We start from the raw sequence: 56309 nt of genomic DNA on the forward strand, positions 1-56309 counted from the left end.
TTCCATTCTTTTCGATCTCTGGCTCGGACTTCGTAGAAATGTTCGTAGGTGTCGGTGCATCTCGCGTGCGTGATATGTTTGAAAACGCCAAGAAAAATTCACCTTGCATCATCTTCATAGACGAGATTGACGCAGTTGGTCGTCATCGTGGCGCTGGTATGGGCGGTGGTAATGATGAGCGGGAACAAACTCTCAACCAAATGTTGGTTGAGATGGATGGTTTCGAAAGTAATAGTGGCGTTATTGTTGTTGCTGCAACTAACCGTTCAGATGTTTTGGATAGGGCTTTGTTACGTCCAGGCCGCTTTGATAGACAGGTTCATGTTGGCTTGCCTGATATTCGAGGTCGTGAACAAATTCTTCAAGTGCATATGCGTAAGGTTCCAATCGATCCTGATGTTAATGCTGCAGTTTTGGCACGTGGCACACCAGGATTTTCTGGCGCCGACTTAGCCAATCTTGTTAATGAAGCTGCCTTATTTGCTGCACGTCGCAACAAGCGCTCTGTCGACATGAAGGACTTTGAGGATGCCAAAGATAAGATTTATATGGGTCCTGAGCGCAAGTCTGCAGTAATGCGTGAAGAAGAACGTCGAAATACGGCCTATCACGAGTCAGGTCACGCTGTTGTTGCTAAGGTTCTGCCAAAAGCTGATCCTGTTCATAAAGTGACCATCATGCCTCGTGGCATGGCGCTTGGTGTGACTTGGCAATTGCCTGAGCATGATCGCGTAAATCTGTATAAAGATCGCATGTTGGAAGAATTGGCGATTCTTTTTGGCGGTCGTGCTGCCGAAGAGGTTTTTCTCAATTCAATGAGCACCGGAGCTTCGAATGACTTTGAACGCGCTACCAAAATGGCACGCGATATGGTTACTCGCTATGGCATGAGCGATAGCCTTGGCACCATGGTTTATGTTGACACCGAATCAGAAAGTATTTTTGGTCGCAACAGCACCAAGACAGTTTCTGAGCTAACTCAGCAGAAGGTGGATGCAGAAATTCGCACATTAATTGATAGTCAGTATGCTTTGGCCAAATCTATCCTAGAGCAGAATCGCGACAAGGTAGAAGCAATGGTGGCGGCCCTACTTGAGTGGGAAACAATTGATGCTGAGCAGATCACTGACATCATGGAAGGTCGTCCACCTAGAGCACCCAAACCACCTCCAGCTACTCAATTCGGCAATTCTGCTGGAGCAGCTGGTCCTGCAGCCGGAAGCGCCCCAGCAACAGCTTAATGTTACCTAGTCTGTGACAGACAAAATAGGCGAGAAAGAGATGCCCGCAACTTGGCGTTGTGGGCGTTTCGTTTTTGACTTCTCAAAACGCAAACGCCCAATTGTGATGGGTATATTGAATGCCACTCCTGATTCATTTTCAGATGGCGGCAAGTTTCGATCGGCCAAAGATGCTATAGACATGGCGAAAAGGATGATTGCTGCCGGCGTGGATTTAATTGATATCGGCGGTGAGTCTACAAGACCAGGTGCTGAACCAGTTTTACTGCAAGAAGAGCTCGATCGCGTGCTTCCAGTAATAGAGGGTTTAATAGATTGTGGTGTCCCCTTATCAATCGACACTTACAAAGCAGAAACAATGCGCCAAGCCCTTGGTGCTGGGGTAGATTGCGTAAATGATATTTGGGCATTACGCCAGGAGGGCGCTATCGACGCTGTTCTGGAGAGCCCAAATTGCGGAATAGTTCTGATGCACATGCAACGCGATCCGCTCACAATGCAATTTAATCCTGAATATCAGAATGTTCTAGCTGAGGTGATGCAGTTTTTGGAAGAACGTGCCAATCTTTTGATCAGCAAAGGTGTTGATTTCAACCGAATTGCTTTAGATCCAGGTTTTGGTTTTGGTAAGAGTCTTGAGCACAATATAGAGATGCTCGCCAAATTTGATTTCTTTTTAGAAGCGGGATATCCAGTGCTAGCTGGAATCTCCCGAAAATCAATGCTAGGCAAGATTACCGGCAAAGAAGCGGATCAGCGTCTTGCACCTAGTATTTCTGCTGCAATAATGGCCGCTGATCGTGGAGCTAAAATTATTCGTGTGCATGATGTGCCTGAAACTATCGATGCCTTAAAGCTATGGGAAGCAGTAAATACGTAAGATTTTGCCTTTCTTTCAAATCCCCCAAAGTTTTATAATCAATCCCTATGAAAAAACAATACTTTGGAACTGATGGCATACGTGGCGAAGTGGGTAAATTTCCGATAGTTCCGGAGTTTATGACCCGCCTTGGCTATGCCGCTGGCAAAGTACTAAGCAAGAATGCAAAGTCTGGAGAGCGCTGTAAGGTGCTTATCGGCAAGGATACGCGCGTTTCCGGCTATCTCCTAGAGGCAGCTCTTGAAGCTGGGTTTGCTGCAGCAGGCGTCGATGTAATGCTCTGCGGCCCAATTCCAACCCCAGGTGTTGCATACCTAACAAAAGCGCTACGCCTAACAGCCGGTATTGTGATTTCAGCCTCTCATAATCCCTATCAAGATAACGGTATCAAGTTTTTCTCGGCTAATGGCGACAAGTTATCAGATGATTTTGAATTGGCAATTGAAGCTGAACTAGAAAAACCGATGGGTTGTGTTAGCTCAAAAGAGTTAGGTAAGGCATTTAGATTGGATGATGCCGCTGGACGCTATATCGAATTTTGCAAGTCTACCTTTCCCGGTGATCTCAACTTAAAAGGATTAAAACTAGTTGTAGATTGTGCAAACGGTGCCGCCTATCATACTGCGCCCTACGTGTTCCATGAGCTTGGAGCGGAAGTGGTTTCCATTGGCGTAAATCCAGATGGTCGAAACATCAATGATGGCTGCGGCGCTACATCGCCTGAAGCGCTGATAGCAAAAGTTAAAGAGGTCAGGGCAGATCTGGGTATTGCCTTAGATGGAGATGCAGATCGTTTGCAGATGGTAGATGCTTCCGGTCGACTATTCAATGGCGATGAGCTTTTGTACGTGTTGGCCAAAGATCGTTTGGATCGTGGTCAAAAATTGGGTGGTGCAGTTGGTACGCTAATGACCAATCTAGCGGTAGAAAATGCCATTAAAGGTTTGGGCATTGGATTTGAGCGTGCAAATGTTGGCGATCGCTATGTACTTGAATTACTTAAACAGAGGGGTTGGATTATCGGTGGCGAAGGTTCTGGGCACTTACTTTGCCTAGATCAGCACTCCACTGGTGACGGCACAATAGCCGCGCTGCAAGTTTTAGCAGCTATGAGCCACAATAAAAAGAGCTTGTCTCAACTATTGGATGATGTAAAGATCTTCCCTCAAGTACTTCTAAATGTGAAATTCAAGGCTGGCTATAACTGGAAAACTGACGAGGCCTTGGGTAGGCAGATTCAGCTAGTTGAAAAAGAGCTTCAAGATATTGGAAGGGTTCTTATAAGGGCATCTGGCACAGAACCATTGCTGCGCGTTATGGTGGAGACTAAGGATCCCAATGTTGCAATGAGAACAGCCAAAAGCATTGCGGATTTAGTTCCAACTGAATAAATAGAGGGGCTGATTGATGTTTCAAAAGCTAGCAATAATGAAATTCAGAATTGTTACTTGCTTATTTTGCATTCTAGCGTTACTGAACGCATCCATAGGTTTTGCTCAAATCCCAAAGCAGCAACCTGAAAACATCATTATTTTGTTCGCAGATGGCACTACTAGTAGCCAATATGAGTTTGGTCGCTATTCAAGTCGGATTTTGCGGCAACAACCTTTTGCCATTACAGACTTTGTGATGGCAAAAGGACATTTCCAGTTGATGAAGACAGAATCCGCAAATTATTTTGTGACCGATTCTGCTGCGGCCGCTTCGGCAATGTCCACTGGTCAAAAGGTAAACAATGGGTCGATTTCGGTAACCCCTGATGGCAAGACCCCTATAACACTCATGAAGTTTGCCAAAGATAGTGGTAAACGCATTGGGCTTATCAGCACCGCGCCGATTTATGATGCTAGTCCTGCGGCCTTTAGTGTCCACGCAAAATCAAGGCGCGATAGCGAATCTATCGTTAACCAATATTTACTATTAGAGCCCGAAGTCTTAATGGGTGGTGGTGTTGATTTTTTCCTTCCAAACACCGTAAATGGTGGCAAGAGGTCCGATGGCAAGAATATCATTCAAGCTTTTCAGGAACGCGGTTATCAATACATTGATACTCCAGATGCTCTTAACAATCTTAGCAAACCGAAGATTCTTGGGCTGTTTGCCAACGAAGACATTGACTATGAAATTGAGCGCAATCCCAAGGAGGCGCCTAGCTTATCGCAAATGCTGGATGCTGGATTACGCACTCTCAAACAACAAACAAACCTCAAAAACGGTTTCGTACTTTTTGTTGAGAACGAAAATACGGATTCAGCTGGGCACAATAATGATGTAGCCTCGCTTATGCGTGACCTTTGGGCATTTGATGATGCTGTCAAAATTGCTTTAGATTTTCAAAATCGCAATCCTAATACTTTAATCATAGTAACGGGTGATCATGAGACAGGCGGCTTTTCGCCTACTTATGGGCGTAAAAATCTTGCTCCAGCAGGTAATACGAATTATTTGAATGTTGATATTCAGCAGTTAAAGCTAATCGAGCAATTCAAGATGTCCTTGAATGAATTTTCCACGCAGTTTAAGAATAAGATAAAGCAGGGTGCCACTAAACCTGAGTTAAATACATTTCTCAACTCTTTACTTGAGGAAAATTTTCCCGGCCTGAATTTAGATGATGATCTCAGAGAAAAAATTATTAACCAGGGGCAGTTATATCCAAACTCAAACTACCTACCATCAAATATTCTTGGATTGGCAATAGCTCGTCAAACAGGCTTTTACTGGGGCAGCTCTGGTCATACTCCAGCCCCAATTACTATAGCAGCTATTGGTCCGGGGTCGAATATATTTAGGGGGTATGACGACAATACTAGTTTCGCTTTAAAACTGCAGCGCCTTATTTCTAGAAAGTAATGTCAGAAGGCAGCGCGTACACCCACCATTAAGCTTCTACCAGGTTGCGGCGCATAGAGTCGTACAGCCATTGGCGAAGTCGCGTATCGAATATCTTGATTCAGTAAATTCTTCAGGGCCAAATAGCCAGTCCAATTAATTTTCCCAATCCGCTCTGTGTATGAAAGGTTGGCATTTACTAAGTTATAACTTGGTGTTGGCCCAATTTCCCAATTTGCCAAACGATTTTGTTGGTAACTATAAATATAGGTCGCACTGCTCAGCCAGCCATTGCGTTGGTAGGCCATTTCGGCGCCTAAACGTGGTGCAGGCTGCAAGGGTAGATTTCCACCAGCATTAAAAGTGCCTTGTGACACATCGCCAAAAATGCGACTGCCAATTCCCGCTTGATTCCAGTTATAGGATAGCTCGCCTTCCGCACCCCTGATATTGGCATTGGCTTGCGATGCTTGGACCACAGAGAAGTTATCTACTGTGCTATACGAACCAGTATAGAAACCATATATGTAATTACTAAATTGATTGCGATATAGACTGACTTTGCTTCGTAGATTGCCTAAAGTTTTCTGGAAGCTAAGTTCAATATTATGAGATGTTTCAGTTCCTAAATTCGAATTACCGATATCAAAGGTTGCCGTTGAATCGTGAGGCCCGTATGAATAAAGCTCTTGTGGAGTTGGTGCTCTTTGGGAAACGGTATAAGCCAGACCAAGACCGTATCCCTTTACAAAATCATATATTCCACCGGCTGAATATGAAAATAGATTGAATTGTCGATTCTGAATACTTGGCGGTCCGTAGGTGCTGGGTATCCCTTGTGAGCTGGGGCTGGGAAACTGGGTTGCCGAGTTTGGATTTTGTGCCGCGTAACTGTAGCGTGCACCTAAGCTGGTCTTTAAGTCACCATAGCGACCTTCTTCAACTAAAAATAGCGCGCTTGCATTGGATTTTGTTTGTGGAACGATGGCATAGTTATTTGTAGCTAAATCAATTGCATTGAGCGTTGCGCCAGTCACCTGGGCGCCAATGACACCCTTTGATCCAAGCCACTGTTTGTGCGCTAATTCCAATCGTGCTTCTGTTGCCGTGTTATTCCATTGTGTAGAGGCAATACCATTATTGGTGAATTCGGTGTGTTGATAATTTGTGTTTGCTGCGCTGACCTTTAGAGAGCTAAAACCATCAAATGGATTATTTGTTTGATGTGCGAGGTCATATCGGTTTTGGGACTGCTGAATAAATCCTCCTTCAGCAGTAGGTATGCCGTAGTTATGATTCATTCTCTCTAATGACGTACCCGTATAGCCATCATTTCGAATGTATGAGGCGCCAATACCCAAGCTATTTTGATTACTAAATGAAAATGGTAGTTTTCCGCTGTAAGGTACATTTACAGGCTTACCCGGGTTAATTTCCCAGTTCGCATTAGGTCCACCTTGTTCTGCATATCCAGGAATTTGATAGTTATTTGAATTACTAATGGTTGAATCAAGATGCAGGGCAAAAGGACCAGCTGGAGCATCTAGTTCAATATTGCCAGTTTTGCCTTGATTTGCAGTTTCATAACTCACATTCATTGCACCAGATAATGCATCTGGTAGCGTGGTCACAATCCGATCATTCAATACATTCACTAAACCACCACTAGAGCCAGATCCGTACATCAAAGCAGCTGCGCCGCGCAATATTTCTATCTGATGAGTGTTTTGCATTGGGTTAGCTACAGCATGGTCTGGAGAAACACTTGATACGTCGCCAACTGAGAGGCCATTTTGTAAGATTTGCACACGAGCACCTTCAAGCCCCCTAATTACGGGCCTTGAGGCACCAGAGCCATATCCAGTTGCCGAGACCCCTAGTTCATTGGCTAGCGTTGACCCCAGAGTATTGCCAAGCTTATTTTGCAGTTCATCACCAGCAAGCACTTTATTTGGTGATAAAAATCCTTGACCATCATCTCGTGTGCCGCTTACGTTAATTTGCAATGCCGCATCAAGATCACTTTGTGACCACGCATTCGCACTCATCAAACATGATGTGAATAGCGAAATTACAGCAAGATAGGTTCGGAAATACTGAAAATACATAATTCATCCACGTTCGCCAAATAAATGACGATTCATAAACAATCAAAACCAGAATTGATGATCCGGTTTGGGCCTTGTTTTTAAAGGATGAGGGCGGGGGGAGCTTGCGATTGATATGCAGTCAGGAGGGGTGCGTCTACTTGTGCTGCATTTTCCTGATGGCCGATGGATTGAATGTAATTCGCTAGAGGTGCTGAAGAAAAGCTTGGCGGGATACAGCCTGCCAGAGTTAAGACATCAAATAGATGACAGACATCTGAGCTATGAGTATTGGTTGAAATGCTTGCCGCTGTAGGGCTCTCGCTAACTGTTTGTTTGGCGAAGCTTAGATGAGAGATGCCATGACTAAGGCCTACCCAATGTGTACCCAACATACAAAACGCCAACAATAGCGCTGCAACTGTAGCGTGAAGTTGCTTGTTCAGTTTGCTGGAAAAATGGGCAATCATGTGCCGAATATTACAGGATTTGCCTGAAATAGCCCTGTCGGTGTAGAATATTGGTTCCGTCGGAGTGTAGCGCAGCCTGGTAGCGCACCTGCTTTGGGAGCAGGGGGTCCAAGGTTCGAATCCTTGTACTCCGACCATTTTCTCTATTTAGTTCTGATATAGCCAGTATCTGCCCATAGCTCAGCTGGATAGAGCAACGGCCTTCTAAGCCGTAGGTCGCAGGTTCGACTCCTGCTGGGCAGGCCAAACTTTCCCCTTATTAGTTTTTACTCTATTTCTTGGTAGAAACCCGCTAAATTTATCCAAAAATCAGGTATTAGCCCATAAATTTGCTATAAATGCAGAAGTGCTACATCACTATATAAATAAAGTGCGGTAATTAAAGGAGAAATTCTATGAAGCGTATTTCAATGGTTAAGGCGGGTCTGATTGCGGCTGGTTTATTGCTTTCTAGCATGAATGCTCAGGCAGCAAGTCAAACGCTAGACAAAATGAAATCCACCGGTGCTGTAACTATGGGTGTTCGAGAGTCATCTATTCCTATGTCATACACCACGGGCGACAGTCGTTTTGACGGCTACCATGTTGAAATTTGCCGCATGATTTTGGGCGATATTAAAGACAAATTGGGTATGAATACCCTACGCATCAACTATCAGCCCGTTACTTCACAAAATCGTGTTCCCTTGGTTCAGAATGGAACAGTTGATATCGAGTGCGGAACTACTACCAATAATACGGCACGCGCAAAGGATGTTGGCTTTGCAAATACGCTATATGTTGAAGAGGTTCGTATTGCTGTAAAGGCTAACTCTGGAATTAAATCGATTGCAGATTTAAATGGTAAAAAGGTCGCCACTACCACCGGCACCACTTCAGTTCAATTACTCCGCAAACATGAGAGAGCTAATGGCGTTAACTTTGACGAAGTGTTTGGTAAAGATCACGCTGACAGCTTCCTTTTGTTGGAATCGGGTCGTGCTGACGCATTCGTAATGGACGGCTCTATTTTGGCCGGCAATATTGCTAACTCTAAGAATCCTAAAGATTACAAGATTGTTGGTGAGGTGTTGAGTACTGAGCCGATTGCTATCATGGTTCGCAAAGATGATCCTGAATTTAAAGCCGCAGTTAATGCTGCTATTGCCAAGATCGTTGCTAACGGCAACATGCCAAAGCTTTGGAATAAATGGTTCTTGTCACCAATTCCTCCAAAAAATATCGTTGTTGGTCTTGAGTTATCACCAGCCACTAAGAACGCTTGGGCAAATTTAAATGACAAACCGGCTGAGGATTACAACAAGAAGTAATTTCAATCGTTTTTTATTGAAAATCATTTCATCTTGATACGATTGAAACTATGGATTTAGGAATATTTTGTAAGGGCACACTAGACCAAGAGCCTGTTGAACATTGTTTTTCGGCCTTGTTTGCCCTTGGCAAAAATCCAGATCCAAGTTATTTGGATTGGCTCATGAAAGCTTGGGGCTGGACCTTAGCGGTTGCAGTCCTGGGTCTTTTTCTTGCCTTAATTCTTGGGGCGGTGATGGGCACATTGCGCACTTTACCTCCCGAGAATAAGTTAAATAGATTCTTAGTCCGCTTTTCAACAGCATGGGTTGAGCTATTTAGGAATATTCCAATCTTGGTGCAGGTATTCCTTTGGTACCACGTTGTACCTGCCTTTATTCCTGTATTGAAATCTTTCCCCTCTTATTTGTTAGTCAGTATTGCTTTGGGATTTTTTACTTCAGCTCGTATTGCCGAGCAGGTTAGGGCGGGTATTCAGTCATTACCTTCCGGTCAAAAGTCTGCTGCAACCGCCTTGGGCCTCACTACGTTTCAATCCTACCGCTACGTTATTCTGCCAATGGCCTTGCGCATTGTGATTCCCCCTCTGACATCCGAGAGCATGAATCTCATTAAAAACTCCTCTGTAGCATTTGCTGTCTCAGTACCTGAGTTAACACTCTTTGCGATGCAAGCTCAAGAGGAGACATCTCATGGTGTTGAAATTTATTTGGCGGTAACCTTGCTCTATGCCTTATCAGCTTTTGCGGTAAATCGTGTGATGGCATATATCGAGAAGCGTTCACGTATTCCAGGCTTCATTGTTGCTAACTCAGAAGCGGCAGCACATTGATGATTACAGCCCTTAATCTTATGGTGCCAGCATGTTGAGCTTGGATTTAAGTTTTTATAACTGGGAGCTCTTCACGAACTACATCATGAAGGGCCTGCTCTTCAGTGTGCAGCTAACTGTTATTGCTACTATTGGTGGAATTCTTTTTGGCACCTTTCTTGCGTTGATGCGATTATCTGGAAAGCCTGCTTTAGCTTATCCCGCAACCATCTATGTGAACACTATGCGATCCATTCCACTGGTCATGGTGATTCTTTGGTTCTTTTTGTTGATTCCCATGTTGATTGGTAGGCCCATCGGCGCTGATCTATCGGCAACGATTACCTTTATTGCCTTCGAAGGCGCTTTCTTCTCCGAGATTGTCCGCGCAGGCATACAGTCAGTACCAAAGGGGCAAGGCTATGCTGCACAGGCCTTGGGTATGACCTATAGTCAAAACATGCGTTTCATTGTCTTGCCACAGGCATTCAGAAACATGATTCCTGTCTTTATGACACAAACCATCATTTTGTTTCAAGATACCTCTTTGGTATACGCCATTGGCGCTTATGACCTATTAAAAGGCTTCGAAATTGCCGGTAAAAATTATGGTCGACCAATCGAGACCTATATTTTGGCTGCATTCACGTACTTCATTATCTGCTTCTCACTTTCTAAGATTGTTCGCAAAGTGCAATCGAAAGTGGCAATCATCCGCTAATTTACTAATGTCCAAAACATAATTCATCATGATTGAACTCCAAAACGTTTCTAAGTGGTACGGTGACTTTCAGGTCTTAACGGATTGCAGCACTTCAATCAATAAAGGTGAAGTTGTTGTCATTTGTGGCCCCTCTGGTTCCGGTAAATCAACCCTCATCAAAACAATCAACGCATTAGAGCCATTTCAGGCCGGCCAAATCATTGTTGATGGCACGCCTTTGCATGATCCAAAGACTAACTTGCCTAAATTGAGGGCTAGGGTAGGTATGGTATTTCAACACTTTGAACTGTTCCCGCATTTAAGCATTACCGAAAATCTCACTTTGGCACAAATGAAGGTGTTGGGTCGCACAGCTGACGCCGCCAAAACTCATGGATTGAAATACTTAGAGCGCGTTGGCTTGATTGCACATAAGGATAAATTTCCAGGCCAACTTTCTGGAGGGCAACAGCAACGTGTTGCTATTGCTCGCGCATTGAGTATGGATCCAATTGTGATGTTGTTTGATGAACCCACCTCAGCACTCGACCCAGAAATGGTTGGCGAAGTCTTGGATGTGATGGTAAAGCTAGCAAACGAGGGCATGACAATGTGTTGCGTTACTCATGAAATGGGTTTTGCTCGCAAGGTGAGTAATCGCGTGATTTTCATGGATCAGGGTAGTATTATTGAAGATTGCCCTAAAGAAGAGTTTTTTGGTAACCCAGAAGCGCGTTCGGATCGCGCTAAAGATTTCTTGTCGAAGATTTTGGCAGGATAGTGTCTAAACTATTCTTAATCATTATTTTGTGTATTAAGTTCTGCATCGCTGTTGTTTTGGGTCTCTGTGTTGCCGCTTGTTCAACGGCAAAATTAGAGGCTCGATTAGAGGCAAACCCACAGTGCAAGGATGTTGTGAATCCAAAAACTGGTGCTGTCATGCCCTGTCCTGGGTCGGATAAAGCGTTTTATAAATCTGTAGGTCTAGAACCAGCCAAAACAACTCAAGCCTCTACAAGCGCACCAACCGCCACTCAGAATTCAACCACTTTAGCATCAGAACCTAGTGCTTCAGTTGCTCCAAACCAATCCTCACAAGCAACATCAATTGACTGTAAGCCAAGCCTCCATAAAAAGACCGGTAGCATCTTGCCATGCCCATCTCCTAATTAATTTTCTCTACCAAAATAATATGCGTACAAATCATCGACTTTCCATTGCGGCACTTATTGTTTCTGTTTTGACGGCTTGTAGCAATACTCCAAAACTTGCATCCGAGCCGATGCCACGATCAGGCTTCCTTCCAAATTACAACTTATTGCAACCGGTAAATATTAGCCATGCTGATACACGCATATGGAGATACCGTAAACCTGGTGTTAGTCCGACTAGTTATACGGCTGTAATTTTGGACCCCATCTACTTAAATCAAAGTGCAACAAAAGAAATTAGTCCTGAAGCAATTTCTCAAGCGCAAATTGCATTACAAGATTCAATGATTTCAGCAGTCAATTCTCGTGGTAATATAAAAATTGTGACTTCCCCAGGACCTGGCGTCGCTCGATTTACTGTAGGTATCACTGGTGCGGAAAGTTCAACAGATAGCTTGCAACCATGGAATTTCACTCCTATTGGGCTAGCAGTTAGTGCAGCTACCTATGCTGGTGGTGTTAATTCTAAAACCCCAGCTTTATTGGTGGAAAGCAAAATCACTGATAGCCAATCAAAAGAATTACTTGGTGAAGGTTTGGTCACCGTTCAGGGTGAATCTTTTAGAACTTCTGCAGGCTCTGTTGATTCTTTTATTGAGATGGCAAAGAAGGTTGTTCGTGTCGCCATGGAGGTTTCTGCAAATGCCACTGTGCCCTCTAAATAATTCTGCCGCTTAAATTTGTAGAGAATTCCACAACTTATGGCAGTTACTTTTCCAGGTTTTGAGCAAAAAAAGCTTACTGTTCCATCGGATGATGGGCCTATTGAAATTGCTTGTTTGGTTGGTGGTAATGGACCTGCATTACTCTTATTGCATGGCTTTCCGCAAACGAAAGCAATATGGCATCGCGTAGCGCCAGAGCTCGCAAAATCATTCACGGTGGTAGCTTCAGATCTTCGTGGATATGGCGCTTCTTCTAAGCCGCACGGTAAGTCTGATCATTCTACTTATTCTAAAAGGTCTATGGCAAAGGACCAGCATTACTTAATGAATGCATTAGGTCACAAACAATTTTTTGTTTTAGGTCATGATCGAGGTGCAAGGGTATCGCATCGACTAGCCATGGATTTTCCTCAGAGCGTTCGTAAGTTAATGCTCTTGGATATTTCGCCGACATTAACAATGTATGACAAAACCACAATGGCATTTGCAAGGGGTTATTGGCACTGGTTCTTTTTAATCCAGCCAGAACCGATACCTGAAAACATGATCGGCGCAAATCCAGAGTATTGGCTTAAGAATCATATGGGCCGCCATGCGGGTACAGGAATCTTTTCAGTAGACCGATGGTCTGAATATCTCTCTGGAGCAAGCAATCCACAATGTATGCATGCCATGTGCGAAGACTATCGTGCCGCTGCAACCATTGACCTAATTCATGACCGTACTGATCGCAATGAGGGCAAAAAGCTTGAAATGCCAGTTCGGGTTTTATGGGGTGAGCACGGGCTAGTAAATCAGTGTTTTACCCCAATTGCTGATTGGCAGGCCGTATCGCAAGGAGAAGTTACCGGAAGGGCGATAGGGTGCGGACATTACATCCCAGAAGAATTGCCTGAGCTTGTTATTCAGGAAGCAACAGCCTTCTTTCAGTAGAAAATCCAGCTTTGTAAAGAAAAAACCCTAAATGAATCAATTATTTAGGGTTATTTGGTATTTAGGTATGCTTATTCTGGGTGAAAGTTATTGCTAGCCATGAAGCTGATGGTACGCTCGAATCCCAAAATTCGGATGTAACGCCATGCGATATCACGGTATTTGCTATCCAAATAGCTAATTGCGACCTCAGGAGTCCTCTTGGACAGGTCGATTTGTTGAATAGCGCGGGCCCAACGTTTAAGTCTTGTTGACATATTTGCCACCTCCATGACTCCTTAACGCACTCAAAAGCACTGAGGATGACAATAACTTCAAAAAAATCTGAAAAAGCTGAGATTCAAACCTCTAAATTGAGACAACCTTATGAGGATTTAGGAGATTTTGAGGGTCTAGAGCCCTTTTTACACTCTTCATGAGCTCGTGAGCAACTTCGCCCTTATGAGCCCTTAAACCGTCCAATTTAAGCTGCCCAACCCCATGTTCAGCGGAGATTGAGCCTTTAAATCTTTCAACTTGGGCGTAGACCAAATCATGAATGGGTTTTTCGTTTAAACGATTAAATTCCTTTGGCTCAACCCCCTCGGGGGCGGCAATGTTGTAATGCAGATTCCCATCGCCTAAGTGACCAAAATTAATAATGCGCACGCCAGGATATTGGGCTCTGATCAAGGCATCAGTCTCACGCATAAAGTCATCTAAAGCGGATAGCGGAATAGTGATGTCATGTTTCAGGTTCGCACCTTCTTCTGCTTGAGCAAGAGTGATGTGCTCTCGCATATGCCAAAACGCATTTGCTTGAGATAGATTGCTGGCGATAACTGCATCTGAAATTAACTCAGCCTCAAAGGCTTCCAGCAATATATCCTCTAAAAGCTTGCGAACGTGAGCCTCACTTTCATGATCCGATAACTCGATTAATACTGTATATGCTGGATTACCTTTCAGGGGGTTTGACATTTGAGTAAAGTGTTTTTCGGTAAGCACCAGCGACTCATTGGTCATCATCTCAAAACCGGTTAGCAGTGAGGTAGCGCGCTTTTGGAATAAATTGAGCAAAGAAATCGTTGAGCGAACATCATTAACAGCCACAAGGGTAGTCCATTGAGAAATTGGTAGTGGATACAACTTCATCACGGCTGCAGTGATAATTCCCAAAGTCCCTTCTGAGCCGACAAAAAGATCACGAAGATCGTAACCCGTATTGTCTTTGCGTAAGCTTTTCAAGCCATTCCAGATTTCGCCTTTAGCGGTTACAACCTCAAGACCTAAACAAAGATCGCGAGTGTTGCCATAACGCAATACATTTGTACCGCCCGCATTAGTTGCTAAGTTTCCGCCAATCATGCAACTTCCTTCAGCGCCTAAACTTAATGGAAATAAAAATCCCTTTGTTGCTGCAGCCTCTTGAATATTTTGCAGAATACAGCCAGCTTCTACGGTAATGGTTTGGTTTGCTTCATCAAGTTCCAGTATGGAATTCATGCGCTTGAAGTTCAATACAATTTGATTTCCGCTTTGATCGGGAGTGGCGCCACCGCAAAAACCAGTATGACCGCCCTGAGGAACGATACCAATTTTTTTGCTAGCGCAGAGCTGAACTATCTTGGCAACTTCTAGAGAGGTGCGAGGAAGAACGATTGCAAGCGCTTTACCGGTGTAGCGTTTGCGCCAATCAGTAAGATAGGGTTCTTTATCGATATCAGCAGTTAAAACATGCTGACGATCAATGATTTGCGTTAATTGCTCAAGGAATGACTCTGTCATGAAGATGATTCCATGCTTTTCTTTGCCAAGCTTTTCGCTTCTTTCTTGATTGGTTTTAAGTAAATGAGCAGACAAACAAAAGCGGTGGTTGCTAAAACAGTCTCTAATAATGCCAACCAGAAATTAGCGCCACTTTCCAAAATCCTGACCAATCCTTCAGTTACATAGAGCAGTATTAACATGGATGCCCATTGCATTGTGTATACCTTGGCATTCCATATTCCCGGAATTGCAAATAGAAGAGGTACCCCTTTCAAGATCAGCCATGAGCCACCTGGGCGAAGTGGTGAAATAAACCATTCCCATGCAACGCAGAGAATAAAAAGATCTACAAATGCCGCCGCAGCAATTAATTGGTATGGGTTTTTGTTGGATAGTAGTTTATGCATTACCGAGCAGACTAGGAGATAAGTTTTAAAGCCGTAAGGGCAAGGCGCTTTCCTTGTGCCTTAGCAAGCCTTGCTTCTTCTGGGCTGATAGGCGCGCGACCATCAGCATGGGCATGATGAGTGACACCATAAGGGCTGCCACCAGATGTTGATGACATGAGATCCGGCTCGCTGTAGGGCAGCCCCAACACCATCATCCCGTGATGAAGCAGCGGGATCATCATGGTTAGCAAGGTGCTCTCTTGGCCGCCATGCATGCTTCCAGTACTGGTAAATACACAGGCTGGTTTACCAATTAAAGAGCCGCTCATCCATTCTGAGGAGCTGCCATCCCAAAAATACTTCATAGGAGATGCCATATTGCCAAAGCGAGTAGGGGAGCCCAGAGCTAGGCCAATACAGTCTTTTAGATCTGAATACTCTACATAAGGCGCACCATCAACTGGCACTGATGGCTCAGATGCTTCGCAAACAGTGGATACAGCAGGGACTGTTCTGATTCTTGCATTGACCCCTGGAACGGCCTCAATTCCTTCGGCAATCAGGCGGGCCAGTTCTTTGGTGGCTCCATAGCGGGAGTAATACAAAACTAAAATGTCGTGATTATTCATAGTCTTTTATGATACGGCGATGCGTCTAATTCGTAACCCCCAATTATGGCTTTCTCTTGCAAAAGAGATCTGGGAGGGTAATCGTGACCAAAAACTCAATCAAATTGCCGCTAGTCTTGCCTACACCACGATTCTCTCTTTGGTTCCCATGATAACCATTGCGACAATTTTGATCGGTTATCTGCCACGGGTGATACAGGTTAAGAATGCATTTAAAACTTGGTTGCTTGATACATACATGCCAGGAGGCATAAATCAACAAGTATTCATTTATCTAGATCAATTCTCAGCTCAAGCTAGAGGGCTGACGCTTTTAGGTATCGCCGGTTTATTTGTGACTGCCATCATGACCCTATCTGTTATCGAGAGGGCGTTTAACCAAATTTTTAAAGTACACCGTAGTCGACCTCTTCTTAAAAAGGTGCTGATCTATTCTGCGGCTACATTTCTTGGGCCAATTCTTCTTGGTGCTGGCATTTACCTAAGCGGCGCTTTATTCAGTGCAACCGAAGGTTGGACGGAAGCCTTATCGATAGGATTTAGCTTGGTAGCCACAATTGCCCCGATTATTTTGGCGGTCTTAGTGTTTGCAGTGGTTTATAAAGTTTTGCCTTATTCCCAGATCCTGTGGAAAGACGCAATCTCTGGAGCATTATTTGCTGCCATCAGTTTTGAGCTCATGAAGTTTGGTTTTGCGATATTTCTAACCCACACCGCCTTCTATAAGACGGTTTACGGAGCCTTTGCCATATTTCCTTTGGCCTTGCTCTGGATCTACCTGACATGGTGGATAACTCTTGCGGGAGCTGTTTTGGTGGCTAATCTACCTGCCATACGGAGTGGTGTCATCAGGGTTATTCGTTACTAAAACGAACGCTTAAACCCTTGATTCAGAAGGTGGTTGGGTCTATATTAATCTATAAATCCACCGCATTTGGAGACAAAATGAAAGTTCGGGACATCTTACGCGTTAAAGGAAGCACCTTATTTACGGTTGCACCAGATACCGCATTGCAAACAGCAGTGCTCGTGATGAGCGAACATGACATTGGCTCTTTGGTTGTGATGGAGTATGACAAGCTCGTTGGCATCTTAACTTTTCGAGAAGTGATTTCAGCTTTAACAAAACACCATGGAAAGCTAGATGGATTGCAAGTACGCTCTGTCATGAATCAAAAACCGCTGACTTGTAACATGGAGACTGAAATTGATGAAGTACGTCGCATGATGCTGGTTGATCATGCCCGTTACTTGCCCGTAATGGACCAGAAGGTACTAATGGGCGTCATCTCCTTCTATGATGTGGCGAAGTCTGTTGTAGAAGCCCAAGATTTTGAAAACACCATGCTCAAGGCCTATATTCGTGACTGGCCTGAAGATGCAGAAAAAACGACAAATTAAGTCTTTCTAGTCCAAGATTTCTGACAAATGACATAATGTTGGTATGTCAGGAAATACTTTAGGCTTACTTTTTACTGTTACCACTTTTGGTGAATCCCATGGCCCTGCAATCGGGGCGGTGGTTGATGGCTGTCCTCCAGGCATGCCTTTAACAGTGGCGGACCTGCAGATTGATCTGGATCGTCGTAAGCCTGGCACCTCACGCCACGTTACTCAACGCAAGGAAGAGGATAAGGTGGAGATACTTTCCGGTATTTTTGAAGGCAAGACTACCGGGGCACCCATTGGATTGCTGATTCGCAATACGGATCAACGCAGCCAAGATTATGGCGACATTTTGCAAACATTTCGCCCCGGTCACGCCGACTATGCTTATCACCATAAATATGGTCTAAGAGACCCTCGTGGTGGTGGTCGATCTTCAGCGCGCTTGACCGCGCCAGTTGTTGCTGCAGCCGCAATTGCAAAAAAATGGTTACGTGAACAATATGGCACTGAATTTTATGGCTTCATGAGTCAGCTCGGTGAAGTTAAGATTCCCTTTAAAGATGCATCCCTGATTGAAGCAAATCCTTTTTTTGCCCCAAATGCTGACATTATTCCTCAATTAGAGGCATATATGGATGAGTTACGCAAAGCGGGTGATTCTTGTGGTGCCCGAATTGAGGTAAGGGCTCGTAATGTGCCCGTAGGTTTGGGCGAACCCCTATTTGACAAACTAGATGCTGATATTGCGCACGCTATGATGGGAATTAATGCCGTTAAGGGCGTTGAGATTGGCGCCGGTTTTAATTCTGTTACACAGAAGGGAAGCGAGCATGGCGATGAATTGTTCGCCGATGGATTTGCATCAAATAATGCTGGCGGCACTTTAGGCGGAATCAGCACTGGACAGGATTTACGAGTGTCAATTGCAATTAAACCAACCTCTAGCATTATGAGTCCTAAGCAATCGATTGATTTGCAGGGCAAGCCTATTACTGTGCAAACGAAGGGTCGTCATGATCCTTGTGTTGGCATTCGTGCAACACCAATTGCGGAGGCTATGCTGGCTCTAGTTATTATGGATCACGCATTGCGTCATCGTGCGCAATGTGGCGATGTTAATTTAGATCTCAAGCCTATACCTGCTGCAAGACCAGGTGCTAAACGTGATTAATTGATTGCTTACATGACGCCTGTTCTGCGCTGGGCCTTCGGGTCCTTTTTCTTTTTATATTTTGCATACGTAGGTTTGGTTTCTCCTTATGCAAGCCTCTTCTTTTTAGAGCGTGGCTTTAATGTCATTGAAATTGCAGTGCTGATGTCAATGCTTCAAATCACCAGAATTGTTGGGCCATTTAGCTGGGGATGGCTCTCAGATTACTTATCAAATCGTATTGGCATCATTAGGGTCTGTGCCTGCCTAGCGGCACTAGTTTTTCTGTGCATTTTTTATTTACATAGCTATATTGGTTTTTTCATCTGGATGTTTGTTTTACACACCATTTTGAGTAGCCAAATGCCTCTTGGTGAGACTGCTACTATCCATGCGCTATATAAAGATAATTCCTTTGATAAACGTTATGGTCGCTTGAGATTGTGGGGTTCAATAGGTTTTATAGCGATGGTACTCTTTGCAGGCGAGCTCTTCCAACGTAAAGGAATTGGGCTGTATCCCTATGTTGGCGCTGTAATTCTTTTTGCACTTGCGGCAATAACTTTTTGTCTTCACGAGCCCAAAATGGAACGTCGCAAAATGGTAAAGGGCGAGCTATTTGTAGTACTACTGAATCCAGATGTGCGTTGGTTTCTGATTTCAGGCTTCTTTATGATTTTTGCGCACGCATCTTTGTATGTGTTCTATTCACTTTACCTGGCAAACTTAGGCTACGATAAATTTCAGATTGGATTATTTTGGGCCATTGGTGTTGCCGCAGAAGTCCTCTTTTTCTATTTTCAAAATCGAATAATTAGCCGAGTTGATTCTGAAGCCATTCTTCAGGGTGCTTTTGGCGTTGGTGTGGTGCGATTCATTTTGATTGCCTTCTTCCCAACAACAATAGTTCTGATTCTGGCTCAGCTTATGCATGCTGGAACTTTTGCAGCTCACCACAGTGCTGCAACTAAGCTTTTGCAACGTTGGTTTACGGGTTCATTGCAAGCAAGAGGGCAGGCCATCATGGTCACTGTATCGTATGGATTAGGCGGAACAATTGGGGGGTTATGTGCTGGCTGGATATGGGATCTATTTCAGCCAAGAGACGTTTTTGTAATGTCTGCGCTTGCTTGCGGTATAGCGGGTATGGCGATTCAAAAACTACGACCACGCCGATACCCATCCAGAAAAAATTAGTTACTGCAATGGCGTTTATTGGATCTTTGCCTTTGAGCGCAGTTTTTGCATCATTTCTGCAAATTTAGCCTTTTGCCAATTCTGATCCGAGGCAATCATTTGCTTTAATTCAGCCTTGAGCTCATCAAAGCTTGGCGCCTTCATATCTCGGGAGTCAACCATTTTAATAATATGCCAACCAAATTGAGATTTCACCGGCTTATCAGTAACTTGGCCAGTTTTAAGTTGCACCATTGATTTGGAAAACTCTGGCACAAGCGATTTCTCGGTAACCCAACCTAAATCACCACCGTTTGGCGCAGAGCCAGGGTCTTTTGACTTGGTCTTAGCAATTTCTTCAAAATTTCCACCTGCCTTGATCTGTGCAATGATGGCTTTTGCATCAGCCTCTTTTTCCACTAGGATGTGCTCAACATGGTATTCCTTACCAGTGTATTGATTTTTAACAGATTCGTAAGCAGCTTTTAACTCAGCCTCAGTAACACCTTCTTTTTCAACGTAGTCCTCAAACACAGCAGCAACCAGTATTCCGACACGAGATTGCTCTAACTGTTCACGAACCGATTCCTTTTGAATCACGCCACGCTTATCTGCCTCTTGAAGAATCAGTTCCTTAGTAACCAGCATTTCACGCGCTTGATCGCGTACTTGAGGATTGCCAGGTTGACCTGATTTTTGAACTAATTTATCAAGCTGCGCCTTAGGAATTGCTTTGCCATTTACAATTGCGGCATTTTGAGAAAACGCAGAAGTTGAGACAAGGGCAGCGAAAGCGCTAATAGCTAGAAAGTAACGATTTTTTAACATGATGACCAAAAGTTATAAGTTATGAGTCCTAGTGTAAAGCAGTCTAGAGACCTGCTTCCCTAGGAGTTAGGGCGGAAATAGTTAAGGCATGGATTTCTTTAGGAATATGGCGACTCAAAGCCGTATATATAGCGCGATGCCGTGCCACGGTCGACAAGCAATCAAATTCAGGGGCAACCATTCTGAGTCTAAAGTGACCACCACCACTTGCTGCGCCCGCGTGACCGGCATGTAGGTGACTTTCGTCCTCAATAGTTAATTCAAGGGCAGTAAATACCCGCTCAAGGTCAGCCTTAAATGCTTTGATGCGCTCTTCGTTGAGACTCATGACTCAGGATGCTCCATGTGTTTAGAAAGCCAGACACCTTGAGCAATGACAAAAACTATTAACAGGCCCGTACTGCCGAATAACTTAAAGTTGACCCAGGTATCCTCTGAAAATTCAAAGGCAATATAAAGATTTAATGCGCCCATAACAAAAAAGAAAGTCGACCAAGCAAGATTGAGCTTGTGCCACACCGAATGTGAATGATTAGCTTTTAGAGTCACTTGCTTACCCATGAGTACTTGAATCCAATTCTTGTTGAAAAATTGGGCACTAACCAATAGGGCACCAGAAAAAAGCCAGTAAAGTGCGGTAGGCTTTAGTTGAATGAAAGTTTTGTCATGCAAAAAGATGGTTAAGCTGCCAAATACAATGATCATGACGAGGCTGACCCACTGCATGGCATCGATTTTTCGATGTCGACAGTAAACCCAAAGAATTTGCCCAATAGTGGCCACCATCGCCACTATGGTGGCTGTATAGATATCGCCAAACTTAAAGGCAATAAAGAAGAGGATGATTGGAAAGAGATCAAATAAGAATTTCATGAAAAATTTACTTCGTTAGATAAATGTTGCTTGAGATTAATCGACCTTATTATTGATCTGGACATTATCACTCGGTTCAAAGCTAAGCGATGCTGAATTAATGCAGTAGCGAAGACCGGTTGGCATAGGGCCATCATCAAACACATGTCCGAGATGGGCATCACAATTCGCACATCTTACTTCGGTACGAATCATACCGTGCGATGTATCGCGAACCTCTTTAATGATGGATTCATTCTGAGGTGCGTTATAGCTTGGCCAGCCACAACCTGCATCAAATTTTGTATCCGATAAAAATAGTGGTGTACCGCAACATACGCAAGAATAAGCACCCTTATCCCAATGATCCCAATACTTTCCAGTAAATGGTCGCTCCGTAGCAGCCTCTCGAGTTACGCGATATTCGATATCGCTCAATATTCGTTTGTATTCTGAATCAGTCTTTTTCATCCATATATCCCTAAATTTATGAAGAACAACTTACTTCAACTCTTTCTATATCAGGAGGCGGGGGCATCGCATATGCATCATATTCAATCTGCTCATCATAAGGGCTGGTGAGTATTTTGAATAAGGTTTGGATTTCTGAAAAATCATGTTGCTTAGCTTTATCAATTGCGACTTGGGCTAGATGATTCCGTAAGACAAATTTAGGGTTGACTAAATTCATAGCCCTTTGCCTCGCTTCATCAGAGCTCATTTCTGATTTGAGACGATGAATATAATCAGTAAACCACCGATCAATCAACTCTCGATCTAAAAAATGATCCCTTAATGCAATTGTTTGAGCTTCTTGCTCTTGGCGAACTTGACTTAGCTGTCTAAAAAAATACGTGAAATCTACTCTTGAATCATGCATTGCCTGGAGTAGTCGCTCAATCAACCGAATATCGCCGTCCTGTGCGGTCATCAAACCCAGCTTTTTTCGAAAAAGGGACTGCCAGACTTTTGTATAAACCACTGCGAATTCCTCAAGCGCATCACGTAGTAGCGTCTGAGCATCATTAGATTCATGATTTAACTCCACTAGGGGTAAAAATGCACTGGCCAAGCAGGCCATATTCCAGCGCATGATTTGTGGCTGGCGATGATATGAATATCGACCGCCTTGATCGCTATGGTTACAAATGTGGTCAATTTGAAACTGATCCATAAAACCAAACGGCCCGTAATCCATAGTGATACCGATAGCACTAATGTTATCGCTGTTGAGGACGCCATGACAAAAACCGACTGCTTGCCATTGCGCCACAAGCTCGGCATTCCGAACGCATATTTGTTTGAATAATTCTAAATAGGGCTTAGCAGTGTTTTGGCATTCTGGGTAGTGATCGCGTATCAACAAGTCTGCAAGCTCTTTTAGGCGTGAAGTGTCTTCTAGCGATGCAAAGTGTTCAAAGTGACCAATACGCAAAAAGCTTGGGGCAAGTCGAGTGCAAACTGCCGCAGTTTCAATGATTTCGCGTCGCACTGGCATTTCAGAGCCAACAACAGATAATGCCCTCGTAGTTGGTATTCCCAATGAATGCATTGCTTCACTACACAAAAATTCTCGGATAGAGGAACGTAGAACTGCTCGTCCATCACCCATTCGTGAATACCGCGTTTTTCCAGCGCCCTTAAGTTGCAATTCCTGTCCTTCAATATCCCCCAGCAGAATCGCTCGACCATCACCTAATTGACCAGCCCAGACGCCAAATTGATGACCGCTATAAACAGTGGCCAAGGGGCTTGTAAATTGATGAGTCAATGTGGTTAATGAGTTTCCTGCGCAAATCTCGAGCCATGCAGGATCAATAGGCAACCCATTATGGCTTAGCTCTACTCCAATTAGTTTTGCTGCGGAAGATGAAAAAGCCACCCAATAGGGATTGGGAATTGGGCTAGGGTGCGTAATCTGGCAAACATCGTCGCCACTCAAAGTAAATGCCATAGAGCTATTCTAGGTGACTTCCCAAATTGACGCCAAAGACCCTAAAATCCCCTTATGAATAAACAAGTCCAAATTAATCCACAAACACAACTAGCCAATTTAGGAGAGGAATTAAATGTTCCTTTCTTAAAACTTTTGGGGGTGCGTTTTCTTAGCGCCGAAATGGGTAAAGGGGAGATTCTTCTTGCACTTAAGCCAGAGCATACAAATACTTGGGCTGTTGCTCATGGTGGAGTTTTACTTACGCTAATGGATGTTGCCATGGCTGTAGCTGCTAGATCTGGAGATCCAAGTGATCGCAGCGTAGTCACGATTGAATTAAAGAATAACTTTATGCAAGCTGCTAATGGCATATTACGGGTGAAAGCGGATACGGTTCGCAGAACCGCCACAATGGCTTTTTGCGAAGCTAAGCTATATAACGATCAGGGCGAGATTTGCTGCATGGCCACTGGCACATTCCAGTACATCAAAAGACTGCCAACTCGTAATGCAAAAGGTGAGCGTGTAATTAAGGAAGACCTTCGTTCCGAGTAAGCAACTTCTCTAGATAGTTAAACCGAAAGGTTTGAATCGGGTGCAGTGCTGAGGGCGCCAGTTATTACATCATGCCCAACCGTACCAGTAGCATCAAACCGACGTTCGACCATTTCAAAGTTTCCATCTTTTCGTACCCTGAGCAAGGTGCTTGAACGCGTTCCATAAGATGGCGTTTTAATAAATGCTGGGGACAGGGCTTTTTCCCATTCTTTACTGACTCCAGTGCTTGGTAATTCGTGATCACTGGCATAACGTGTATCTGCCAGCACCTTGAGATACTGGTCGGCATTTTTAAGCTCGCCGTGATCCATGGCGAGGGCTTGAGCAAATGCTGCCACACGATGATTGACCTTCGGCCACGGGGTATCCAACATCGCATTGGATAAGCCATACACACCAGGAGCCAAAGGTTGATATGGAAAAACTTTTCTAGGACGAATACTTTGTCCCATTAACATCCGATTGCTTACCCAATGCATTTCTGCATTTTTGGGGTCACTTAAGTCTGCCATTAATAAATTAAAGCCGTTGTAAAGACTGAAGCGTTTAGATTGTTGCTCCACAAAAGATGCGGGCTTGTCTTTGCTTGTTAAATACATCAGAGATAGCTCACCTCTAGTGCGGGCGTCTGGATTTTTTTCGCTAGGCGCACGAACATTTGTAAGGGCAGCAAACTTACCGGTCTTACTAAAGCCAAGCCATGTTCCAGGACTCCCCAATACATCCGCACGATCTCTGCCTGCAAGAATATCTGGATGCTCTGACCAGTAGGAAATTCCTTCGGTATCGCGCTCATAAAACTCATCGCGATTCGCGGCCACTACTAATGAGTAGTCTGGATGAGAATTCCAGGCGAAAAGGATGAGGCACATTAGATTGCAGGGCTTTTAAATTTCGATTAATGGGTAAGGTAATGGGTCCATTTTTAACACAGGACCATGAATACTTCCTAGTCGTATTTCCCCATGTTCTAGAGCTTCCGATTTGCACTCGATTTGAAGATCTATGCGCCCGGGCTCAAAAGCACTATGCGCAGATAAAACTACCATTCCTGCTGGCTGGCTGGCATCATTAGCATGAAAAATCTCTACGCCAGGACCGAAGAGGGCTCCGTTGAGCTCATCCCCCAAAACATGAGCCAAGCTTAAACGTCGTTTGATGACACCGCGATATTGGCTACGCGCCACAATTTCCTGTCCTGGATAGCATCCTTTTTTGAAATCCACCCCCGCAACGGATTCAAAGTTAATCATTTGCGGTACAAATTGTTCCTGTGTTGCTTGGACAATTCTTGGGATAGCGCTCAGGATCTCTAAATCACTCCAAGTTTGAAGTGCTTTGCTTTGATTGACGATTGCATCCGGAGAATTGGGTTGAGCGATTAATAATCGCCCATAGATTTGATCGTCAACCTGAACATCAGGTAGTTGTAGACCAATTTGTGATTTATCAAGTGTCAATGAATTTTCTTTATTGACCTTAGAACAAAAACCCAAAACACTCCATTCATTGGACACATCAATCACTTTTACTTTAGATCGCAACACGTACATTGATAAGCGTTTCGCAGTGCTTGCGGCAATATCTTTTGAAATAAATAGTGCAAAACGATCCTCGAGAGAATCTCCCGAGGTCAATGCAAGCCAGGCACTAGCCAGCAACCTTCCTTTTGGGCTGCAGTAACCAACCAATCTAACTGAAGACAGCGTTTGAGCAATTTTTGGTGAGACCGTCATATCTAGACCTAAAACAGAGTTGGTTAGCTGATTTTGCAGGAAGCTGGCTGCATCAGGACCTTCAACAAAAATCAAGCCCCACTCAGGCAGTGAGCAGAGCCCAAAATCAATAGGTATGGCTTGTGAAGGGGGATTTTTGTATTCGTCAGTCATCTTCCTTTTATCATAGCCTGATGCGAAAAAAAATTCAGGGAAGGCCTCTTTTTTGGCGAAAAAAGTCCAAGGTTCCTAGGTTACTTATTTACCTTCTTGCCCTCATAGGATTTATCACCATTCTTTATGCTGCCATTTTCTTATGGCCAGTTGTGCCAAGTCACTCCAATGAGCAAAATGGCCTTGCGTACAAAGTAAAAATAGCACCTCAATCTGGTTTAGCAAGTATTTCACAGCAGTTAAAAGAACAGGGCTTGTTTCTCTCAGCCCTTCCTTTTCAAGTAAGCGCACGAGCCCTTTTTGTTGGATCAAAACTAAAACCAGGAACGTATTTGTTACCTCAAGGTGCTAGCCTAGGAAAAGTGTTGTTACAGATAGCGCGTGGCGATCGAGTGCGTGAGAGCATCTCAATCATTCCAGGCATGACAATTTGGCAGGTCCGAAATTTAATAGACTCACATCCTGCATTAATCCATCAAACAAAGGGTCTGAACTCAAAAGCGCTATTACAGGTTTTGAAACTCAACTATTCGAGTGATGAAGGAATCTTTTATCCTGACACCTACATCTTTGACCCCGATGATATTGATACCAATATATATCAGCGCGCATCTCAGGCCATGCAAAGACAACTTGACCTAGCATGGAAGCAAAGATCGCCAAATTTGCCCCTAAGTAACCCATACGATCTGCTGATCCTCGCGTCTATTATTGAAAAAGAAACTGGCAAATCTGGTGATAGAGGTTTAATTGCAGCTGTTTTTGTAAATAGGCTTAATAAGGGAATGATGCTGCAAACGGATCCAACTGTCATATATGGTATAGGACCTCGATTTGATGGCAATCTTCGTAAAACTGATTTACGCAAAGATAGTCCCTACAATACCTATATGCGCAAAGGTTTACCTCCAACTCCTATAGCTATGCCCAGTAAAGAATCTCTTTTGGCTGCGACACATCCCGTAGATAGCAAAGCTTTATATTTTGTCGCTAAGGGTGACGGTAGTAGCCACTTTTCAGAAACATTAAATGAGCATGAATCTGCCGTTGATCGCTATCAACGCAAACCCATGACTAAATCCAACTAGCACAATAGACTTATAAGAACATCATGAATTCAGGATATTTCATTAGCTTTGAGGGCATAGATGGCGCCGGAAAAAGTACCCATATCGATAGCTTTTGCAAGTTGATGCAGGGCCGCTATCCCGATCGAGACATAGTTGTTACACGTGAACCTGGTGGCACAGCTTTGGGAGAGCAACTGCGAACTCTATTGCTTGATGCCCCCATGAATCTCGAAACAGAAGCGCTTCTCATGTTTGCAGCAAGACGTGAGCATATTGCCCAGATAATTGAACCCGCCTTGAAAGCTGGAAAAATTGTGATTTCAGACCGATTTACTGATGCTAGCTTTGCATACCAAGGGGGAGGGCGGGGATTAAGCATCGCCAAATTAAATGATCTAGAACAGTGGGTTCAGGGTCAACCAGATGGATCTTTGCTCCAGCCAAACCTAACCATATTGTTTGATTTGCCTGGAGAAGTTGCAGAAGCTCGTCGCTCAAAAGTCCGGACTCCAGACAAATTTGAAAAAATGGACCTTAAATTTTTTGAAAAGGTTCGGCAAGAGTATTTGCGGCGTGCCAATGAAAATCCAAAGCGCTTTCATGTGGTGGATGCAACCCAAACCCCAGAAGCCATCTGGAGCGGTTTAGAGAGTTTGAATATAAAGATTTGATATTTGATGTTTCCCGCTATTGAACAAGAAATCAAAATTGCTCCATGGCTTAAGCCGTTATGGACCAGCCTGGACTTTGATCGCTTTCCCAATGCTGTTTTGATACATGGACAATCAGGAATTGGCAAATTTGCATTTGCTATTGAACTTGCTAAGGCATTGCTATGTGAATCTACAAACCTAGCAGGACGACCATGTAATGAATGCGATGGTTGTCATTGGTTTAATACAGGAAATCACCCTGACTTTACGGCTTTAGTTCCAGAAACTCATCGCAAATTATTGCCACAGACTGACTATGAGTCAGTTGAGCCCACCAAGAAATCACGCAATACAAAAGATGATGATTCGGAATCAAGCGAGAGAAAGGAAAAAAAGAACATTTCCATAGAAGAGACTAGGGGCGCCATAGAAAGTCTTGCTATAGGATCTCATCGGGGTGGTAATCGCGTCATTTTAATTTATCCGCTGGAGATGTTGCGCTCTGACTCTGCTAATACCCTGCTTAAGTCTCTTGAAGAGCCGCCAAATAAAACTATTTTCATCTTATTGGCCGATAGGGTTGATCGCGTGCTTCCAACGATTCGCTCGCGCTGTAGATTGTTAACTGCTCCAAGACCTGATCGATCGACCGGTTTAGCTTGGCTTAAATCTCAATTAAGCGGCTCTTCTGAAGTCAAGGTGACTGATAGTGACATCGAAACAATTTATGATGAGCAGGGTGGGGCACCCCATGCAGTCCTTGAATCCTTGATTGCCAGACATCACAAGGATGAGAAAGATGAGCTCACCATCTCAATTGCGGCATCGCGGATACTGCTTCAGTCAATGGCGCAGGGCGCTCAAATTAATTGGCTTGAAACTTCAGAAAAAATTCATAAGGCGCAATATTCATATTTATTGGCTACCATGCAACGTTGGGTATCAGATCTTCAATTGGTGAGTATGGGCGGCAAACCTCGATACTATCCAAAACACATTGGTACGCTTAACGGCCTCTCGCAGACAGCCCAAGTTATCAAGCTACTTCAATTTTGGAAATCCCTTGTTCAGGCTCGCCGATCTGAAAATCATCCTTTAGCTGCCCGTATCCAATTAGAAGCTTTGCTATCTCAATACCAACAAGTCTTTGAGGTTTAAGCTAGGACCAGAATTGACTGAGACAGTCTAAAATGGACTTATGTTCATTGATTCCCATTGCCACCTCGATTTTCCTGAATTCAGCAGTCGTCTGCCTGAAGTTTTGGCGAACATGAAAGCTGCAAGAGTAAGTCATGCGCTTTGTGTATCAGTAGATATTCCAGATTTTCCAAATGTCCTGAAATTAGCTCAGGAAAATGTCAATCTTTATGCCTCCGTGGGTGTGCATCCAGACTATGAAGATACCCCGGAGCCCACTGAAGAATTTTTAGTAAGTACCGCTTACGCAAACCCTAAAATAGTTGCCATTGGCGAAACTGGACTTGATTACTACCGCATGGGTGATCGAAGCTATGAGTCTATGGAATGGCAACGAGATCGATTCAGAACCCATATCCGGGCCGCCCTAAAGGCTAAGAAGCCCTTAATCATTCATACTCGTTCCGCTTCAGCCGATACTATTCAAATCATGAAGGAAGAGGGTGCAGATGCTATTGGCGGGGTAATGCATTGCTTCACTGAAAGCTATGAAGTTGCTAAAAAAGCGATGGATTTAGGTTTTTATATCTCTTTTTCAGGCATTGTGACTTTCAAGAGCGCTAAAGACCTTCAAGAAACTTGCATAAAAATCCCACTTGAACGCATGTTAATTGAGACGGATTCTCCATATTTAGCGCCCATTCCGTATCGCGGCAAAACGAATGAGCCAGCTTGGGTATCTAAAGTCGGTGAATTTATTGCCGACCTTAAAGATGTCCCAATTATTAAACTTGCAGAGCAAACATCGAATAATTTTTATCAATGTTTTCAAATAAATAGAGCTATTTAATAATGTATTTACTTAAGAAAAAGTCAATTGTATTAGGCATATTTTTTACCATTGCGGGTTTTCAGATAGGCGCCCAAACCCCATCACAAGTAGAAGATTTCGCTAAAGCAGCTAAATTTGACGATGTGTCTGAGGTTAAATCATTGATATCCAAAGGTCTTAGCCCAAACACGGTGGACTCAAAGGGCAATCCAATGCTGGTATTGGCGATTAAGGATCGATCTACTAAGGTTACAGAATTCTTGCTTCAAAGCCGCAATATTGATGTTGATTTGTCCAATAAATACGGTGAAACACCGCTGATGATGGCATCAATTGAAGGTGATTTGCCTGTAGTTACAACTCTAGTCTTACAAAACAAAGCTCGTATAGATCATATAGGCTGGACGCCGCTGCATTACGCATGCGCCAAAGGCAATTTTGATGTTGCTAAATTTCTTGTGGCAAATGGAGCCGTTGTTGATTCCAATGCATTAAATGGCACAACGCCACTAATGATGGCAGTTCAGTCAGGCAACGAGGATCTTGTGCGTTTCCTGCTTGATAATGGCGCTGATATTCGATTACGCAATACCCAAGGATTCTCAGCCATTGATATTGCTGAAATCTATGACAAACCATGGATTGCGGATGGGCTTAAATCACGCTGGCAGAAGCTTTACAAGCAACCATATCCAGGCCCTCAGAAGCAACTTCCTACAAAATCCTCATAAATACATTTTGCGTATAATCATTATTATGTCAAATAAGATTATTACTCAATAGTTCATTTCCTAACAAGTCATGTTCAACTTCATCCATAACACTGACCTACCCAGCTTTGTCACTCTATTTAATGAAATCAATGCGGATATTGGCAATAGCCAAATATGGTTGGTATTGATCAGTGCATGTCTGATGTTGGCAGTTCATGCAATTGTTGTTTTAGGGATTGCTGGAGCATTTCATTGGATTGATGGAGTTATGTCCCGCCATAGAATTTTTGGGGCAAGCTTCCTTTCCTATTTTATAGCTATCTTCTTGGTGATAGCGATCCATTTCACCGAAATTATTGTTTGGGCCTACATTTGTGTTGGCATGAAGGTTTTTCCAACAAACCCTCAAACATTCTTCTTTGCAGGTGAAATGTATACAACGGTTGGATATGGCAATTACAAGCTAACTGAACAATGGCGAATATTGCCAATTATCATCTCTTTCACAGGCATTTTTGCCGTATCTATGTCTGGTGCAGCTTTGTACACTATGATGGGGTCGCTAATTAATAAAGGCAATTCGCAGGGCGAAAAAATAGGAAGTTAGTTAAATCCAGGTGTTGGGCTGGGGTTTAGTGAGATTGGATTCTTTTGCTTAAATACCAGTTCAAGTACACGCCCATTAGCCTCTAGAGACCGAATGCGCCCTGGGAGCCACTCTAAGTCTTTTGCCAACCAGATGTCGACCTGGCGCTTATATGGGTCGTTTTCCCGTTGCATTAATGCGTAACGTCTATTTACCGCCTTACCCAAGCTAGGAATGTCTTCATTGACTGCCTCCCCATAGCTTTTGAAATGCCACTGATCTAGGGTGTTGTAGTCAACAACAGGTATTGAGCGAACAGTACCTGGCTCGTCAATCTTGCTATCACCATTAAGAAGAGATGCCAATTGAAACATCAGACTAAATCGATCTTGAGTGCCTGGGACTATATCGGGCGTAAATTCAGGCTTCTCGGAAAAGAACATCTGCCCTCCTCCATTGCCGTCACGATCAAAGCGTGTGTAGCGTGGAGCCCTAGTTCCACGTTGCGTCCAATAGATTGCTGGAGCAATACCAAAGGAGTCAACTGTTCCTCTTGACTCAAAGACAAATGGTCCAACAAATGCATAGGGTATGTTGACATACAGGCGATAGTGATTGCCATCCACAATCCAATCGATTTCACCCGTTTGCAATTTCTGACCATCAACAAAGGAATCGTAAAAAATAGTTCCCGATTCTGGCAGCTTAAATGGAACTCCAGCTTGATTGAATGCACCTCCTTGGGCATTTGAGTTTGAGGTCTGGTTATTTGGCAAATCATTTGAAGAACTTTGCTCCTTAGATTTCTGCTTAGGAGCTCTAGTCATTTGAATTTTCTTCGGTGGCTCTGATTTCAATTCAGACCTAATAATTAGATCATCAGCTACATCCGGAACATTAGAAAAGGAAATAAACGGTAATCCAAAAAACAGAATGAGGTGCCCCAACAAAGATAGGAGCAAGGCAATCAGAAGAACTCGCAAAGATTGTTTGCGAAAAAGTGAACTCATACTAGATCGCAATACTAGCAAACTGTCGACTTTATGTCAGACCCTCGAGAAGTCGACTATTTTTAGGAAGATTTGCTGCCAAAAAATCCATCTGATCTGCCAAGATATTGCGCCCCTTCAGAATCATGTCTTCATAGAGGCTTGGTAGGTATGGCGCATAGAGCAAACTCATTCCAGCCTGTTCGGGAGTTCTATTGCCCTTGCGTTGATTACAAGGCCTACATGAAATCACTAGATTCATCCAAGAATATTTTCCACCCCTGCTATTTGGAATAATGTGCTCGGCTTCTGCACAGCTTTCTTGAATAACATCTCCACAATAAGCGCAGAGACCACGATCGCGTTTAAATAATTTGTGCTTAGTAATAACTGGAACTACATCAAAAAGATTGATTTTAGAGTTACCTTTAACGGCAATGATTGAATGGAGTTCAATAATAGATTGTGTACCACTGATCCGAGATATGCCACCACGCATACGCATAATTGGGTCACCCAAAGTCCAAAGAATGCTGCCCTCCGCATAATGCTTGGTAGCCCCTTCAGCATTCACCCAGCCCTGGGGAATTCCACCAGCGTCTAATTTCAAGATGCTCAGCACAAACCTCTCCTTTCTAGACAGCCTACATATTCAGTCTTTAAGCAGTCGTTTTGATCATCTTACCGAAGAAGCAAAATGCAATCAACAGAGGGTATTTTTAGCTTGATATAAATTTCAAGACTTGTGGGAGGTGGTCTGCGTAGTCCGCAATTCCATGGTCGCTACCCTCGAGGACAAGTTGTTTAGCACCAGGATAAAAGCTAACCATCTCTCGCCAATCCAGGAGCTCATCACCCTTAGCAGCAATTAGAAAATATCGGGATGGGTTGGTAATCTTTTCGACCTGCAATGACTTAAGCTCATCAATATACTCAGGACGAAAATCAAATGGTTCATCACTGTCATAAGCAGTCATCATGCCAACATGCGGAGCTAACTCTCTTGCTGCCCTAACAGCGGGATTTAAAACGATAGCTTTGCAGCCATATTTTTCAGCTAGGTAGTTAGCATAAAATCCGCCAAGCGATGAGCCAACAACAACCAATCTTTCGGCATCAGATTGCTTGATATGGCCTTCAACCAAAGCCATACTTTTCTTAGGTGATGCAAGTAATTGTGGACAATACCATTCAATAGAATTTTCTGGACCTGAAATGGATTTGATCCCCTCACCCGTCATCACCGCCTTACTAGATCGGGGTGATGAGCGAAATCCATGCATATAGACCAATAAGGTCGTACCCATATACATCGGAGTCAATTAGGACTTCTGCCCCACTTCAAAATTCGCCATTATCTCAAGGGCCTTGACCATTGCCGAGTGATCCCACGACTTACCGCCATGTGCCGCACAAGAATTGAATAACTCTTGTGCGGTAGCGGTGTTGGGAAGAGAGACGCCTAACGATCTTGCACTATTAAGGGCTAGATTCAGGTCCTTCTGATGAAGCTCAATACGAAAACCAGGGTCAAATGTGCGCTTGACCATTCGCTCACCATGCACTTCTAGAATCTTTGAACCAGCAAAGCCACCCATGAGTGCCTGGCGAACTTTAGCAGGATCCGCCCCGGCTTTTGAGGCAAATAACAAGGCCTCTGCAACGGCTTCAATATTTAATGCAACAATGATTTGATTTGCAACTTTAGCAGTTTGTCCATCGCCATTGCCGCCCACGAGATTGATATTCTTACCCATCAAATCTAAAACGGGCTTGACCTTATTGAATACGCCCTCTTCGCCGCCAACCATGATTGAAAGGGTTGCATTCTTAGCGCCTACTTCGCCACCAGAAACTGGGGCGTCGAGGTAATCACAGCCAAGCGCATTCATTTTTTTAGCAAACTCTTTTGTGGCGATAGGCGATATGGAGCTCATGTCCACCACAATTTTTCCTTTACTTACTCCTGCGGCAACACCATTTTCCCCAAACAGGACCTTTTCAACATCAGGAGTATCAGGAACCATTGTAAAAATAATATCTGCATTCTGCGCCACCTCTTTAGGGGTAGAACATTGTTTGGCTTTTGAGTTAGCGAGTAATTCAGGTACCTTGCTACGCGTATTGATAAAAACAGAGTGTCCAGCATTGACTAGGTGACTAGCCATGGGAGCACCCATAATGCCGAGTCCAATAAATCCTAGTTTTAGTTGATTGTTCATAATGTCTCCGACTTTGATTGTTATGTCTAAATATTTTAGGCAGTATGTTCGCTTAACCAGGTAAGACCTGCCTGAGTGGTAGTTGCCGGCTTGTATTCGCAGCCAATCCACCCCTTGTAGCCAATACGGTCAAGAAATGCGAATAGGTAACGATAATTAATCTCGCCAGTTCCAGGTTCATTACGTCCAGGATTATCGGCAAGTTGAATATGGGCAATTCGTGGAAGATATTTTTGAATGGTATTTGCTAGCTCGCCTTCCATGCGTTGGGCGTGATAGATGTCATATTGAAGAAAGAGATTATCAGCACCCACTTCATCCATAATTTCAATAGCTTGGGTAGTTCTAGATAGATAAAACCCAGGGATATCAAATGTATTGATTGGTTCAATCAATAAACGCAGACTCGCCTTCTTTAATTCAGAGGCGGCATAGCGTAGGTTTTCAATAAATGTTGTACGTAATACATTTGGATCAACATCGGCAGGAGCTTTTCCAGCTAAGCAATTGAGTTGTCCCACGTTAAGGCACTTGGCATATTCAACGGATTTAGCGACACCTTCACGAAATTCTTCTTTACGGTCAGGCAAGCATGCAATACCCCGCTCACCGGCTTCCCAGTCTCCAGCAGGCAAATTATGAAGAACTAATTGCAACTGATTCTTGTCTAATTTTGCTTTTATTTCCTGAGCAGGAAATGCATAAGGGAAAAGGAATTCAACGGCTTTGAATCCTGCTCTACCCGCCAAGTCGAAGCGCTCTAAAAATGGAGCTTCGTTAAAAAGCATAGTTAAGTTAGCGGCAAACTGTGGCATCGGAACCTTTTTAAAATGCAAATTAAATTAGAATCTTAACAAAGATAGGAATATTGATCCTAGGTGTGAATCTGGTCTTAAATGGCTATTTTTGAAGAAAATTGAGCTAATATTGGTATCAAGATCGTTTACTTATAGGGAACAGAATGAATATTCAATTTATTAAAGCCTTCTTAGGGCTTATTAGTGCAACTACTCTCTCGGCAGCGGTTGTTGCGCAAACAAATCCCTCTCCAGCTTCTAATAAGCCTATGGTGATCGATGCTGCAGTTGTTGATAACAGTTATTCGCTCTATGAGGGTGATGTTGTTAAGGTTGATAAAAAAACCCGCACCATCACTTTTAAAAATAAAGAGGGTGAATCTAAATTTGTAGCAGGACCTGAAATCACCAATTTCAATCAGATTAAAAAAGGTGATCATCTAAATGTAACTTACCAACTTGCCGTGGCAATTGAGTTGATTAAGACTAAGAGCGATGGTGTGCGCAGCAAAGTAGAAACAAATACCGTTACATCATCAAAGGCAAATGAAAAACCAGCTGAAACAATTGCAAATAAGACTACTATCATTGCTGATATTGTTGAAGTAAACCGGGAGAAAAAACTGGTTTCAGTAAAAGGTCCAAGCGGAAAAGTGACAACGATTACCGTCAAAAACCCGGCTCTTTTAGCTGACGTTAATGTGGGCGAACAAGTAAAAGTAATCTATTACGATGCTATGGCTGCTTCAATAACAGCCCCCAAGAAGTAACTCGATGCAGTTTTTAGTTGTTTGTAGCAAAGTATTTTTTGGTCTAGCTTTATCCGCCCTGCTTCTGGCCTGCGCCAATACAACAAGGTCAGGAGCAGTTGGCATTAATCGATCCCAATTTTTAGCGGTATCAGCATCTGAAGTCGATCGCTTATCTGCCATTAGTTATAACGATCAGAATCAAAAGGCTAAAGAGAAAAATATTCTAATTACCTCCGGCCCTGCCTACGATAGGCTAAAGATCATTTCAACTCGATTAATTGCTCAAACTGGTGTCTTTCGTGACGATACCCAGCAATGGAACTGGCAGCTCGTATTGATCAACGCCCCAATACTAAATGCAACATGCGCCCCTGGTGGAAAAATAACTTTTTACACAGGGCTAATTGAGCAACTCAAGCTTAGTGATGACGAAATCGCTGCAATCATGGGTCACGAAATTGCCCATGCTCTAAGAGAGCATGGACGTGAAAGATTATCGCAAGCTATGGCTCAAAGCGCTGTCGCGAATATTGCAATGGCTGTAGCCGGACCCTACAGCTCGGCTGTAAGTGCTGCAAATCAAGCGGCTCAGTATGTGCTGGTTCTTCCGAATTCTCGCCAAAATGAATCTGAAGCAGATGCGATTGGATTAGAGCTTGCTGCTAGAGCTGGATACAACCCGAGGGCAGCCATTAGCGTGTGGCAGAAAATGAATAAGGCTACAGAGGGCAAAGGCACATTAGAGTTCTTATCCACCCACCCATCAGGTGACACCCGAATCGAGCAACTTACAGAATTAATGCCAGCCGTTGAACCCCTATATCAAGCCTCCAATAAATCAAAAGCTAAATAGAGTCTAATTCTTTAGGTTTGTGGGGGGGATTTTTCAGTAATTCGCGTATCTTGTTGTCACCTTCAACTAGAAGCTTAAATCGAGATTCGCTAACTAACATTGCCATCTTGGAGTTGTATTGCTCTCTACGAAGCCATTCAACCAGAAAGCAAACTAAGAGCGTATATGTTGCATACACAAACAGTACGCGCAAGTCTCTAGAGTCAATAACTGTAAATTCACCAAATGGTGCCATAAAAAAATAAGAAATTAATGGAACGCTCAGAGAAACTGTTAATAACGCAGGCCCCGTACCAAATAAGAATGCAATCAAAATGGTATTAATTTGAAAGAAAAATAAGGGTAATGCATCCTCGATCTGCGGCTGAAGGGCCATTCGTACACAGAAGGCAAAAAATACCCCAATAACCGCATTTAAATAACCAGCAGCTTTATTTGGGCACCATCTGAAGGCGTTAAGATTATGTTTCATTGATTCTTTAGTCGGTGTATTCTCTTGGAACGATATTAGAGACAATGTATAAGATGCCGGAAATTAATGCAACAGGAGACTCAAGTAATAGTATTACGATCTTGCTACCAGGCTTAAATGGTGGCGGGCTGGAGCTTGGCCAACTTCCGAGCTTTTTAAACTCTAATGGATTTGAAACGCTAATACCTAAAATTAATGGCTATCTCTATGGTTCAAACCCAGATAGTTATGAAGATTGGATTAGCCAAGTGCATAACGCCATCGACGAAATTAAAGGCGCTTATAAAACAATCAATTTAGCAGGCATTAGCATGGGCTCTACTCTTGCCCTTGCCGTAGCCAGCCAAAGAACTGACATATCTTCAATAGCTCTTCTTTCGCCGGTATTGCGTTATGACGGTTGGTCTGTACCTTGGTATAGATTCCTTTTGGATATTGCTTATAACCTTGGTATTCGAAACTGGGAGTACTCGGAGCGCGAACCATTTGGTATTAAGAATCCAGATCTGCGAAGGAGGGTTAGAGATAGATTCAAGGCGCACGAGCTTTCAGAGGTTGGAGCCCCATTAATTACTGCGAGGCATTTGCACGAAGCCAAAGGATTAATGTCTTACGTATCCAAGAATTTAGATGCCATAACCTCTAGGTTATTAGTCATCCAATCCGTCGAAGATGACACCTGCACTATATGGTCTGCAGAAAAGATTCTTGCCGATACCAAGTCAGACTTACGGAGAGCTATATGGCTCGGAAATAGTTATCACATCATTACTATTGATAACGAACGCGAAGTTGTGCTGAATGAGGTATTGCGCTTCTTTACAAGAGCGGCGGGCGGGAATTTAGGCATTGATAGCTACTACTCTGATAAATCGCCAAAAGTTTTAAAGACGAGAGCTAATTAAATTCTAAGCCATAAGAAGCTAAAAAGCCTCCAATGTGGAGGCTTTTTAATTGAGAATTTGGCGGAACGGACGGGACTCGAACCCGCGACCCTCTGCGTGACAGGCAGATATTCTAACCAACTGAACTACCGCTCCAAATTACTTCGAGGTACTGCATCTACAACAGCCAAAATATTTGGCGTCCCCAGGGGGATTCGAACCCCCGTACTCACCGTGAAAGGGTGATGTCCTAGGCCTCTAGACGATGGGGACCTAGACTACTTAGTACGTCTTCTGTTTTGAAATCTTGGTGGAGATAAGCGGGATCGAACCGCTGACCTCTTGCATGCCATGCAAGCGCTCTCCCAGCTGAGCTATACCCCCGAAATCTCGCAATAAAACCACAAGAGAATCAAAACAATCCAAGATTTTAGCCTATTTTTGTGCGACTGCGCAAATTGCACGCTAGACCAGCCTAGAAAGCCGATTTATCACCTCATCTTTGCCCAATACAACCAAGACCGAGTCAATGGCTGGGGTCTGGGTCGTAGCGAACAGTCCATAACGAACTGGCATGGCAAGCGCGGGCATTTTTAACTGATGCTTTGCCAATACTTGTTTGAATGCTGCGCTATAAGACTCTTTGTTTGGCTCAGAAGACTTAATTGCTTCAATCAAATCTCTTATAGCGGGAACGACTGCTTCAGGTATGTTTTCAGAGATTTGATCTGCAGTAAGTTGTGGTGCCGGTAAATAAAAAAGTTTTGAGCCCTCTGCAATTTCAATTAAGGTGTTTGCTCTGTCTTTTAATAATCCAACTACTTGAACAAAATCTGGTCCATGTTCAGTATTTATTCCCAATTCATGAGCAAATGGCTTAGTTGCCTCCGCTAGTTTTGCTACATCTGTATTTTGAATATATTGGTGATTTAGCCATAGCAATTTTTCAGGATTATGCTGAGCAGGAGAGCGCCCAAGACTTTCAAGATCAAACCAGCTTACAAATTGCTCCTTTGTAAAGACTTCGGCATCTCCATGTGACCACCCTAACCTAGCAAGGTAATTCAATATAGCTTCAGGCAAATAACCCGCCCTCTGATAGTCGCGAACGCTCATTGCGCCATTACGCTTGCTCATTTTTTCACCGGCATCGTTCAGCACCGTTGGCAAATGAGCATAGATTGGGGGCGTACCGCCCAAGGCTTTCATGATGTTGATTTGTCTAGGGGTATTATTGACGTGATCATCGCCTCTAATCACATGGGTGATCTTCATATCTAGATCATCCACCACTACGCAGAAGTTATAAGTAGGCGTTCCATCAGGTCTTGCAATAATGAGATCATCCAATTCATTATTCGAGATTTCGATCTGCCCTTTGACTGCATCATTCCAAATGACTGATCCACCAATTGGGTTTTTAAAGCGGATTACTGGTTGCACACCCTTAGGTATCGGTGGCAAAGTTTTACCTGGTTCAGGTCTCCATAAGCCGTTATAGCGTGGTTTTTCTTTTTTTGCCATCTGTTGATCACGAAGAAGATTCAATTCATCTTCACTCATATAGCAGGGATAGGCTAAACCAGCGTCTAGCATTTGCTTGATCACTTCCCGATAGCGATCAATACGCTGCATTTGGTATATTGGCCCTTCATCGATATCCATCCCCAACCAAGCCATTCCCTCAATAATCACATCAACAGCCTCTTGGGAAGAGCGCTCTAAGTCGGTATCTTCAATTCTCAGAATAAAGTCACCCTTGTTGTGACGAGCAAATGCCCACGGGTAAAGTGCGCTACGAAGGTTTCCCAAATGTATAAAGCCCGTGGGACTGGGGGCAAAGCGAGTACGAATATGCATAGAAACTATTATCTCAGGTCAGCATATTGAACGGCAATTTCAAAAAAAGTGGATACTTTCACCCATGAATGAGCTACTTGTATTTATTTGTGATGGTGCACCTGTTCGCGGGGAGATAGTTTCTATTGGTTCTGCCTGGCAGGCTGTTTTAGAGCGTCGAAATGACCCTCCAGCGGTCCGCAAAATACTGGGTGATTTCGTTGGTGCTGCCACCCTGCTTAGCGCAAGCCTTAAATTTGATGGCACTTTAATTATCCAAGCTCAAAGTAAAGGTCCTATTCAGCTTTTAGTGGTTGAGTGCAAGTCTGATCTGAGTATGCGTGCAACGGTAAAACTTTCAGTAGAACCTTCAGAAATTGACGATACAGCAACTCTAGGCGAATTATTGGACGCCAGTGATACTGGGAGATTGGTCATCACACTTGATTCCGCGGATCGAGAACCAGGACAAGCACCCTATCAAGGAATTGTTGCTCTTCAAGAGTATATAGGCGATGAACTTAGGCCAGTTTCAAGCGCAGCTGAAGCGATAGCGCTGTATATGCAAAATTCAGAGCAACTAGACACACGCATTTGGCTAAGTTCCGACGATAAAAGTGTTGGCGGCCTACTCTTGCAGAGGCTTCCAGACTCTGGCGGTCATGCCCATCTTCAACCGCAAGTTGCTGCTGAGGGCTGGTCTCGCATTCAGACCCTTGGTGAGACTATTACTAATGAAGAATTGCTGACACTACCTCCTCAAACAACCTTAAGAAGGCTATTCCTGGAAGAATCAATGGAATATGGGGTACGCAGCTTTCCGGTGCGCCCTATTCGATTTTCTTGCACCTGCTCGCGCAATAAAGTAGCTGATGTACTTAGGATGCTTGGCGAAGAAGAAGTTCAAGGCATCCTAGAAGAGCGTGGATCTGTTGAAACAATTTGTGATTTTTGCGCTAAGCCATATCGATTTGATGCAGTTGATTGCCTTCAGGTCTTTAAAACTGACTTATTAAGTGATGCCACAAGACCGCCATCAAAGGGCCATTAGGCAATAGTTACTGCTTTGTAGCAGGCGCAGAGTTTGATTTATCTGCTGGCAAGATTTGCACAAAAAACTCACCCTCTTTAATAAGGCCATGCTCAACACGCGCACGCTCTTCAATTGCACGAGTTCCATCTTTTAAATCTTTTACATCCCCAGCAAGTTTGGCATTACGTAGGGCCAAGAGGCTGTTTTTAGCCTCTTGTAGCTCTACGTGTTTCTCCATTTCATAAACCTTTAGCCATCCACCCTTACCCAGCCACAGTGGGAACTGGATTGCAAGAAGCAATGCCAGCATGGAGTAGATAACTATACGCATAGATAGCGAGTGTATTAACGGCTGAGATTATAGAAAACCGACTTACCAGGATAGGTCGCTACATCACCCAAATCCTCTTCAATACGCAGCAATTGATTGTATTTAGCAATACGATCAGAACGAGATAATGAGCCAGTCTTAATCTGGCCAGCATTAGTACCAACCGCAATATCTGCAATTGTGCTGTCTTCAGTTTCACCTGAGCGATGAGAAATTACAGCAGTGTAATTTGCACGCTTTGCCATTTCAATCGCAGCAAAAGTTTCAGTTAATGTACCGATTTGGTTGATTTTGATCAGAATGGAATTGGCAATACCCTTTTCAATTCCCTCTTTCAAAATGCGAGTATTAGTTACAAATAAATCATCTCCAACCAACTGGATCTTTTTGCCAAGCTTGTTAGTGATATCAGCCCAGCCATCCCAATCACTCTCATGCATGCCATCTTCAATAGACACGATCGGGAACTGATCAGCCAAATTACCGAGATAATCGGAAAACTCGCTAGAGCTCAGTTGCAAACCTTCTCCTGACAAATGATATTTGCCATCTTTGTAAAACTCACTTGCAGCACAATCTAGTGCTAATAAAACATCTTCACCAGCTTGATATCCAGCGCCTTCAATGGCCTTCATAATCGTTTGTAGACACTCGTGGTTGCTCTTAAAGTTTGGGGCAAAGCCACCCTCATCGCCAACCGTAGTTGGCATGCCTTGTGAGCCGATAATCTTTTTGAGTTCATGAAAAATTTCTGCACCGCAACGGAGCGCATCACGGAAGCTTTCAGCGCCAACTGGCATCACCATGAACTCTTGAATATCCAGACTATTGTTTGCGTGTGCACCACCATTCACAATGTTCATCATTGGAACTGGTAACTGCATGCCGCCAGAGCCGCCAAAGTAACGATACAAAGGCAAACCCGCCTCTTCCGCAGCTGCTCTTGCTACAGCCATGGATACTGCCAGTGTTGCATTAGCACCTAATCGAGCCTTATTGTGAGTGCCATCTAAGTCAATCAGCGTCTTATCTAGAAAAGCTTGCTCGCTCGCATCCAAGCCAAGGATGGTTTCAGCAATTTCAACATTGATGTTTTGTACTGCTTTTAGTACACCTTTACCCAAGTAGCGAGATTTATCGCCATCACGCAATTCAATGGCCTCGCGGGAGCCGGTGGATGCGCCTGATGGCACGGCTGCACGACCCATTACCCCTGATTCAAGTAAAATATCACACTCTACTGTGGGATTGCCGCGTGAATCAAGAACTTCTCTACCAATGATGTCAACAATGGCGCTCATGCACCTTCTCCTTAAAACAATATGAAATTAGGTATCTAAATAAATTAATTATTTGAAGCTATCTTCTAAAAATGCATTGGTTGATTTCACAACGCTATCGATTGCAAGTAAGGACTCCAATAACTCCTTCATGCGATTAAGCGGTACTGCGTTAGGACCATCCGACAGAGCGTTAGCGGGATCTGGGTGTGTTTCCATAAACAATCCACTAACGCCAACAGCAACTGCAGCGCGAGCTAGCACTGGAACAAATTCTCGCTGACCGCCGCTAGAGCTGCCTTGCCCACCAGGCAGTTGGACAGAATGTGTAGCATCAAACACTACAGGCGCCTTTGACTCTCGCAATATCGCAAGACTCCTCATATCCGATACAAGATTGTTGTAACCAAATGATGCGCCGCGTTCACAAACCATAAATTGATCAGGAAGGTTTTTTTCGGCCGCAGCAACTCTTGCTTTCTCAACCACATTGAGCATCTCTTGTGGAGAGAGGAATTGACCTTTTTTGAAGTTCACTGGCTTACCACTCTGGGCACAGGCGCGAATAAAGTCTGTTTGTCTGCAGAGGAATGCAGGCGTTTGCAATACATCTACAACCTGCGCAACTGGAGCAATCTCAGCAATATCATGCACATCAGTTAATACAGGTACACCAATCTGCTTTTTGACTTTCGCAAGAATCTCAAGGCCCTTATCCATCCCCAGCCCACGAAATGAATTTCCGGATGAGCGATTCGCTTTGTCAAAAGAAGATTTATAAATGAATGGGATATTGAGAGATGATGTGATCTCCTTTAGCTGTCCAGCAACATCAATTGCAGACAGTTCTGACTCAATCACACAAGTACCAGCAATTAGGAAAAAACGTTGATCTAAACCAACGTTATAGCCACAAAGCTTGAAAGTACTCATCTCAAGCTACCTGCTTCAGTGTAGCGTCTTGATGAACAAGTGACGCATTAATAAATGCCGAGAAGAGAGGATGTCCATCGCGAGGCGTAGAAGTGAACTCAGGGTGAAATTGAACACCGAAAAACCAAGGATGCATAGACTCAGGCAACTCCATCATCTCAGGCAATGCCTCATTTGGTGTTCTGGCCGAGATAACCAAGCCTGCTTGCTCCAACTTTGGCACGTACAGATTATTTACTTCATAGCGATGGCGGTGACGCTCATTTACTTCTGCACCATAAATGCGATGAGCAAGTGTATTTGGCTTGATTGGGCAGCGTTGCGAACCGAGGCGCATTGTTCCACCTAAATCTGAATCATTTGATCGTTTTTCAACACGACCTTCGCGATCAAGCCATTCGGTAATTAGGGCAACTACTGGACTATCCGTATCAGCATCAAACTCAGTACTATTTGCCTTCGCAATTTTAGCCACATGACGGGCAAACTCAATTACTGCCAATTGCATTCCCAAGCATATGCCTAAGTAAGGAACATTGTTTTCTCGTGCATAACGAATAGCAGCAATCTTACCTTCTGTCCCGCGCTTGCCAAAACCTCCAGGTACTAGAATTGCGTCAAGCTCTTTTAGGCAACCAACGCCATCTTTTTCAATTTGCTCAGAATCAATATAGTTGATATTTACACGAGTGTGCGTGTGAATACCTGCATGGCGCAAGGCCTCAATTAGCGACTTATAGGATTCAGTAAGCTCAACATACTTGCCAACCATGCCAATAGTGACCTCATGCTTTGGATTTGCAAGTTCATAAACTAAATTTGCCCAAACAGATAGATCGGCAGGTTTAGCATTTAACTCCAACTCACGGCAAATAAGATCATCCATTCCTTGAGAGTGCAGCATCTCAGGAATCTTATAGATAGTATCGACATCCCAAACAGAAATCACAGCCTCTTCTCTTACATTTGAGAAAAGAGAAATTTTTGCGCGCTCATCATCAGGTATCGGACGATCTGCGCGACAGAGAAGCACGGTTGGCATGATGCCAATTTCCCTTAACTTCTGAACAGAGTGCTGTGTAGGCTTTGTCTTTAGCTCTCCAGCACTATTGATATAAGGGACGAGAGTTAAATGTACAAATGCACAGCTATGCACCGGAAGGCGCAAACTCATCTGCCTTGCAGCCTCGAGGAATGGGAGGGACTCAATATCGCCTACCGTTCCACCAATTTCACAAATTGCGACATCCGCCATGCCTTCGTGACTTGCCTTTGCACCGCGCTCAATAAAAGCCTGAATCTCGTTAGTAATGTGCGGAATGACTTGAACCGTTTTCCCCAAATACTCACCACGACGCTCTTTGCTGATGACAGACTCATAAATCTGCCCCGTGGTGAAGTTATTACTCTTACGCATCTTTGCAGAAACAAAGCGCTCGTAGTGACCCAAATCTAAATCAGTTTCTGCGCCATCTTCGGTAACAAAAACCTCACCATGCTGCAAAGGACTCATGGTGCCCGGATCAACGTTGATATATGGATCTAATTTTAGGAGGGTGACTTTCAGGCCGCGGGATTCGAGAATCGCGGCAAGCGAGGCAGCTGCAATTCCTTTCCCTAAAGAAGAAACCACACCACCAGTGACAAAAACGTATTTGGTCATCGCTTAAGCTCTGTTGGAAAAAGTAATTATAACGATAGCCGAAGATAAACAGTTGATTTGAAACGGGGTAATATGGCTCTAAATGATTAAAAAAACGATATTCGCCCTTCTATTCGCCGTCCTTTTGGGCTTGGTGGGTGTGACATCAGCTCAAACTGTTGACTCAATTACAGGGGTTTGGAAAACCTTTGACGATGAGACAAATCAACCAGCTGCCCTAGTCCAAATTATCGAAAAAAATGGTGTTTTTTCTGGGATTATTACCAAAGTGCTCGATAACTCAGGACCCTCGACTTGCGATAAGTGCACGGATTTCCGAAAAGGCAAGCCAATTCTAGGGATGGAGATCCTTTCCGGTCTTAAAAAGACAGGTGACAGCTACTCTGGCGGTCAAATTCTAGATCCAGACGATGGCGAAGTTTATAAGGCTGAGATGAAATTAAAAGAACAAGGTGCTAAATTAGACCTTAGAGCCTATATTGGTATTCCCCTGCTTGGTAGAACTCAAACCTGGATCCGTGAGAAATAAGTCTGATGCGCCTATTATTTGCCATTCTTATTGCCCTACTATCCCTTTTTTATTTCCTGCCTTTTGCGATTGCCTTCAACCGTAAGCGTGCTAACACAGGGGCTATTTTTGCCCTAAACCTGTTTTTAGGGTGGTCGCTCATTGGCTGGGTTGTGGCCCTAGTTTGGGCCCTAAAAGAAGAAAATGTAGTTTAGCGCTACCTACTAAAACCCTTAGGGTTTAAACTCTTATATAAGACTTAAATTAGTAACTATAATGGGCTAAATCGGGTAAAAATACCCTTTTGGCCTGTCTTTTATCACTTTTACCGCATAGGAACCACCATGTTAGACGCCTATAACGCCCAAGTTGCTGAACGTGCCGCCCTTGGCATTCCCGCTCTCCCGCTTACTAAAGATCAAGTAGCGGAATTAGTGAAGTTGCTCAAGAACCCTCCGGCAGGCAAGGAGAAAGAATTAGTTGAGCTAATCACCAACCGAGTGCCAGCTGGTGTTGACGAGGCGGCGAAGGTAAAGGCTGAGTTTTTGGATGCTGTAGCAAAAGGAACAGAAAAATCCCCACTGATCTCGCGCGTAAAAGCTACAGAACTATTAGGCACCATGCTTGGTGGTTACAACATCAAGCCATTGGTTGAACTTCTCTCGGATGCTGAGTGTGGCTCCGCTGCTGCTGCAGCTCTAAAGAAAACCTTGTTGATGTTTGATTACTTCCACGACGTTCAGGAGCTAGCTGAAAAAGGTAATGCAAATGCTAAGGCTGTTTTACAAAGCTGGGCTGATGCAGAGTGGTTTACAAGTCGCCCTGCTGTTCCAGAAAGCATGAAGTTGACTGTATTTAAAGTTACAGGTGAAACCAACACGGATGACCTATCTCCAGCACCTGATGCTTGGAGTCGTCCAGACATCCCATTGCATGCAACCGTGATGCTCAAGAACCCACGTCCTGGCATTGAACCTGATGAGCCTGGTGTCCGGGGACCAATGAAGCAAATCGAAGCCTTACAAAAGAAAGGCAATTTGATCGCATACGTAGGCGACGTTGTTGGAACCGGCTCATCCCGCAAATCCGCAACCAACTCAGTGTTGTGGTGGACCGGTGAAGATATTCCATTTGTTCCTAATAAACGTTTTGGTGGCGTTTGTTTGGGCACAAAGATTGCTCCCATTTTCTTTAACACCATGGAAGATGCTGGAGCATTACCGATTGAATTGGATGTATCTCAAATGAATATGGGCGATGAGATTGAATTGCGCCCATATGAGGGTAAAGCGTTTAAAGATGGTAAAGAAATTGCAAGCTTCTCTCTCAAGTCCCCTGTAATTTTTGACGAAGTGCGTGCTGGTGGCCGTATTCCATTGATCGTTGGTCGTGGCTTAACTGCAAAAGCTCGCGCAGCACTGGGCTTGCCTGCCTCTACAGAATTCCGCGTCCCAGTTAGTCCGCCTGATAACAAAAAAGGTTTCAGCTTGGCGCAAAAGATGGTTGGTCGTGCATGCGGTCTACCAGAGGGTCAAGGCGTTCGCCCAGGTACCTACTGCGAACCCCATATGACAACTGTAGGCTCACAAGATACAACGGGTCCAATGACTCGCGATGAGTTAAAAGATTTAGCCTGCTTAGGCTTCTCTGCAGATTTGGTGATGCAATCTTTCTGTCACACCTCCGCATATCCAAAACCAGTTGATATTCGCACCCACCATGAGTTACCTGCATTTATGACTAATCGTGGTGGCGTAGCATTGCGTCCAGGTGATGGCGTGATCCATAGCTGGCTCAATCGCTTGTTACTTCCTGATACTTGTGGCACTGGTGGTGATAGCCATACTCGCTTTCCTATTGGTATCTCCTTCCCAGCAGGTTCTGGTTTGGTTGCCTTTGCAGCAGCTACTGGCGTAATGCCCCTTGATATGCCTGAATCAGTATTGGTTCGCTTCAAAGGAAAAATGCAGCCAGGCATCACATTACGTGACCTTGTAAATGCAATTCCTCTTTATGCGATCAAAAAAGGTTTGTTAACTGTTGAAAAGCAAGGCAAGAAGAATATTTTCTCTGGTCGTATATTAGAAATCGAAGGCTTGCCAGATCTCAAGGTTGAGCAGGCATTTGAACTCTCTGATGCGTCAGCAGAGCGCTCTGCCGGCGGTTGTGCGGTTCAATTGAATAAAGAGCCTATCATCGAGTACATGCAGTCCAACATCACTTTAATGAAGTGGATGATTGCCAATGGCTACGAAGATAAACGCACTTTAGGTCGCCGCATCAAAGCAATGGAAGCTTGGATTGCAAAGCCTGAATTACTCAAGGCCGATGAAAACGCAGACTATGCCGAGATCATTGAAATCGATATGAACGATATCAAAGAGCCAATCCTAGCCTGCCCTAACGATCCAGATGATGTGAAGTTCCTCTCTGAAGTTGCTGGCGAGAAAATCGATGAAGTATTTATCGGTTCTTGCATGACCAATATTGGCCACTTCCGTGCTGCAGGTAAAGTGCTTGAAGGCAAATCAGATATCCCAACACGCTTGTGGATTGCGCCTCCTACCAAGATGGATCAAATGGTTCTAACTGAAGAAGGTTACTACGGCATTTTGGGTCGTACTGGTGCACGCATGGAAACCCCAGGTTGCTCACTATGTATGGGTAATCAAGCGCAAATCCGTAAGGGCTCTACTGCTGTTTCAACTTCAACACGTAATTTCCCAAATCGTCTTGGTATAGATACACGCGTATTCTTGGCTTCTGCTGAGTTGGCATCTGTAGCAGCCCTTTTAGGACGCTTACCAACTCCAAAAGAATATTTGGAGCAAGTAGAGTCTCTTAATGCGAAATCAGCCGAAGTTTATCGTTATATGAACTTTGACAAGATCAAGTCATTTAGCGAAGTAGCCGACACCGTTTCGGTTTAAGCATAATAAGTCAACACAGTCGGCTTAACAATAAAAAGGCGATCACATGATCGCCTTTTTATTTACCCATAAATTATTAACAATTAAATTTAGATATTGAGCTTAGTATCTTGACGAGCGTTGGCTCTACGAAGGCCTGATACCCACGTACTTGTTGGCAACCCAGTCTTCTCCATAATCAACTTCGCACGTTTTGCAACATCTTTCCATTCCACAACTAACGGCGGACCTTTGAATGCCATAGCTACTACATTGCAATCATGTGACTCAGGAAATAATAAAACCCGATCATCAAAAGCTTCGCAGATGTTCCTGAGATTGGTATCAAAGCTCTTATGTCGTGAAAACAGGTTCACTGTCATTACGCCAGGGCTTTTAAGAATATCGCAACAGCCCTTATAGAAGTCAAGCGAGCTAGCAGCTGGTCCATCGCAAATGGCATCATACAAATCTACTTGTACAGCATCAAATTGATTCCAATTTCGACTTGACTTGACAAATGCTTTAGCGTCAGTTTGTAGGGTTTCTAATCTACGATCATCATCAGGGGTGAAAAACATGGAGCGTGCAGACACTATAACTGCCGGATTTAATTCCACAACTGTGGTTTTAACTGCTGCGCAATGGCGATGCTGAAACTTGGTCAAAGCACCTGTTCCAAGGCCTAATTGAGCAACCCTCATTCCCGGCTTTGTTTCAAGGAAAAGCAGCCAAGCCATCATCTGTTGGTTATATTCAAGATAGATTTCGTCAGGATCACGAATGCGCATTGCTCCTTGGATTAAATCTGTTCCAAAGTGCAAATACCGAATACCCCCGCTTTCGGAGAAGGTTACTGGTTCCATTGCTAGCAAGATTATTTAGCCCAAACGCGAGCGTTACGGAATAAACGTAACCATGGACTAGCGCCATCAGGCGCATCAAGCCACTCTGGGGGGCACCAACTCATTTGCGCGGCTCGGAACACACGCTCTGGATGAGGCATCATCACCGTGAAGCGACCATCCGGAGTGGTTACTCCCGTTAGACCGCCTGGCGAGCCATTTGGATTCATGGGATATATCTCGGTTGGTTTACCGACATGATCTACAAAGCGTAGTGCAGATAAACCTTGGCTTTCAATTTTCCCCAGGTTACCTTGCTGGCTGAAATTGGCAAACCCTTCACCATGAGCAATAGCAATTGGTAACTGACTGCCTTCCATGCCTTGCGTAAAGATCGATGGAGATGACAATACCTCAGCCATGACTAAGCGTGCCTCATACTGCTCTGATTGATTACGAGTAAATTTAGGCCATGCTTCGGCACCTGGAATGATTCCCGCAAGGTTGCTCATCATCTGGCAACCGTTACAAACACCTAAAGCAAAACTATCCTGGCGATTGAAGAATTTTTCAAATTGATCACGCAATTGCTGGTTAAACAAAATGGTCTTTGCCCAACCCTCACCCGCACCAAGAACATCTCCATAACTGAATCCACCGCAGGCAATTAAACCCCTGAATTCATCTAGCTTGGCTTTACCGCTTAAAAGATCTGACATATGCACGTCGAAGCTATCAAAACCAGCCCAGTTAATGGCATAAGCCATTTCGACGTGTGAGTTCACACCCTGCTCACGCAAAATTGCTACTTTAGGTCTAGCGTTTTTATTGATAAACGGCGCAGATACATCATCGGCAATATCGAACGTCAATTTAGGTGACATGCCAGGGTCGCCTAGGTTGTCTAATAGCGCAAACTCTGAATCAGCGCAGTCTGGGTTGTCGCGCATACGAGCAATTTGATAGCTCGTATTGGCCCACATTTTCTGCAATACCTCACGAGGTTCAGAAAAAATTTTCTTTGCATCACGCCAAATTTCAATGTGGCCATTTGTATTAGGTTTCCCAATAACATGGCTATATGCGCTTAGGCCAAGCTTACGCAATGTAGCAAATACAGCATCACGATCTTCCCTGCGAACCTGTATGACAGCACCAAGCTCCTCATTAAATAATGCACGCATGGTTTGTTCATGACGACGTCCAGAAACTTGTTGTGCCCAGTTTTTAGCATCACCATGATCGGGTTCTTGGCCGGCATCAACCGCAATCATGTCTACATTAATAGAGATGCCAGTGTGAGATGCAAAAGCCATCTCTGATATACATGCTAGCAAACCACCATCAGAACGGTCATGGTATGCAAGTAATTGGTTGTTTTTACGAAGCTCAATGATGGCGGCAGCAAGATTCTTGAGATCTTCAGGATGATCAAGGTCTGGAGCAGTCTTGCCTGACTGATTTAGTACCTGCGAAAAAATGCTGCCAGCCATGCGATTTTTACCACGGCCCAAATCAATCAAAATCAATTCTGTTTCCAGAGGCGAGCCATCTGAATTATTGAGCTTAAGTAAAGGAGTTGTAGTTTTGCGAACATCATGCACTGAAGCAAATGCAGAAATGATCAAAGAAACTGGAGCAACCACCTTCTTGGCTTGACCGCCCTCTTTCCACTCGGTAGCCATCGACAAGGAATCTTTACCCACAGGAATTGAAATCCCAAGGGCAGGACAAAGCTCCATACCAACTGCTTTAACAGAGTCATAAAGCTTTGCATCTTCACCGGGCACACCACAAGCCGCCATCCAGTTTGCGGAAAGCTTGACATCCTCTATTCGATTAATGTCAGCGGCCAATAAATTGGTTATAGCCTCACCAACTGCCATTCGGGCAGCGGCTGGGGCATCAATCACCGCAACTGGAGTGCGCTCGCCCATGGACATCGCTTCACCACGATACCCATTGTAATCCATCATAGTGACAGCACAATCTGCCACTGGTACTTGCCAAGGACCGACAAACTGATCGCGTGCATTTAAACCGCCAACCGTACGGTCGCCAATCGTAATAAGAAATGATTTGCTGGCAACTGTTGGTTGTTGAAGTACCCAGGCAATAGATTGAGCCAAATCCGCATCTGTTATGTCAAGCTCTGAAAACGATTGGTGCTCACGTTTAACATCTCGGTGCATGCGTGGCGGTTTGCCCAACAAAACCTCCATGGGCATATCAATTGGCAAAGCATTCTCGGAACCTGCAGGCTGCTTCGAATCAAGTAATCGCAATTGGCGTTCTTGAGTTGCCTCACCCACTACCGCAAACGGGCAACGTTCACGCTCGCAGAAGGATCTAAATAAGTCTAAGTCTTTAGCTTCTATGGCTAATACATAGCGCTCTTGAGACTCGTTACACCAGATCTCCGCAGGACTCATGCCACTTTCCTCAAGCGGCACACTGCGCAACTTAAATTGAGCACCCAATCCTGCGCCATCAGCTAACTCAGGGAAAGCGTTGGATAGACCACCAGCGCCAACGTCATGAATGGACACAATTGGATTTTGATCACCCAATGCACGGCAGGCATTAATCACTTCTTGAGCGCGACGCTCCATTTCTGGATTACCACGTTGTACTGAATCAAAGTCGAGATCCGCAGTATTTGTGCCAGTAGCAACAGAGCTACCTGTCGCCCCTCCCATACCAATACGCATTCCAGGACCGCCCAGCTGAATCAATAAATGGCCAGGCTGAATGTTTTTCTTATGTGTGTGAATCGAATCAATACTTCCAATACCACCCGCAATCATGATGGGCTTATGGTAGCCACGACGTAAGCCACCAAGCGTCTGCTCAAATACACGAAAGTAGCCACCCAAAATAGGTCTGCCGAACTCATTATTAAATGCGGCGCCACCAAGCGGGCCTTCGGTCATGATTTGTAACGGTGTTGCAATACGCTCAGGCTTTCCATACCGCTCTTCTTCCCATGGAAGATTGGTGCCAGGAATATTGAGGTTTGAAACAGAAAAACCAGTCAATCCAGCTTTTGGACGACCGCCAATACCAGTAGCACCTTCATCACGAATTTCACCGCCTGCGCCGGTTGAGGCACCAGGAAAAGGAGCAATTGCCGTTGGGTGATTATGTGTTTCCACCTTCATCAAAGTGTGAACAAGGCGAGTATCTTTTACGTAGCGGTGTTCATTGCCTTGCGGCGCCCATGTCTCTGCTTCACATCCGGCCATAATGGCTGAGTTATCTGAATAGGCAACAATCGTGCCTTCTGACTGCAATTGATGCGTATAGCGAATCATGGCAAACAAAGATTTATCTTGATCTTCGCCATCAATCGTCCAGCTTGAATTGAAAATCTTATGACGGCAGTGTTCGCTATTAGCTTGCGCAAACATCATTAACTCTACATCGCTTGGATTGCGATTGAGTCGTTCAAAATTTTCCGCAAGGTAACTTATTTCATCATCTGACAAGGCTAAACCAAGCTCTTGATTCGCCTTGTCTAAGGCCGCTCTGCCCTCGCTTAGCACTGGAATGCGCGCTAAAGGACGATCATCTAATGTTTGATATAGCTGATTAGCCGATTCGACAGAATCAATCACTGACTCCGTCATACGATCGTGAATCGCTGCCAAGACAAGCTGGTGTTGCTCAGTATTTAAAGGCTTTTTTGATTTCCACGAAAACTGAATTCCTCGCTCAATTCTCAAAACATCTAATCCACATTGCCGAGCAATATCAGTTGCCTTGCTAGCCCAAGGTGAAACAGTGCCAAAACGAGGAATAACAATTGCGACTTGAATATCGCCTGCGCCTTTTCCAAACAGAGACTTTCCAGCAGACAACTGGGAAACGAAAGGCTGGCCATAAGTTAAAAGATTTTGAAGAACTTGTTCTTTATCCAATCCAATCTTTTCTTCAGACCAGATGAAGTGTAAAAATTGCGCCTCAATTGATTCAAGCTCTATTCCTTGTGATCTTAAGGAGGCTAGAAGACGCTGTTGGCGGAAGGCGGAAAGCGCAGTTGCGCCGGTCAAAAAGTGAAAAAAGGACATCCCTAGATTATAAGGTTTTACCTACACCAAACGTCCGCCCCGCAGGTGGATTTGACGTTGACACCTGCCAGCCAAGGCTGGGTCATGGGTGACCAATATCAAGGTAGATTGGTTGGCCTGATTTAGGTCAAAAAGTAGATCAATGACCCTTTTACCACTAGACTCATCCAGGCTTCCCGTGGGCTCATCCGCAAAGAGGATCTTGGGTTTTGTAATGAAGGCTCGTGCCAGCGCTACACGTTGTTGCTCGCCCCCAGAAAGGGTTTTTGGGGAATGATTAAGGCGATCTTGGAGGCCAACCCTCTCTAGACAGGCTTTAGCATCACAGAACGCATTTGGATTGCCCTGCATTTGGGCTGGCAAGGCAACATTCTCTAGAGCCGTCAAATGAGATAGCAACTGAAATGACTGAAACACAAATCCTATGTGCTCGCCTCGTAATCTTGCCCTACCATCTTCATCTAGTTCGCCTAGATTTTGCCCCATTAAGATGACATATCCCGAGCTGGGAAGATCCAATCCAGCCATTATGCCAAGCAAAGTGCTCTTACCAGATCCCGATGCACCAGTAATAGCAACGCTCTCGCCATGATCTATAGCAAAGTTAATGTCGTGCAAAATTGACAAAACACCATCGCTTGATGAAACTTCTTTATCAAGGTGGTTGGCGATAAGAGCCTTTGCGGAAATAGTCATATATGCATCAAAAACGTATAGCCAAACTAATTGAACAATGTACTCTAACTAGTATAGTTTGCCTGTTATTTGCATTCAGCTCTTGGGTAAGCGCCAATCCGGTCATCTTGGTCTTGGGAGACAGCCTTTCGGCAGAATATGGCCTACCGCGTGGAAGTGGTTGGGTAAAACAGCTCGAACAAGAATTACATAAACAAAAAAGTAACTGGTCAGTATTTAATGCCAGCATCAGCGGGGAAACAAGTTCTGGCGGACTTACAAGGCTACCTACTCTCCTAGAATCCAAAAAACCTGAAATTGTGTTTTTGGAGTTAGGCGCAAATGATGCTTTACGCGGCTTAACGATTGAACAGACCAAAGACAATCTACAAAAAATGATTCAGCTGTCTAAACGTTCTGGTGCAAAGGTGCTGCTATTTGGCATGCAGATACCACCAAACTATGGACAGCAGTACACCAAACAATTTAAAGATTTATATCCTATGCTTGCATCACAAGAAGGTATTCAACTTCTGCCATTTTTTTTGGATGGCGTAGCTCAGAGTAAGGATTTATTTCAGGCGGATAACATTCATCCAAATGTTGCAGCCCAATCAATTCTCTTTAAAAACGTATGGGGCGCTATGGCCCCATACCAGTTAATACTATCTCCAAAAAGATAATTTAGAATTAACTACCCGATCCAGTAGAGAGGGGTTTTAGAGGATTGATCACTTTTACACTTGCGGCATCACGCCAGTAAGACATAAATCCTGCAAATTCAGATTGCGCTGCAAGCGCTTGTATTTGCTGAGCCTGGGCCTTATGAACCTTGGGGTCCACGCTAGTTGGTTGACGGACCTGGTCAACACGGTACAGAGTTACACCAACCCCAGGATTACTTACTGAAACTACGGCTGGAAATTTATCTGGACTAATTGACATCACATCATCTAAAGCAGGACCCACTAAATTGGAGGGCTTGTTGCGAGATGCCCAGACAGGCGTTGCAAAACCAGCGGCGTTTTTAGGATCTTTTTCAAGCGCAGAAAATTTATCGGCAGCAGCGGCAACAGCGAGTTTTTCAGCAGCGCGCTGACTTACTTGTCGCTTCACTTCACTTGCAACATCCTTAAAAGGAAGAATTTGTGCCGGATGAAAAGTGACCACTCGAGCGGATACAAAAACTCCTGGTGAAGTTTGAACGGTCTCAGTGTTACGTTTATTTTTTATCGCTTCGTCACCAAACAGAGACTGAACCACTTTAGGATTAGCCAGGGGATGATCTTTCGATACACCGGTGGGACCAGAGCGAGTCATGCCCTTTTGGGTTTGAACAGTCAGCTTTAACTTATCAGCGGCTGGCTTCAAGCTGTCTGACTGATCATAAGTCATATTGGCGAATTGATCGGCCTTCTCACTAAATACTTTGGCATCTTCTTTAGGATCGGCTTTAAGTACGATGTATTCAACATCCACATACTCAGGACTTTCAAATAACTTACTATTCGCGTTGTAGAAGGTCTGAAGTTCCTCTTGCGTTGGATTTACCTTGCTTAAAAAATCCTTTGCATTAAAGGATAAGGATTGCACCTGACGCTCGGTTTCATATAGCGTAGAAATGACTTCGGATAATTTTGGTGTTCCAATCTCAGTACGCGCAACAGAGTTAACCAATTGATTAATCTTTAAATCAAAAGCTTGACTTGCGTAGAACTGCTCTTCATTTAAGCCATTGCTAGCAAGTAACTGTTTAAAACGTACATCATCAAAGCTACCATCTTGACGATATAAGGCACGAATTTGAGGGATGCCCTGTAAACTTTTGATCAGAGCCTCTTTGCCAACTTGCAAACGTAAATTTTGCACAGCAAATCCAAGGATGCGTTGTTGCAGTAATTCATTTAGGATGGCTTGACGAAACTGCAAGCTTTGCGCAATTTGCAAATTACCGCCAACCCTCTCCGCTTGACGTTTAGCTGCGTTATCAACCTCTTGTGCAGTAATTGGTTTTCCACTTACCTTCACCAAATCAGTTTCCTTGTCCATAAAACTGGAGTAGCTAGAAATTCCAAACATCACAAATGATGGGACGATAAACAGCATGAGAACCAATTGAAGTATTTTTTGGTGTTTACGAACGGTATCAAACATGAATATTCTGGCTATTAAAGTTAGGCAATAAAGCGTGCAACTTTAAGAGTTTACTAGGCTATGGGAATTCAGAGAATAAAGCCAAGAACGGGCTTTAGATGTAAATATTTGGTGGGCGCTGAGAGGCTCGAACTCCCGACATTCTGCGTGTAAGGCAGACGCTCTACCAACTGAGCTAAGCGCCCCAAATCATTACAGCTGAGATTGTAACCTAAGCGCGGAATTCTTGATTAAAAAACGCTAAATCCAGCAACTTAAATAGCTGAATTTAGCGCCTAGATGCAAGTAAATAAAGAGTTAGTGCTTTAGCACCTTACTCGAGGCAGCAGCTTCAGAAGCTTTGCTTGCCTCGGCTGCCTTTTTAGCCAACTCTTCGGCCGTAAGCTCTGGGAGAGCCTCTGGCATACGCTCTAAAGCAAG

59 protein-coding genes and 6 tRNA genes (2 of these 65 only partly in view) are annotated in these 56309 nt (G+C 44.0%); 32 read left to right on the plus strand and 33 right to left on the minus strand.

Annotated elements, in window-relative coordinates:
- The 4 genes in view from ftsH to NHB35_RS05095 are tightly spaced (at most 47 nt apart) and all read left to right on the plus strand, a layout consistent with a single transcriptional unit that may run on beyond the window.
- Positions 1-1241, plus strand: the 3' portion of a protein-coding gene (gene ftsH / locus NHB35_RS05080) for an ATP-dependent zinc metalloprotease FtsH (protein WP_353433298.1). 637 nt of this gene lie to the left of the window's left edge; only the last 1241 of its 1878 coding nucleotides appear in the window; its start codon lies off the left edge, out of view; the stop codon is at positions 1239-1241.
- Between the two features lie 40 nt (positions 1242-1281).
- Positions 1282-2121, plus strand: coding sequence for a dihydropteroate synthase (gene folP / locus NHB35_RS05085; protein WP_353433299.1), 840 nt, complete (start codon positions 1282-1284; stop codon positions 2119-2121).
- A 47-nt stretch (positions 2122-2168) separates the two neighbouring features.
- Positions 2169-3512 carry a phosphoglucosamine mutase gene (glmM, locus tag NHB35_RS05090; protein WP_353433300.1) on the plus strand — a complete coding sequence of 448 codons (1344 nt, stop codon included), beginning with the start codon at positions 2169-2171 and terminating at the stop codon, positions 3510-3512.
- Between the two features lie 37 nt (positions 3513-3549).
- Positions 3550-4974, plus strand: coding sequence for an alkaline phosphatase (locus NHB35_RS05095; RefSeq protein ID WP_353433301.1), 1425 nt, complete (start codon positions 3550-3552; stop codon positions 4972-4974).
- A gap of 2 nt (positions 4975-4976) precedes the next feature.
- Here the strand turns inward: NHB35_RS05095 and NHB35_RS05100 are convergent, their stop codons facing one another.
- Together NHB35_RS05100 and NHB35_RS05105 are read right to left on the minus strand one after the other, a co-directional pair.
- Positions 4977-7001: a TonB-dependent receptor gene (locus NHB35_RS05100; RefSeq protein ID WP_353433302.1), complete on the minus strand. Its 2025-nt coding sequence runs from the start codon at positions 6999-7001 to the stop codon at positions 4977-4979.
- Positions 7002-7141: 140 nt separating this feature from the next.
- The gene (locus NHB35_RS05105) at positions 7142-7510 is read right to left on the minus strand and encodes a hypothetical protein (RefSeq protein ID WP_353433303.1); all 369 of its coding nucleotides are present in this window, start codon (positions 7508-7510) and stop codon (positions 7142-7144) included.
- Between the two features lie 60 nt (positions 7511-7570).
- Between NHB35_RS05105 and NHB35_RS05110 the strand changes: the two genes are divergently transcribed.
- From NHB35_RS05110 to NHB35_RS05150, 9 genes are all read left to right on the plus strand, one after another.
- Positions 7571-7647 (plus strand) — tRNA-Pro (locus NHB35_RS05110).
- 32 nt (positions 7648-7679) lie between these two features.
- Positions 7680-7756, plus strand: a tRNA-Arg gene (locus NHB35_RS05115).
- A gap of 164 nt (positions 7757-7920) precedes the next feature.
- Positions 7921-8820 carry an amino acid ABC transporter substrate-binding protein gene (locus NHB35_RS05120; protein WP_353433394.1) on the plus strand — a complete coding sequence of 300 codons (900 nt, stop codon included), beginning with the start codon at positions 7921-7923 and terminating at the stop codon, positions 8818-8820.
- Positions 8821-8870: 50 nt separating this feature from the next.
- A complete protein-coding gene (locus NHB35_RS05125; protein WP_353433304.1) occupies positions 8871-9653 on the plus strand; it encodes an amino acid ABC transporter permease in 783 nt (260 codons plus the stop codon).
- Positions 9654-9684: 31 nt separating this feature from the next.
- Complete coding sequence (locus NHB35_RS05130; RefSeq protein WP_353433305.1) at positions 9685-10353, plus strand: amino acid ABC transporter permease; 669 nt, start codon at positions 9685-9687, stop codon at positions 10351-10353.
- 28 nt (positions 10354-10381) lie between these two features.
- Positions 10382-11116, plus strand: a complete 735-nt coding sequence (locus NHB35_RS05135) for an amino acid ABC transporter ATP-binding protein (protein WP_353433306.1) — start codon at positions 10382-10384, stop codon at positions 11114-11116.
- On the plus strand, positions 11116-11508 hold the full coding sequence (locus NHB35_RS05140; protein WP_353433307.1) for a hypothetical protein: 393 nt from the start codon (positions 11116-11118) through the stop codon (positions 11506-11508). Before NHB35_RS05135 ends, NHB35_RS05140 begins: the two co-directional genes overlap by 1 nt.
- A gap of 19 nt (positions 11509-11527) precedes the next feature.
- On the plus strand, positions 11528-12211 hold the full coding sequence (locus NHB35_RS05145; protein ID WP_353433308.1) for a DUF3313 domain-containing protein: 684 nt from the start codon (positions 11528-11530) through the stop codon (positions 12209-12211).
- 36 nt (positions 12212-12247) lie between these two features.
- Positions 12248-13144, plus strand: coding sequence for an alpha/beta hydrolase (locus NHB35_RS05150; RefSeq protein ID WP_353433309.1), 897 nt, complete (start codon positions 12248-12250; stop codon positions 13142-13144).
- A gap of 71 nt (positions 13145-13215) precedes the next feature.
- Here the strand turns inward: NHB35_RS05150 and NHB35_RS05155 are convergent, their stop codons facing one another.
- From NHB35_RS05155 to wrbA, 4 genes are all read right to left on the minus strand, one after another.
- Positions 13216-13401: a hypothetical protein gene (locus NHB35_RS05155; RefSeq protein ID WP_353433310.1), complete on the minus strand. Its 186-nt coding sequence runs from the start codon at positions 13399-13401 to the stop codon at positions 13216-13218.
- A gap of 91 nt (positions 13402-13492) precedes the next feature.
- A complete protein-coding gene (locus NHB35_RS05160; RefSeq protein WP_353433311.1) occupies positions 13493-14911 on the minus strand; it encodes an FAD-binding oxidoreductase in 1419 nt (472 codons plus the stop codon).
- The gene (locus NHB35_RS05165; protein WP_353433312.1) at positions 14908-15300 is read right to left on the minus strand and encodes a DUF2069 domain-containing protein; all 393 of its coding nucleotides are present in this window, start codon (positions 15298-15300) and stop codon (positions 14908-14910) included. The genes NHB35_RS05160 and NHB35_RS05165 overlap by 4 nt, the downstream gene beginning before the upstream one ends.
- An 11-nt stretch (positions 15301-15311) precedes the next feature.
- A complete protein-coding gene (gene wrbA / locus NHB35_RS05170) occupies positions 15312-15911 on the minus strand; it encodes an NAD(P)H:quinone oxidoreductase (RefSeq protein ID WP_353433313.1) in 600 nt (199 codons plus the stop codon).
- Positions 15912-15930: 19 nt separating this feature from the next.
- On the opposite strand from wrbA, the gene NHB35_RS05175 reads away from it, so the two are divergent.
- From NHB35_RS05175 to NHB35_RS05190, 4 genes are all read left to right on the plus strand, one after another.
- A complete protein-coding gene (locus NHB35_RS05175; protein ID WP_353433314.1) occupies positions 15931-16779 on the plus strand; it encodes a YhjD/YihY/BrkB family envelope integrity protein in 849 nt (282 codons plus the stop codon).
- 77 nt (positions 16780-16856) lie between these two features.
- Entirely contained in the window at positions 16857-17312 is a 456-nt protein-coding gene (locus NHB35_RS05180) for a CBS domain-containing protein (RefSeq protein ID WP_353433315.1), read from the plus strand.
- Between the two features lie 43 nt (positions 17313-17355).
- Positions 17356-18471, plus strand: coding sequence for a chorismate synthase (gene aroC / locus NHB35_RS05185; RefSeq protein ID WP_353433316.1), 1116 nt, complete (start codon positions 17356-17358; stop codon positions 18469-18471).
- A gap of 12 nt (positions 18472-18483) precedes the next feature.
- Positions 18484-19647, plus strand: a complete 1164-nt coding sequence (locus tag NHB35_RS05190; RefSeq protein WP_353433317.1) for an MFS transporter — start codon at positions 18484-18486, stop codon at positions 19645-19647.
- A gap of 15 nt (positions 19648-19662) precedes the next feature.
- Here the strand turns inward: NHB35_RS05190 and NHB35_RS05195 are convergent, their stop codons facing one another.
- From NHB35_RS05195 to NHB35_RS05215, 5 genes are read right to left on the minus strand one after another with little or no spacing between them, the layout of a single operon-like run.
- On the minus strand, positions 19663-20454 hold the full coding sequence (locus NHB35_RS05195) for a peptidylprolyl isomerase (protein ID WP_353433318.1): 792 nt from the start codon (positions 20452-20454) through the stop codon (positions 19663-19665).
- A 43-nt stretch (positions 20455-20497) separates the two neighbouring features.
- A complete protein-coding gene (locus NHB35_RS05200; RefSeq protein ID WP_353433319.1) occupies positions 20498-20782 on the minus strand; it encodes a BolA family protein in 285 nt (94 codons plus the stop codon).
- Positions 20779-21327 (minus strand): septation protein A, encoded by a 549-nt coding sequence (locus NHB35_RS05205; protein ID WP_353433320.1) that lies wholly within the window; start codon positions 21325-21327, stop codon positions 20779-20781. Before NHB35_RS05205 ends, NHB35_RS05200 begins: the two co-directional genes overlap by 4 nt.
- Positions 21328-21363: 36 nt before the next feature.
- The gene (gene msrB, locus NHB35_RS05210) at positions 21364-21783 is read right to left on the minus strand and encodes a peptide-methionine (R)-S-oxide reductase MsrB (protein WP_353433395.1); all 420 of its coding nucleotides are present in this window, start codon (positions 21781-21783) and stop codon (positions 21364-21366) included.
- A gap of 10 nt (positions 21784-21793) precedes the next feature.
- Entirely contained in the window at positions 21794-23260 is a 1467-nt protein-coding gene (locus tag NHB35_RS05215) for a protein adenylyltransferase SelO (RefSeq protein ID WP_353433321.1), read from the minus strand.
- 54 nt (positions 23261-23314) lie between these two features.
- On the opposite strand from NHB35_RS05215, the gene NHB35_RS05220 reads away from it, so the two are divergent.
- Positions 23315-23797, plus strand: a complete 483-nt coding sequence (locus NHB35_RS05220; protein WP_353433322.1) for a PaaI family thioesterase — start codon at positions 23315-23317, stop codon at positions 23795-23797.
- Between the two features lie 17 nt (positions 23798-23814).
- On the opposite strand, the gene NHB35_RS05225 is transcribed toward NHB35_RS05220, so the two are convergent.
- Positions 23815-24672, minus strand: a complete 858-nt coding sequence (locus NHB35_RS05225) for an NRDE family protein (protein WP_353433323.1) — start codon at positions 24670-24672, stop codon at positions 23815-23817.
- A 15-nt stretch (positions 24673-24687) separates the two neighbouring features.
- Positions 24688-25689 carry a folate-binding protein gene (locus NHB35_RS05230; protein ID WP_353433324.1) on the minus strand — a complete coding sequence of 334 codons (1002 nt, stop codon included), beginning with the start codon at positions 25687-25689 and terminating at the stop codon, positions 24688-24690.
- A 20-nt stretch (positions 25690-25709) separates the two neighbouring features.
- Between NHB35_RS05230 and mltG the strand changes: the two genes are divergently transcribed.
- The 6 genes from mltG (at position 25710) to NHB35_RS05260 (ending at position 30701) form a co-directional block, all read left to right on the plus strand.
- Positions 25710-26777 carry an endolytic transglycosylase MltG gene (gene mltG / locus NHB35_RS05235; RefSeq protein ID WP_353433325.1) on the plus strand — a complete coding sequence of 356 codons (1068 nt, stop codon included), beginning with the start codon at positions 25710-25712 and terminating at the stop codon, positions 26775-26777.
- Between the two features lie 23 nt (positions 26778-26800).
- Complete coding sequence (tmk, locus tag NHB35_RS05240; RefSeq protein ID WP_353433326.1) at positions 26801-27430, plus strand: dTMP kinase; 630 nt, start codon at positions 26801-26803, stop codon at positions 27428-27430.
- 6 nt (positions 27431-27436) lie between these two features.
- Complete coding sequence (locus NHB35_RS05245) at positions 27437-28570, plus strand: DNA polymerase III subunit delta' (RefSeq protein ID WP_353433327.1); 1134 nt, start codon at positions 27437-27439, stop codon at positions 28568-28570.
- A 40-nt stretch (positions 28571-28610) separates the two neighbouring features.
- Positions 28611-29399 carry a TatD family hydrolase gene (locus tag NHB35_RS05250; RefSeq protein WP_353433328.1) on the plus strand — a complete coding sequence of 263 codons (789 nt, stop codon included), beginning with the start codon at positions 28611-28613 and terminating at the stop codon, positions 29397-29399.
- Positions 29400-29401: 2 nt separating this feature from the next.
- Entirely contained in the window at positions 29402-30112 is a 711-nt protein-coding gene (locus tag NHB35_RS05255) for an ankyrin repeat domain-containing protein (RefSeq protein WP_353433329.1), read from the plus strand.
- A 70-nt stretch (positions 30113-30182) separates the two neighbouring features.
- Positions 30183-30701: an ion channel gene (locus NHB35_RS05260; protein WP_353433330.1), complete on the plus strand. Its 519-nt coding sequence runs from the start codon at positions 30183-30185 to the stop codon at positions 30699-30701.
- Here the strand turns inward: NHB35_RS05260 and NHB35_RS05265 are convergent.
- From NHB35_RS05265 to hyi, 5 genes are all read right to left on the minus strand, one after another.
- Positions 30698-31690 carry a DUF3108 domain-containing protein gene (locus tag NHB35_RS05265; RefSeq protein WP_353433331.1) on the minus strand — a complete coding sequence of 331 codons (993 nt, stop codon included), beginning with the start codon at positions 31688-31690 and terminating at the stop codon, positions 30698-30700. The two genes, NHB35_RS05260 and NHB35_RS05265, sit on opposite strands and share 4 nt — an antisense overlap.
- A 31-nt stretch (positions 31691-31721) precedes the next feature.
- Positions 31722-32288: an HNH endonuclease gene (locus NHB35_RS05270; protein WP_353433396.1), complete on the minus strand. Its 567-nt coding sequence runs from the start codon at positions 32286-32288 to the stop codon at positions 31722-31724.
- A gap of 100 nt (positions 32289-32388) precedes the next feature.
- Entirely contained in the window at positions 32389-32982 is a 594-nt protein-coding gene (locus NHB35_RS05275) for a YqiA/YcfP family alpha/beta fold hydrolase (RefSeq protein WP_353433397.1), read from the minus strand.
- A gap of 9 nt (positions 32983-32991) precedes the next feature.
- Positions 32992-33891 carry a 2-hydroxy-3-oxopropionate reductase gene (glxR, locus tag NHB35_RS05280; RefSeq protein WP_353433332.1) on the minus strand — a complete coding sequence of 300 codons (900 nt, stop codon included), beginning with the start codon at positions 33889-33891 and terminating at the stop codon, positions 32992-32994.
- Between the two features lie 35 nt (positions 33892-33926).
- Positions 33927-34706 carry a hydroxypyruvate isomerase gene (gene hyi, locus NHB35_RS05285; protein WP_353433398.1) on the minus strand — a complete coding sequence of 260 codons (780 nt, stop codon included), beginning with the start codon at positions 34704-34706 and terminating at the stop codon, positions 33927-33929.
- Positions 34707-34852: 146 nt separating this feature from the next.
- Here hyi and NHB35_RS05290 point away from each other — a divergent pair, with 146 nt between their 5' ends.
- Positions 34853-35458, plus strand: a complete 606-nt coding sequence (locus NHB35_RS05290; protein WP_353433333.1) for a hypothetical protein — start codon at positions 34853-34855, stop codon at positions 35456-35458.
- Between the two features lie 4 nt (positions 35459-35462).
- Entirely contained in the window at positions 35463-36293 is an 831-nt protein-coding gene (locus NHB35_RS05295; RefSeq protein ID WP_353433334.1) for a M48 family metallopeptidase, read from the plus strand.
- Here the strand turns inward: NHB35_RS05295 and NHB35_RS05300 are convergent.
- Positions 36286-36765, minus strand: a complete 480-nt coding sequence (locus NHB35_RS05300; protein ID WP_353433335.1) for a DUF4118 domain-containing protein — start codon at positions 36763-36765, stop codon at positions 36286-36288. The genes NHB35_RS05295 and NHB35_RS05300 overlap by 8 nt on opposite strands.
- Positions 36766-36818: 53 nt before the next feature.
- On the opposite strand from NHB35_RS05300, the gene NHB35_RS05305 reads away from it, so the two are divergent.
- Positions 36819-37670 carry an alpha/beta fold hydrolase gene (locus NHB35_RS05305; RefSeq protein ID WP_353433336.1) on the plus strand — a complete coding sequence of 284 codons (852 nt, stop codon included), beginning with the start codon at positions 36819-36821 and terminating at the stop codon, positions 37668-37670.
- A 58-nt stretch (positions 37671-37728) separates the two neighbouring features.
- Here the strand turns inward: NHB35_RS05305 and NHB35_RS05310 are convergent.
- The 4 genes from NHB35_RS05310 to gltX all read right to left on the minus strand — a co-directional run bounded on the left by NHB35_RS05310 (position 37729) and on the right by gltX (position 39509).
- Positions 37729-37805: transfer RNA gene (locus NHB35_RS05310), tRNA-Asp, on the minus strand.
- A gap of 41 nt (positions 37806-37846) precedes the next feature.
- Positions 37847-37922 (minus strand) — tRNA-Glu (locus tag NHB35_RS05315).
- A gap of 35 nt (positions 37923-37957) precedes the next feature.
- Positions 37958-38033 (minus strand) — tRNA-Ala (locus NHB35_RS05320).
- An 81-nt stretch (positions 38034-38114) separates the two neighbouring features.
- Positions 38115-39509 (minus strand): glutamate--tRNA ligase, encoded by a 1395-nt coding sequence (gene gltX, locus NHB35_RS05325; RefSeq protein WP_353433337.1) that lies wholly within the window; start codon positions 39507-39509, stop codon positions 38115-38117.
- 64 nt (positions 39510-39573) lie between these two features.
- Here gltX and NHB35_RS05330 point away from each other — a divergent pair, with 64 nt between their 5' ends.
- The gene (locus tag NHB35_RS05330; RefSeq protein WP_353433338.1) at positions 39574-40539 is read left to right on the plus strand and encodes an Hsp33 family molecular chaperone HslO; all 966 of its coding nucleotides are present in this window, start codon (positions 39574-39576) and stop codon (positions 40537-40539) included.
- A gap of 7 nt (positions 40540-40546) precedes the next feature.
- Here NHB35_RS05330 and ftsB read toward each other — a convergent pair whose 3' ends face one another.
- From ftsB to NHB35_RS05350, 4 genes are read right to left on the minus strand one after another with little or no spacing between them, the layout of a single operon-like run.
- Positions 40547-40852 carry a cell division protein FtsB gene (gene ftsB / locus NHB35_RS05335; protein WP_353433339.1) on the minus strand — a complete coding sequence of 102 codons (306 nt, stop codon included), beginning with the start codon at positions 40850-40852 and terminating at the stop codon, positions 40547-40549.
- 14 nt (positions 40853-40866) lie between these two features.
- On the minus strand, positions 40867-42153 hold the full coding sequence (eno, locus tag NHB35_RS05340) for a phosphopyruvate hydratase (RefSeq protein WP_353433340.1): 1287 nt from the start codon (positions 42151-42153) through the stop codon (positions 40867-40869).
- 48 nt (positions 42154-42201) lie between these two features.
- A complete protein-coding gene (gene kdsA / locus NHB35_RS05345) occupies positions 42202-43065 on the minus strand; it encodes a 3-deoxy-8-phosphooctulonate synthase (protein ID WP_353433341.1) in 864 nt (287 codons plus the stop codon).
- A 1-nt stretch (position 43066) separates the two neighbouring features.
- On the minus strand, positions 43067-44728 hold the full coding sequence (locus NHB35_RS05350) for a CTP synthase (protein WP_353433342.1): 1662 nt from the start codon (positions 44726-44728) through the stop codon (positions 43067-43069).
- 82 nt (positions 44729-44810) lie between these two features.
- On the opposite strand from NHB35_RS05350, the gene NHB35_RS05355 reads away from it, so the two are divergent.
- The 3 genes from NHB35_RS05355 to NHB35_RS05365 all read left to right on the plus strand — a co-directional run bounded on the left by NHB35_RS05355 (position 44811) and on the right by NHB35_RS05365 (position 48166).
- Entirely contained in the window at positions 44811-45257 is a 447-nt protein-coding gene (locus tag NHB35_RS05355; protein ID WP_353433343.1) for a DUF2147 domain-containing protein, read from the plus strand.
- Between the two features lie 5 nt (positions 45258-45262).
- Positions 45263-45451, plus strand: a complete 189-nt coding sequence (locus tag NHB35_RS05360; RefSeq protein WP_353433344.1) for a superinfection immunity protein — start codon at positions 45263-45265, stop codon at positions 45449-45451.
- 129 nt (positions 45452-45580) lie between these two features.
- Positions 45581-48166, plus strand: a complete 2586-nt coding sequence (locus NHB35_RS05365) for a bifunctional aconitate hydratase 2/2-methylisocitrate dehydratase (RefSeq protein WP_353433345.1) — start codon at positions 45581-45583, stop codon at positions 48164-48166.
- An 89-nt stretch (positions 48167-48255) separates the two neighbouring features.
- On the opposite strand, the gene NHB35_RS05370 is transcribed toward NHB35_RS05365, so the two are convergent.
- From NHB35_RS05370 to NHB35_RS05380, 3 genes are read right to left on the minus strand one after another with little or no spacing between them, the layout of a single operon-like run.
- The gene (locus NHB35_RS05370) at positions 48256-49011 is read right to left on the minus strand and encodes a spermidine synthase (protein ID WP_353433346.1); all 756 of its coding nucleotides are present in this window, start codon (positions 49009-49011) and stop codon (positions 48256-48258) included.
- 11 nt (positions 49012-49022) lie between these two features.
- Entirely contained in the window at positions 49023-53060 is a 4038-nt protein-coding gene (purL, locus tag NHB35_RS05375) for a phosphoribosylformylglycinamidine synthase (RefSeq protein ID WP_353433347.1), read from the minus strand.
- A gap of 21 nt (positions 53061-53081) precedes the next feature.
- Positions 53082-53750 (minus strand): ABC transporter ATP-binding protein, encoded by a 669-nt coding sequence (locus tag NHB35_RS05380; protein ID WP_353433399.1) that lies wholly within the window; start codon positions 53748-53750, stop codon positions 53082-53084.
- Positions 53751-53758: 8 nt separating this feature from the next.
- On the opposite strand from NHB35_RS05380, the gene NHB35_RS05385 reads away from it, so the two are divergent.
- On the plus strand, positions 53759-54418 hold the full coding sequence (locus NHB35_RS05385) for an arylesterase (RefSeq protein ID WP_353433348.1): 660 nt from the start codon (positions 53759-53761) through the stop codon (positions 54416-54418).
- A gap of 7 nt (positions 54419-54425) precedes the next feature.
- Here the strand turns inward: NHB35_RS05385 and NHB35_RS05390 are convergent, their stop codons facing one another.
- From NHB35_RS05390 to lon, 3 genes are all read right to left on the minus strand, one after another.
- Positions 54426-55889 carry a SurA N-terminal domain-containing protein gene (locus NHB35_RS05390; protein ID WP_353433349.1) on the minus strand — a complete coding sequence of 488 codons (1464 nt, stop codon included), beginning with the start codon at positions 55887-55889 and terminating at the stop codon, positions 54426-54428.
- Positions 55890-55998: 109 nt separating this feature from the next.
- A tRNA-Val gene (locus NHB35_RS05395) sits at positions 55999-56074 on the minus strand.
- 112 nt (positions 56075-56186) lie between these two features.
- Positions 56187-56309: the final stretch of an endopeptidase La gene (lon, locus tag NHB35_RS05400; RefSeq protein ID WP_353433350.1), read on the minus strand. 2310 nt of this gene lie beyond the right edge of the window; 123 of the gene's 2433 nt are visible here — the last part of the coding sequence; its start codon lies off the right edge, out of view; the stop codon is at positions 56187-56189.

The sequence above is a fragment of the Polynucleobacter sp. MWH-UH23A genome (assembly GCF_040409805.1).
Taxonomy (GTDB): Bacteria; Pseudomonadota; Gammaproteobacteria; order Burkholderiales; family Burkholderiaceae; genus Polynucleobacter.

What these genes read in the sequence shown, in the direction of transcription:
- ftsB (WP_353433339.1), bottom strand. Translation starts at nt 40,852, where the DNA reads ATGCGTATAGTTATCTACTCCATGCTGGCATTGCTTCTTGCAATCCAG.
- kdsA (WP_353433341.1), bottom strand. Translation starts at nt 43,065, where the DNA reads ATGAGTACTTTCAAGCTTTGTGGCTATAACGTTGGTTTAGATCAACGT.
- NHB35_RS05255 (WP_353433329.1), top strand. Translation starts at nt 29,402, where the DNA reads ATGTATTTACTTAAGAAAAAGTCAATTGTATTAGGCATATTTTTTACC.
- NHB35_RS05145 (WP_353433308.1), top strand. Translation starts at nt 11,528, where the DNA reads ATGCGTACAAATCATCGACTTTCCATTGCGGCACTTATTGTTTCTGTT.
- NHB35_RS05195 (WP_353433318.1), bottom strand. Translation starts at nt 20,454, where the DNA reads ATGTTAAAAAATCGTTACTTTCTAGCTATTAGCGCTTTCGCTGCCCTT.
- NHB35_RS05295 (WP_353433334.1), top strand. Translation starts at nt 35,463, where the DNA reads ATGCAGTTTTTAGTTGTTTGTAGCAAAGTATTTTTTGGTCTAGCTTTA.
- NHB35_RS05160 (WP_353433311.1), bottom strand. Translation starts at nt 14,911, where the DNA reads ATGACAGAGTCATTCCTTGAGCAATTAACGCAAATCATTGATCGTCAG.
- NHB35_RS05155 (WP_353433310.1), bottom strand. Translation starts at nt 13,401, where the DNA reads ATGTCAACAAGACTTAAACGTTGGGCCCGCGCTATTCAACAAATCGAC.
- NHB35_RS05105 (WP_353433303.1), bottom strand. Translation starts at nt 7,510, where the DNA reads ATGATTGCCCATTTTTCCAGCAAACTGAACAAGCAACTTCACGCTACA.
- NHB35_RS05265 (WP_353433331.1), bottom strand. Translation starts at nt 31,690, where the DNA reads ATGAGTTCACTTTTTCGCAAACAATCTTTGCGAGTTCTTCTGATTGCC.
- NHB35_RS05390 (WP_353433349.1), bottom strand. Translation starts at nt 55,889, where the DNA reads ATGTTTGATACCGTTCGTAAACACCAAAAAATACTTCAATTGGTTCTC.
- gltX (WP_353433337.1), bottom strand. Translation starts at nt 39,509, where the DNA reads ATGCATATTCGTACTCGCTTTGCCCCCAGTCCCACGGGCTTTATACAT.
- glxR (WP_353433332.1), bottom strand. Translation starts at nt 33,891, where the DNA reads ATGAACAATCAACTAAAACTAGGATTTATTGGACTCGGCATTATGGGT.
- purL (WP_353433347.1), bottom strand. Translation starts at nt 53,060, where the DNA reads ATGTCCTTTTTTCACTTTTTGACCGGCGCAACTGCGCTTTCCGCCTTC.
- NHB35_RS05135 (WP_353433306.1), top strand. Translation starts at nt 10,382, where the DNA reads ATGATTGAACTCCAAAACGTTTCTAAGTGGTACGGTGACTTTCAGGTC.
- NHB35_RS05300 (WP_353433335.1), bottom strand. Translation starts at nt 36,765, where the DNA reads ATGAAACATAATCTTAACGCCTTCAGATGGTGCCCAAATAAAGCTGCT.
- NHB35_RS05190 (WP_353433317.1), top strand. Translation starts at nt 18,484, where the DNA reads ATGACGCCTGTTCTGCGCTGGGCCTTCGGGTCCTTTTTCTTTTTATAT.
- folP (WP_353433299.1), top strand. Translation starts at nt 1,282, where the DNA reads ATGCCCGCAACTTGGCGTTGTGGGCGTTTCGTTTTTGACTTCTCAAAA.
- NHB35_RS05225 (WP_353433323.1), bottom strand. Translation starts at nt 24,672, where the DNA reads ATGTGCCTCATCCTTTTCGCCTGGAATTCTCATCCAGACTACTCATTA.
- NHB35_RS05120 (WP_353433394.1), top strand. Translation starts at nt 7,921, where the DNA reads ATGGTTAAGGCGGGTCTGATTGCGGCTGGTTTATTGCTTTCTAGCATG.
- NHB35_RS05355 (WP_353433343.1), top strand. Translation starts at nt 44,811, where the DNA reads ATGATTAAAAAAACGATATTCGCCCTTCTATTCGCCGTCCTTTTGGGC.
- NHB35_RS05290 (WP_353433333.1), top strand. Translation starts at nt 34,853, where the DNA reads ATGAATATTCAATTTATTAAAGCCTTCTTAGGGCTTATTAGTGCAACT.
- eno (WP_353433340.1), bottom strand. Translation starts at nt 42,153, where the DNA reads ATGAGCGCCATTGTTGACATCATTGGTAGAGAAGTTCTTGATTCACGC.
- NHB35_RS05260 (WP_353433330.1), top strand. Translation starts at nt 30,183, where the DNA reads ATGTTCAACTTCATCCATAACACTGACCTACCCAGCTTTGTCACTCTA.
- NHB35_RS05365 (WP_353433345.1), top strand. Translation starts at nt 45,581, where the DNA reads ATGTTAGACGCCTATAACGCCCAAGTTGCTGAACGTGCCGCCCTTGGC.
- NHB35_RS05215 (WP_353433321.1), bottom strand. Translation starts at nt 23,260, where the DNA reads ATGGCATTTACTTTGAGTGGCGACGATGTTTGCCAGATTACGCACCCT.
- NHB35_RS05305 (WP_353433336.1), top strand. Translation starts at nt 36,819, where the DNA reads ATGCCGGAAATTAATGCAACAGGAGACTCAAGTAATAGTATTACGATC.
- NHB35_RS05360 (WP_353433344.1), top strand. Translation starts at nt 45,263, where the DNA reads ATGCGCCTATTATTTGCCATTCTTATTGCCCTACTATCCCTTTTTTAT.
- NHB35_RS05250 (WP_353433328.1), top strand. Translation starts at nt 28,611, where the DNA reads ATGTTCATTGATTCCCATTGCCACCTCGATTTTCCTGAATTCAGCAGT.
- NHB35_RS05130 (WP_353433305.1), top strand. Translation starts at nt 9,685, where the DNA reads ATGTTGAGCTTGGATTTAAGTTTTTATAACTGGGAGCTCTTCACGAAC.
- NHB35_RS05150 (WP_353433309.1), top strand. Translation starts at nt 12,248, where the DNA reads ATGGCAGTTACTTTTCCAGGTTTTGAGCAAAAAAAGCTTACTGTTCCA.
- NHB35_RS05350 (WP_353433342.1), bottom strand. Translation starts at nt 44,728, where the DNA reads ATGACCAAATACGTTTTTGTCACTGGTGGTGTGGTTTCTTCTTTAGGG.
- NHB35_RS05095 (WP_353433301.1), top strand. Translation starts at nt 3,550, where the DNA reads ATGAAATTCAGAATTGTTACTTGCTTATTTTGCATTCTAGCGTTACTG.
- wrbA (WP_353433313.1), bottom strand. Translation starts at nt 15,911, where the DNA reads ATGAATAATCACGACATTTTAGTTTTGTATTACTCCCGCTATGGAGCC.
- NHB35_RS05385 (WP_353433348.1), top strand. Translation starts at nt 53,759, where the DNA reads ATGCATCAAAAACGTATAGCCAAACTAATTGAACAATGTACTCTAACT.
- tmk (WP_353433326.1), top strand. Translation starts at nt 26,801, where the DNA reads ATGAATTCAGGATATTTCATTAGCTTTGAGGGCATAGATGGCGCCGGA.
- NHB35_RS05245 (WP_353433327.1), top strand. Translation starts at nt 27,437, where the DNA reads ATGTTTCCCGCTATTGAACAAGAAATCAAAATTGCTCCATGGCTTAAG.
- NHB35_RS05165 (WP_353433312.1), bottom strand. Translation starts at nt 15,300, where the DNA reads ATGCATAAACTACTATCCAACAAAAACCCATACCAATTAATTGCTGCG.
- NHB35_RS05205 (WP_353433320.1), bottom strand. Translation starts at nt 21,327, where the DNA reads ATGAAATTCTTATTTGATCTCTTTCCAATCATCCTCTTCTTTATTGCC.
- NHB35_RS05175 (WP_353433314.1), top strand. Translation starts at nt 15,931, where the DNA reads ATGCGTCTAATTCGTAACCCCCAATTATGGCTTTCTCTTGCAAAAGAG.
- NHB35_RS05330 (WP_353433338.1), top strand. Translation starts at nt 39,574, where the DNA reads ATGAATGAGCTACTTGTATTTATTTGTGATGGTGCACCTGTTCGCGGG.
- NHB35_RS05220 (WP_353433322.1), top strand. Translation starts at nt 23,315, where the DNA reads ATGAATAAACAAGTCCAAATTAATCCACAAACACAACTAGCCAATTTA.
- NHB35_RS05200 (WP_353433319.1), bottom strand. Translation starts at nt 20,782, where the DNA reads ATGAGTCTCAACGAAGAGCGCATCAAAGCATTTAAGGCTGACCTTGAG.
- hyi (WP_353433398.1), bottom strand. Translation starts at nt 34,706, where the DNA reads ATGCCACAGTTTGCCGCTAACTTAACTATGCTTTTTAACGAAGCTCCA.
- NHB35_RS05230 (WP_353433324.1), bottom strand. Translation starts at nt 25,689, where the DNA reads ATGACTGACGAATACAAAAATCCCCCTTCACAAGCCATACCTATTGAT.
- NHB35_RS05100 (WP_353433302.1), bottom strand. Translation starts at nt 7,001, where the DNA reads ATGAGTGCGAATGCGTGGTCACAAAGTGATCTTGATGCGGCATTGCAA.
- NHB35_RS05370 (WP_353433346.1), bottom strand. Translation starts at nt 49,011, where the DNA reads ATGGAACCAGTAACCTTCTCCGAAAGCGGGGGTATTCGGTATTTGCAC.
- NHB35_RS05275 (WP_353433397.1), bottom strand. Translation starts at nt 32,982, where the DNA reads ATGTATATGGGTACGACCTTATTGGTCTATATGCATGGATTTCGCTCA.
- aroC (WP_353433316.1), top strand. Translation starts at nt 17,356, where the DNA reads ATGTCAGGAAATACTTTAGGCTTACTTTTTACTGTTACCACTTTTGGT.
- glmM (WP_353433300.1), top strand. Translation starts at nt 2,169, where the DNA reads ATGAAAAAACAATACTTTGGAACTGATGGCATACGTGGCGAAGTGGGT.
- NHB35_RS05125 (WP_353433304.1), top strand. Translation starts at nt 8,871, where the DNA reads ATGGATTTAGGAATATTTTGTAAGGGCACACTAGACCAAGAGCCTGTT.
- mltG (WP_353433325.1), top strand. Translation starts at nt 25,710, where the DNA reads ATGCGAAAAAAAATTCAGGGAAGGCCTCTTTTTTGGCGAAAAAAGTCC.
- NHB35_RS05180 (WP_353433315.1), top strand. Translation starts at nt 16,857, where the DNA reads ATGAAAGTTCGGGACATCTTACGCGTTAAAGGAAGCACCTTATTTACG.